Genomic DNA, 56,783 nt, shown 5'->3' on the forward strand with positions numbered 1-56,783 from the left:
GTGGAGTCCTGGCTATTTTGCCAGTAGCTGCGGAGGTGCGCCAATATCCGTCATCCGCCAATACATTGAACAACAGCAAACACCTGGTCAGGTGGAAAACCGCGCCTTATATCCCCGCCCTGAAGGACGGGGTTTTACGGCGCACCGGATAAGAACGCACGGTATTCACCAGATCTTTTATCACTTCAGCCGCCACTTCTGGCACCAGCAAAGTCATCGGCGTCTCTGTTTCATAATCGACAGAAACGCCATTGCTGTTATTGGTGACGGTCACGGTATACGTGCTTTGCCCATGATTCATTTCCCGTTATGAATGACTTTCCGTTGTTGCGCACCTTCCATCAGGACTTCAGGAGCCACGAAGAAGTCAATGTTGAAATAAGTATCGTCAGTCATGGCTTCAATGTTGTGCCACTTTTCTGGAGGGAACACCGCAAACTGCCCCGCTTCGATAAGGATCACCTGATCAGGCTCTGCACTGTGTTCATCAGCGTAGCCGAGATATTTGACCGCCCCATGCATAACGGAAAGGCGTGGGTAAACCCCCGGGCGCGTTCCTTTATCAAGATGACGTTCGAATATTCCGGCAGGCGCAGTTTGTTTATTCCAGAAAGGCGTTGAGCGCGTATGAATATAATTCTGTGGGATTTGCAGCATCCTATTCCCTCCTTCGGGGAATGCGCTGAAAACGGTTTATTCCAGCCGTTTCAGGGTACGCCTGATAATTTGCATTTTAAATACCATTTATTGGTTACTTTTTAGCACCATATCAGAGAAAAATCAGGGAGGATTACAAGTGGGAAGCCCGCGACAACGCGGGCTGAATGTATCAGGATTGCAGCGTCGCCAGTCGGGCGGCGAAACCCACGAACATCAAACCAATCAGTGAGTTGCCAACTTTAGCCAGTTTCTTTTTGGTACGTATGTACTGCGTGACAAAAGCACCAGAAATAATCAGGAAGCTCAAATAGCAGAAACTCACCAGTTCCAGCGTCGTCGCCAGAATAAAGAATGAAATTCCCGTATGTGGGGCATTAACATCGATAAACTGTACGAAAAACGACACATAGAACAAAATGGCTTTCGGATTAGTCAGGCTCAAAATTAACGCGCGTTTAAAAATGGCCCCGTATTGGGGCTCATCGGATTTGGCCTCGTTATTTTTACCCTTCAGGGTCGCGTAGAGAATTTTACTCCCCAGATAGAGCAAATAAAACGCACCAAGATAACGTACAATGTTGAATAATATCGGGGTGGTCTTAATTAATGTCGCCACTCCAGCCCATGCCAGAAACATCAATACTGCATCGCCAATAAATACACCGCAGGCCGCAAGATAACCGCCTTTCATACCGCTACTGACGCTATTTTTGAGTACAAACAGGGTATTTGGCCCTGGCACCAACACAATAAAAATGGCCCCAACCAGATAGGTCCAGTAATTCAGAACCCCGTATTCAGCGAACACATTAACCTCTTTAATTATCTTTCGATCATGCGCGATTAAAGGTGAATATGCTAACCAATCTGTAGCGGCTTAGAAAGGAGAAAATCAGGTTTTAACCCGATATCAACCCGATAATTGAATCATTAATCAGGCATGCTCCAGTGAAAAATTCGGGTAGTGCTCGGCAAAATACTGGCGTAAAAATTCTACCGTTATCCGCACTTTCGCTGACGTCGCCAGCCTTGAAACATAAACGGCCCAGACGTTCGCTGGCTGGTAATATTCCGGTAGCACTTGCACTAAATGACCACTGGCAATGTTTTCGCTAACATCCCACCAGGAGCGCAGAGCAATCCCCTGCCCATCGAGACACCACTGATGGACAATTTCTCCATGATTAGACGACAGTGGGCCGGTGACTTTAATCGCATGGTGGCCTTCTTTATTGCGTAATTGCCAGACACCAAAAGGATGATCGCGCTCTTTAATGACCAGGCACGGCAATGCGGAAAGATCGGTTAAATGTTTCGGCGCGCCATGTTGCGCAATAAATTCCGGCGACGCGCAGAGAATGCGGTAATTAGTCGCCAGTTTGCGGGCGATTAAATTAGGGGCGATGTCATCGCCAATGCGAATATCGAGATCAACACCTTCATTGACCAAATCGACCAACCGGTCTTCCACATCAAAACGTAATTCCAGTTGCGGATACGCCTTAGCCAGCGCTGATAACGCCGGAGCCACCACCTGTCGTCCAAAACCAAAGCTGCTGATAATACGCAGCATCCCCTGCGGCACCTGACGCACGTCAGAAAGTTCGTCCATCATCTGACCGACATCCTGCAAAATCCGCTGCGCCCATTCATAAATCCGCTCTCCTTCTTCGGTAATGGTGACGCGGCGGGTGGTGCGGTGTAACAACACCACGTTTAGCGTTTGCTCCAGCAAGGCGATGCGCTTGCTGACGAACGCCGGTGAAACGCCCAGTTCTTCCGCCACGGCGGCAAAACCAGCCCGACGAGCCACCAGCATAAAGACGCGCAAATCATTCAGCAGCGGTAAATTATTCATGATTCGTGTTTTATGTTTCACCAGTTACAGGGATTAATTCCTTTTCAGTCAATTATAGGATGGTGATGTTGTCAATTTTGATGGTCAGGAAGTGAGAACCCAATGATGAAAACGATGCGTATTGCTGCGATCCCGGGAGACGGGATTGGCAAAGAAGTCCTTCCTGAAGGGATTCGCGTGTTACAGGCTGCCGCTGAGCGCTGGGGCTTCGCCTTGAGTTTTGAGCAAATGGAGTGGGCGAGCTGCGAGTATTACAGCCATCACGGTAAAATGATGCCGGACGACTGGCATGAGCAACTTAGCCGTTTCGACGCCATCTATTTTGGTGCCGTCGGCTGGCCGGACACCGTTCCTGACCATATTTCGTTGTGGGGTTCGCTGCTGAAATTTCGTCGTGAATTCGACCAGTACGTCAACCTGCGCCCGGTTCGTCTCTTTCCTGGCGTTCCCTGCCCGCTGGCGGGAAAACAGCCTGGCGACATCGATTTTTACGTGGTCAGGGAAAACACCGAAGGCGAATATTCCTCGCTCGGCGGTAGAGTGAATGAAGGTACAGAGCATGAAGTCGTCATTCAGGAATCGGTATTTACGCGTCGTGGTGTCGATCGCATTTTGCGTTATGCCTTCGAACTTGCGCAAAGCCGCCCACGTAAGACGCTAACTTCTGCCACTAAATCAAACGGTTTAGCCATCAGCATGCCGTACTGGGATGAGCGAGTGGAAGCAATGGCCGAGAATTACCCGGAGATCCGCTGGGACAAGCAGCATATTGATATTCTCTGCGCGCGTTTTGTGATGCAGCCGGAACGCTTCGATGTGGTGGTGGCGTCCAATTTATTTGGCGATATCCTTTCCGATCTTGGCCCGGCCTGCACCGGCACCATTGGCATTGCCCCATCCGCCAACCTGAATCCGGAACGCACTTTCCCGTCGCTCTTCGAGCCAGTCCACGGTTCCGCGCCGGATATCTACGGGAAAAACATTGCTAACCCTATCGCCACGATTTGGGCCGGTGCAATGATGCTCGATTTTCTCGGCAATGGCGATGAGCGTTTCCAGCAAGCGCATAACGGTATTCTGGCAGCAATTGAAGAAGTGATTGCTCACGGGCCGAAAACACCTGATATGAAAGGCAATGCCACCACGCCACAGGTTGCCGACGCGATTTGCAAGATTATTTTGCGTTAAGGTCAAACCAGTTTATTTGAACCGCGTCACTGACGCGGTTTTTTTATTCGTTCTTTGCAGTAAATAACCTGCGTCATTTCACCTTTTATTGTTTCCGTTTCGTGTTTTATGGCTTTCCGTATTCTTAATTGTTTAATTTATGTAACATGCAAATAATCAATTTGTTAAACACAACATACAACTCATTACCCTGCAAATAATTACAACTGGCAAAAGCCAGAGACGGGCTTTTATGCCCAGGAGATGACTCATGATGAGCAATGTTAAGAAAAAAGATGTGCCGCTGATAAGCATCAGCCTGGTGGCCATTCTTTTCATCGCAGCTGCATTAAGCCTTTTCCCACAACAATCGGCCGACGCGGCCAACGCAATATACACTTTTGTTACGCGTACGTTAGGTTCCGCCGTACAGGTATTGGTTTTGCTGGCAATGGGACTGGTGATTTATTTAGCCACCAGTAAATACGGCAATATTCGTCTTGGCGAAGGAAAACCGGAATACAGCACGCTCTCCTGGCTGTTTATGTTTATTTGTGCCGGTTTAGGTTCTTCTACGCTTTATTGGGGGGTTGCTGAATGGGCCTATTATTATCAAACGCCTGGATTAAATATCGCACCGCGTTCACAACAGGCACTCGAATTTAGCGTCCCTTACTCCTTCTTCCACTGGGGCATCAGCGCCTGGGCAACTTATACGCTGGCCTCATTAATCATGGCTTATCACTTTCATGTGCGTAAAAACAAAGGTCTGAGTCTTTCCGGCATTATTGCCGCGATTACCGGCGTTCGCCCGCAAGGCCCATGGGGAAAACTGGTTGATTTGATGTTCCTGATCGCCACTGTCGGCGCACTGACTATTTCCCTTGTTGTCACCGCAGCAACCTTTACTCGTGGACTTTCCGCGCTGACCGGTTTACCCGATAACTTCACCGTGCAGGCATTTGTGATCCTGCTTTCCGGCGGCATTTTTTGCCTAAGCTCGTGGATTGGTATCAACAACGGTTTGCAACGTCTGAGCAAAATGGTTGGCTGGGGCGCGTTCCTGCTGCCATTACTGGTGCTGATTGTCGGCCCAACCGAATTTATTACCAACAGCATCATCAATGCCATCGGTCTGACCACGCAAAACTTCCTGCAAATGAGCTTATTCACCGATCCGCTTGGCGATGGTTCATTTACCCGCAACTGGACCGTTTTCTACTGGCTGTGGTGGATCTCATACACCCCTGGCGTAGCAATGTTTGTCACCCGCGTTTCCCGCGGTCGTAAGATTAAAGAAGTTATCTGGGGACTGATCCTCGGCAGCACCGTCGGTTGCTGGTTCTTCTTTGGCGTAATGGAAAGCTATGCCATTCATCAGTTTATCAATGGCGTAATCAACGTCCCACAGGTGCTGGAAACACTGGGCGGCGAAACAGCTGTGCAGCAAGTTCTGATGTCGTTGCCAGCCGGTAAATTGTTCCTCGCCGCATACCTGGGTGTGATGATTATTTTCCTTGCCTCGCATATGGATGCGGTGGCCTACACCATGGCTGCGACCAGTACGCGTAATCTCCAGGAAGGTGACGATCCTGACCGTGGGCTGCGTCTTTTCTGGTGCGTGGTGATCACTCTGATCCCGCTTTCCATCTTGTTTACCGGTGCTTCGCTGGAAACGATGAAAACCACCGTCGTGCTCACAGCCCTTCCCTTCCTCGTCATTTTACTGGTGAAAGTCGGCGGATTTATTCGCTGGCTGAAACAGGATTACGCCGACATTCCGGCTCATCAAGTTGAACATTATCTCCCGCAGACACCGGTTGAAGCCCTGGAAAAAACGCCAGTGCTCCCTGCGGGAACCGTATTCAAAGGCGACAACTGAGCGCCATCATCCTAACGATAAAGGTATCCCTATGAGCAATCTGAGCCCTGACTTTGTACTACCCGAAAATTTTTGCGCTAACCCGCAAGAAGCGTGGACCATTCCTGCCCGTTTTTATACCGATCAGAACGCGTTTGAACACGAAAAAGAGAACGTCTTCGCCAAAAGCTGGATTTGCGTCGCTCACAGCAGCGAACTGGCGAATGCCAATGATTATGTGACGCGTGAGATCATTGGCGAAAGCATCGTGCTGGTACGCGGTCGTGATAAGGTTTTGCGCGCGTTCTATAACGTGTGTCCGCACCGTGGTCATCAGTTGTTGAGCGGTGAAGGAAAAGCAAAAAATGTGATTACCTGCCCGTATCACGCATGGGCATTCAAACTCGATGGCAATCTGGCCCATGCACGTAACTGCGAAAACGTCGCCAATTTCGATAGCGACAAAGCGCAACTGGTTCCGGTGCGTCTGGAAGAATATGCCGGATTCGTCTTCATCAACATGGACCCCAACGCCACCAGCGTAGAAGATCAGTTACCCGGTCTGGGCGCGAAAGTGCTGGAAGCCTGCCCGGAAGTCCACGATCTGAAACTGGCGGCCCGCTTTACCACCCGCACGCCTGCCAACTGGAAGAACATTGTCGATAACTATCTCGAGTGCTATCACTGTGGTCCGGCGCATCCAGGTTTCTCCGACTCCGTACAGGTTGATCGTTACTGGCACACCATGCACGGTAACTGGACGCTGCAATACGGTTTCGCCAAACCGTCCGAACAGTCGTTTAAATTTGAAGAGGGTACGGATGCGGCATTCCACGGTTTCTGGCTGTGGCCGTGCACGATGCTGAACGTCACCCCGATCAAAGGGATGATGACGGTCATTTATGAATTCCCGGTGGATTCTGAAACTACCCTGCAAAACTACGATATTTACTTCACCAATGAAGAGTTAACCGACGAGCAAAAATCGCTGATTGAGTGGTATCGCGATGTGTTCCGTCCGGAAGATTTACGTCTGGTTGAAAGCGTACAGAAAGGGCTGAAATCGCGTGGCTATCGTGGTCAGGGGCGCATCATGGCCGACAGTAGCGGTAGTGGCATTTCCGAACATGGTATCGCCCATTTCCATAATCTGCTGGCGCAGGTGTTTAAGGACTAATGACATCGGCGGCGGTATTTTCCGCCGCTGGGCTGATTTTTGATGGAGTACAGCAATGTCAGACTATCAAATGTTTGAAGTACAGGTGAGTCAGGTGGAACCGCTTACCGAACAGGTGAAACGCTTCACGCTGGTGGCAACCGATGGCAAACCGCTGCCTGCGTTCACCGGAGGAAGTCACATCATTGTGCAGATGAGCGATGGTGATAACCAGTACAGCAATGCGTATTCACTACTGAGTTCGCCGCATGACACCTCTTGTTATCAGATTGCCGTTCGGCTGGAGGAAAACTCGCGCGGCGGTTCCCGCTTTTTGCATCAGCAGGTAAAAGTGGGCGATCGGTTAACGATTTCAACGCCTAATAACCTGTTTGCGCTAATTCCCTCAGCCAGAAAGCATCTGTTTATCGCGGGCGGTATTGGTATCACCCCTTTCCTGTCGCACATGGCAGAGCTGCAACACAGCGACGTCGACTGGCAGCTACATTACTGCTCGCGAAATCCAGAAAGTTGCGCATTTCGTGATGAGCTAGTCCAGCATCCGCAGGCTGAGAAAGTCCATTTGCATCATTCATCAACCGGAACACGACTGGAATTAGCGCGATTATTGGCGGATATCGAACCTGGCACACACGTTTATACCTGTGGCCCCGAGGCGCTAATTGAAGCGGTAAGAAGTGAAGCTGCGCGTCTGGACATCGCCGCCGATACGCTGCACTTTGAGCAATTTGCTATCGAAGACAAAACCGGCGATGCATTTACCCTGGTGCTTGCCCGTTCCGGAAAAGAGTTTGTGGTGCCGGAAGAGATGACTATTTTGCAGGTTATTGAAAATAATAAAGCCGCGAAAGTGGAATGTTTATGTCGTGAAGGGGTATGCGGAACCTGCGAAACAGCAATACTGGAAGGTGAAGCTGACCATCGGGATCAATATTTTAGCGATGAAGAGCGTGCCAGCCAGCAAAGTATGTTGATCTGTTGTTCGCGTGCGAAGGGTAAACGCCTGGTGTTGGATTTGTAGTTTGCCGAAGCCGGATGTGGCGCTGAGCGCGCCCAGTCCGGCTTCGGAAGATTTTACTGCGGATATTCCTGCAATAAATTGTGTAATGCTTCCGCCATCAGCTCACCACGCCAGCCGGAAATCAGCTCCGGCAAATTGTTCTGCGGTTTCAGTTTCCAGTGCCAGTTCAGCAGTTGGTTGATTTGCCGACGCGATGCCAGCAATTCGGCGCTGATCTTATGCGTTTCGCTCACGTCAGTAATCAGCGACTTAATCGCTTTAAACGCTTTACGATAACCCGGCATGTCCATCAGGTTAAGCATCGGCTGCGGTAAGGCCTCTTCCGGCAATGTCTGCGCTTTTTCCACCAGCGCCAGCAGCGTTTTACCGTGAAAGCGGATTTCGCTACCGGATAAACCCAGGCTGTCCAGTTCGCCTAAACTTCCCGGCATATAACGCGCTACCGACCACAAATGCTCTTCACGCACGACAAAGTTCACCGCCAGATCGCGCTCTCGCGCCTTGCGCAGTCGCCAGTCGGCTAACAGTTGCAGACAGGCCAGTTGGCGTGTGCGTAATTGCCAGGCATTGGTGATATCACGCCAGGCATCTTCCGGCGCAACGACTTCCTGACGACGCATTTGCATCAGGCGGCATTCATCCAGCGCCGCAGGTAGCCAGCCGGAGGCCTCCGTTTCTACCATAAGCTTGGCGGTGATCGGTAACAGATACCAGACATCCGCCGCTGCGTATTCACACTGACGTTCGGTCAGCGGTCTGGCCAGCCAGTCGGTGCGCGATTCACTCTTGTCCAGCGTAACGCCGGAATACTCTTCCACCATGGAAGCGAAACCCCATGACATCGGGCGTCCGCAGAAGGCAGCAAGGATTTGCGTGTCAATCAAGGGTTGTGGTAATTCGCCAAAGACATTGAGGAACACTTCCAGATCTTCACTGCCTGCATGGAGAAATTTTGTGATGGACGGATCGCGCAGGATCGCTTTCAGCGGTGACCAGTCGGTGATCCCGAGTGGATCGATTAGCGCCAGATGCTCGCCATCGAAAAGTTGAATCAACCCCAGCTGCGGGTAATAAGTGCGCGTACGAACAAATTCAGTATCCAGGGCTATCGCCGGAAAGGCACGGACGGCTTCACACAAAGAAGCCAGCGCATCGTCCGTGGTAATCATTTGGTAATTCAAATTGTTTTCTCTTTAGTGGGCGTCAAAAAAAACGCCGGATTAACCGGCGTCTGACGACTGACTTAACGCTCAGGCTTTATTGTCCACTTTGCCGCGCGCTTCGTCACGTAATTCTCGTCGCAAAATTTTTCCGACGTTAGATTTCGGTAACTCATCACGAAACTCCACCAGCTTCGGTACTTTGTATCCCGTGAGCTGACGGCGGCAAAAAGTCACCAGTGACTCTTCGGTAAGCGATGGATCTTTTTTCACTACGAAGATTTTCACCGCTTCACCACTGGAGCCGGAAGGTACGCCAACAGCCGCGACTTCCTGTACGCCAGGATGCTGCATGACGACATCTTCAATCTCGTTGGGATAGACGTTAAAACCGGAAACCAGAATCATGTCTTTTTTACGATCGACAATGCGCAGGAATCCTTCTTCATCCATTACCGCGATGTCGCCGGTGTGTAACCAGCCATTTTTGATGATTTCATCGGTAGCATCGGGACGCTGCCAGTAACCCAGCATCACCTGCGGTCCTTTGACACAAAGCTCACCCGGTTGACCTGGTGGTACTTCATTATCATCATCATCCACCAGTTTGGCTTCCGTCGACGGCACCGGCAAACCGATGCTACCACTATGATAATCAATATCATATGGGTTAACGCTGACCAGCGGCGCACACTCGGTAAGGCCATAGCCTTCCAGCAGATACTGTCCGGTCAGTTTCACCCAACGCTCTGCCACCACTTGCTGCACTGGCATCCCACCGCCTGCGGAAAGATGCAGACTGGAGAAATCCAGCTGCTGGAACTCTTTATTGTTCAGCAACGCATTGAACAAGGTGTTAACGCCAGTGATAGCGGTAAACGGATATTTCGCTAACTCTTTTACCAACCCTGGAATATCACGCGGGTTAGTGATAAGCAGGTTCTGCCCACCCAGTTCGATAAACAGCAGGCAGTTAATGGTCAGGGCAAAAATGTGATACAGCGGCAGTGCCGTTACTACCAGTTCTTTACCTGGATGCAGCAACGGCCCATAGGTGGCGTTGACCTGTTCCAGGTTCGCCAGCATATTGCGGTGAGTCAGCATCGCGCCTTTCGCCACACCTGTGGTGCCGCCGGTGTATTGCAGGAAGGCTAAATCTTCCGGCACCAGTTCGGGTTTGACGTACTGCATCCGGTAGCCGTTATGCAGTGCGCTACGAAATGAAATGGCATCTGGCAGATGGTATTTCGGCACCAAACGCTTGATGTATTTAACAACGAAATTGACTACCGTGCCTTTTGCCGTAGATAGCTGATCGCCCATACGGGTCAGAATTACGTGCTGAACGGCGGTTTTATCAACCACTTTTTCCAGTGTGTGAGCAAAGTTAGACACGATAACAATCGCCGATGCGCCGCTATCGTTAAGCTGATGCTCAAGCTCACGCGGGGTATACAACGGGTTAACGTTTACGACGATCATCCCGGCACGCAAAATGCCAAACAGCGCCACCGGATATTGCAATAAATTAGGCATCATCAACGCAACGCGATCGCCTTTCTTCAGCCCCAACCCTTGTTGCAAATAAGCGGCAAACGCGCGACTGCGTTCTTCCAGCTTGCGGAAGGTCATTACCTCCCCCATATTCACAAACGCAGGCTGATCGGCGTAGCGCGCGACCGACTGCTCAAACATATCTACCAGAGATTGATAACGGTCAGGGTTGATCTCCGTCGGAACGTCCGCGGGATAACGGTTAAGCCAAACCTTCTTCAATTCTTCACCTCTAAAATGCGTGTTCGTCGTCATCGCAACCCCAAATGATATACATGCAGTTAACATAATATTAACTCATCATACCAGCTTGATAATTACCCAACGAAAAGGTTGCGAAGCGCGTCACTATTTATTTTTATCTTTACCGTAAGAATGCAGAAACAGCGGACCAGCCGCTGTTTCTTTTTCTTTAAAAACAAGCAATTATTCAGTTACAACTGTTTGTACTCTCGCGGGGCCGGGATTATACCAGCCCCATCCGCCGTAGCCATAGGGCCAGCCACGACCGCCATAAAACCATGGATCAATCGGCTGAGGCGGCATAATCACCTGCTGGGTTAAATGCCAACGTTTGTAACCCGTTACTTGCATCACCATAAATTTATAGGGCGTATTGCCGATTTTGCCGTCAACCGCACCAGTGATTGGCCCGACTACCGTAACCAGTTGTCCACGGAAATCCACCGGGTCCAGAAAACCGTTCACATCGGCATAAATGCGACCGCGAGAAGGTTCTCCCAGCGTCGGTCTGGCTCCGCTGTCCAGCGGTACGGTAGCAATTTCCAGGCGGGTTTTCCCTTGCTGGTTTTGTACCGCAACCACTTTGCCACCAAAGCGTGCCTCCTGACCAACGTACAGCTGCGGCGCACTCATCACCCGAACTAAATCTTGTTGCGGCGTGGGACTGCTGCCTTTAATGGCGTCCGGCACAGTGACACAACCGCTCAGCATTAGCGCAAACGTACCTGCCAGTATGCCTTTGATAACATTCTTTTGAACCGCCATGGTGCGACTCCTTTTTTTCTCAGGGCATACTCTTAAGATTCATTCTTTGCCCGGAAGTTTCTTCCATGCGACGTTGTTACGTAAATAAACCGGTTCGGCATGTTCCACCGCCACCGTTTTACCCTCGGCAAACATCTGACACGCAATCGGCAGCATATCTTCCGCCGCTGGCAGTAAAACTTCTCCGTCGCGCAAAACCAGCCCGCTCTCTTTACCGAGATCCGGCCAGGCTTGCCAGCCCGTCCCTACCGTTACCCATTCGCCGGAAAGCTGTTGCATTCGTTCATGAACGAGTTCGGGTTTGAGTACGGCTTCGGTTTCTTCACCGCGCCAGATACCGTTTTCATCACGCTGATATTCGGCCCAGTAAACTTCGCCCATTCGCGCGTCAATGGCTGACAGCACGCGGGTTGCGCCGTTTTTGCGCCACGCCCCTTGCGCCATCGTCATTAGCGTGGAGACGCCAATCATCGGTAATTCCGCGCCAAGCGCCAGCCCTTGCGCGATGCCAATACCAATGCGCACGCCGGTAAAGCTACCGGGGCCGCGCCCGTAAGCCAGAGCGTTTATGTCAGTCAGGGAAGTTCCGCTGGTGGTCAGGATATCCTGCACCATCGGTAAGATTCGTTGAGTATGTTCACGAGGGCAAAGCTCAAAATGAGCGTTGACAGTACCGTCGTTCCACAGGGCGACAGAGCAGGCCTCTGTCGCGGTATCGATAGCCAGAATTCGCATGGGTCTTCGTGCTTTTTTCAATAAAAAGGCGCGCATCATACCATACTCCGTAACAAATTACCTGGAGGATGGTATCGCAAGGAAACGAACCGCACGGGCAATGTCACGAGTGCGTGGCGCGGGCGGCAGACTGGCGAGAAACGTCGCGCCGTAAGGACGCATCACCAGCCGATTGTCACAAATCACCAGCACGCCACGATCGTCGGCGTCGCGAATCAGTCGCCCTACCCCCTGTTTGAGAGTAATGACGGCATCTGGTAGTTGCACTTCATCGAACGGGTCGCCACCGCGCAAACGACAATCTTCCATGCGCGCTTTTAACAGTGGATCATCCGGCGAGGTAAACGGCAACTTGTCGATAATCACCAATGACAATGTATCGCCACGCACGTCCACCCCTTCCCAGAAACTACTGGTTGCCACAAGAAGCGCGTTACCGGCGCTGACAAATTGCTGCAACAGTTGCCCTTTGCTGGTTTCCCCCTGCAACAAAACGGGAAGCGTCATGGTAGCGCGGAACTGCTCGGCCAGATCGCGCATCATGGCGTGCGAGGTACAAAGCATAAAACAACGACCGTTGTTAGCTTCGATGATCGGTCGCAGCATTGCCGCTAACTGGCGAGCAGAACCTGGCTGGTTGGTTTGCGGCAGATTGCGCGGCACACAGAGTAACGCCTGGCGGCTGTAATCAAACGGGCTTGGCAATAGCAACGACTCCGCCTGTTCTATCCCAAGCCGCGAGGTGAAATGATGCAGATCGTCGTTCACCGACAGCGTTGCTGAGGTGAAGATCCAGCTACCGGGCTTTTGCGCCATTAACTCTTTGAATTTATCCGCCACGCTGAGCGGCGTGAGAGCCAGAGTAAAATGGCGCGAAGTGCATTCGTACCAGTAGCTGTAGCCCGGCTGATTGATCTCTTTTAGCCGCTTCAGCCGTGTGCGATACAACGTGGCGCGCTCAAATGCCGCATCCAGCAAGGCGGAACGCCCCAGTGACAGTTTCGCCACGTCATAACAAAGTTCCAGGGTGTCATCGAGCAGTAAAAATGCCCGCTGAATTTGCAGATTAGCTAACAGCTCACGCAGGTTACCGCGATAACCTGGCTCACCGAGTTGCAGACGAAAATCCTGCGCACTCTGGGCAAGACGATCAGCGCACTTTTGTAACTGCTGGGTGTCTTTTAATTCGGTGCGGTAGGCGATGGTGATGTCTTTTGCCAGGTCGAGCAGTTGTCGACTGGAGAGTGACTGACCAAAATACTGGCTGGCAATGTCCGGTAGCTGGTGGGCTTCGTCGAAGATCATGACGTCCGCTTCCGGGATCAACTCGCCAAATCCACTCTCTTTAACCACCATATCCGCCAGAAAGAGATGATGGTTTACCACCACCACATCGGCGTCCATCGCTTTTTTACGTGCTTTGACCACAAAGCAATCTTTATACATCGGGCAGTCGCTGCCAAGACAGTTGTCGTTGGTGCTGGTGACCAGCGGCCACGCCTGTGAATCTTCCGCCACGCTGACGCAGGTGCTGATATCACCATCGACTGTTTGATTAGACCAGGAGCGCAGCAGGATCACATCGCTTAAGATTTGTACCGGCAGATCGCCCCCCGCCAGCGCCTGCTGTTCGAGACGTTCAAGGCAGAGGTAGTTTGAGCGCCCTTTCAGCAGCGCCACGTTGCCCGTGTATTTCAACGCCTTTGAGACTGTTGGCAAATCGCGGCTGTAGAGCTGATCCTGCAACGCTTTTGAGCCGGTCGAGATAATGACTTTCTTTTTCGCCCGCAGCGCAGGAGCCAGGTAAGCGTAGGTTTTGCCCGTACCGGTTCCTGCTTCCACCACCAGCGGCTGGCCTTTTTCTATCGCCTGGGTGACGGCTACCGCCATCTGTCGCTGTGGTTCTCGCGGCTTAAAGCCTGGTATCGCTTTCGCCAGCTGACCGTCTGGTGCAAAATCGTCCGTCACACTACCCCCTGTTGATTTGAACAGGGATTATGTCAGGATGAGGTCGCTTTCGCCAGTTGAAGTGGTGACGGCGACCTCACATTGTGGCAGTCTTTGCAGCACGAAAATGGAAGGATAATGAGGACAAAATAATGACTATCGTTCGTATCGATGCTGAAGCCCGCTGGTCTGATGTAGTAATCCACAACAACACGCTCTACTACACTGGTGTACCGGAAAACCTCGACGCCGATGCCTTTGAGCAAACCGCCAACACGCTGGCGCAGATTGACGCCGTGCTGGAAAAACAGGGCAGCAATAAATCGAGCATTCTGGATGCCACCATTTTCCTGGCCGATAAAAACGACTTCGCGGCGATGAATAAAGCGTGGGATGCCTGGGTTGTCGCGGGTCATGCGCCGGTGCGCTGCACGGTACAAGCGGGTTTGATGAACCCGAAGTATAAAGTTGAAATTAAGATTGTGGCTGCGGTGTAAGCTTTATCGAAGCAAAATAAGTCAGACGATAATTTATCGATAATACTGGTCGGTTTTACATAAATCGACCAGAGATTAAGATATTACCTGTTGATGCTCCTGCTAATTCATTATTTATTTTTATAATTTCAATTTTATCTATAAAACTAACTATATAAATAACCATAACCATGCCGTTGTGTTCGCCCTCTGACTAGCAACTCTGGTTTTCTTTCTTAGCTGAATAATCTGGTTATAGCGTGAGGACTGACCGTTAAATTTCTCCATCTTACTGGATAACACACCATGAGCTGCTACCTTTAAAACACCTGAATGTCAACAGGTTAACTCGTGCCATATCGTTATAATCCCTTTGATATTAGATGCAAATTAAGGTCATATATAGTCTTATCGATAACATGGTTAATTTTAAGGATAAGAATATGCCTGCTGTAATAGATAAAGCCCTGGATTTCATTGGTGCCATGGATGTATCAGCGCCAACACCAAGTTCGATGAATGAAAGCACGGCGAAGGGAATCTTTAAATATTTAAAAGAACTGGGAGTACCCGCGAGTGCCGCTGATATTACGGCGCGAGCTGACCAGGAAGGCTGGAACCCTGGGTTCACGGAAAAAATGGTTGGATGGGCAAAAAAAATGGAGACAGGTGAACGCTCTGTGATTAAAAATCCTGAATACTTTTCAACATATATGCAGGAAGAACTAAAAGCACTGGTCTGAGTTAAATTTATATCAGCATAAATGGGTCAGGACGCTTTTAATCACATATAAAAAGCGTCCTTTTTCTCACAATCAAATGATCATCGGCTTCTATAACGAAATCGATACGGATTAGTGTGTTACTCGTCTTCATCCTCAAAACGCGCCACGATTCGCTCGCCGGAGTGGTTGGCACGCAGCTCTTCTGCCACCAGCGCGATTGCCTGGCCGCTGCTCATCCCTTGTGCCATCAGTTCCTGGATCCGCTCGACAGCTTTTTGCTGCTGTTCATGGGTGAGTGAAGGTAAACCTGCAAACATTGTTAACTCCTGCTAAATTGTTGGCGCTAATTATTTCATGCTACCCGGCACATAGCCAGTAGAGTCAGGACTGATGAAGACGTTATCTCCCGCTGTGATTACTTTACCCTGGCGTCAGGACGCCGCTGAATTTTATTTCTCCCGCTTAAGCCACCTGCCGTGGGCGATGCTTTTACACTCCGGCTATGCCGATCATCCGTATAGCCGCTTTGATATTGTGGTCGCCGATCCGATTTGCACTTTAACCACTTTCGGTAAAGAAACCGTTGTTAGTGAAAGCGAAAAACGCACAACGACCACTGATGACCCGCTACAGGTGCTCCAGCAGGTGCTGGATCGCGCAGACATTCGCCCAACGCATAACGAAGATTTGCCATTTCAGGGCGGCGCACTGGGGTTGTTTGGCTACGATCTGGGCCGCCGTTTTGAGTCACTGCCAGAAATTGCGGAACAAGATATCGTTCTGCCGGATATGGCAGTGGGTATCTACGATTGGGCGCTCATTGTCGACCACCAGCGTCATACAGTTTCTTTGCTGAGTCATAATGATGTCAATGCCCGTCGGGCCTGGCTGGAAAGCCAGCAATTCTCGCCGCAGGAAGATTTCACGCTCACTTCCGACTGGCAATCCAATATGACCCGCGAGCAGTACGGCGAAAAATTTCGCCAGGTACAGGAATATCTGCACAGCGGTGATTGCTATCAGGTGAATCTCGCCCAGCGTTTTCATGCGACCTATTCTGGCGATGAATGGCAGGCATTCCTTCAGCTTAATCAGGCCAACCGCGCGCCATTTAGCGCTTTTTTACGTCTTGAACAGGGTGCAATTTTAAGCCTTTCGCCAGAGCGATTTATTCTTTGTGATAATAGTGAAATCCAGACCCGCCCGATTAAAGGCACGCTACCACGCCTGCCCGATCCTCAGGAAGATAGCAAACAAGCAGAAAAACTGGCGAACTCAGCGAAAGATCGTGCCGAAAATCTGATGATTGTCGATTTAATGCGTAATGATATCGGTCGTGTTGCCGTAGCCGGTTCGGTAAAAGTACCAGAGCTGTTCGTGGTGGAACCCTTCCCTGCCGTGCATCATCTGGTCAGCACTATAACGGCGCGACTACCAGAACAGTTACACGCCAGCGATCTGCTGCGCGCAGCTTTTCCTGGTGGCTCAATAACCGGGGCTCCGAAAGTACGGGCTATGGAAATTATCGACGAACTGGAACCGCAGCGACGTAATGCCTGGTGCGGCAGCATTGGCTATTTGAGCTTTTGCGGCAACATGGATACCAGCATTACTATCCGCACGCTGACTGCCATTAACGGACAAATATACTGCTCTGCGGGCGGTGGAATTGTCGCCGATAGCCAGGAAGAAGCGGAATATCAGGAAACTTTTGATAAAGTTAATAAGATATTACGCCAACTGGAGAAGTAAGACGTGGAATACCGTAGCCTGACGCTTGATGATTTTTTATCTCGCTTTCAACTTTTGCGCCCGCAAATTAACCGGGAAACCCTAAATCATCGTCAGGCTGCCGTGTTAATCCCCATCGTCCGTCGACCGCAACCGGGGTTGTTGCTGACTCAGCGTTCAATTCATCTGCGTAAACACGCTGGACAAGTGGCATTCCCTGGAGGTGCAGTCGATGACACGGACGCATCAGTTATCGCCGCCGCGCTGCGCGAAGCTGAAGAAGAGGTCGCTATACCGCCTTCCGCCGTTGAAGTTATCGGCGTGCTGCCGCCCGTCGATAGCGTAACTGGCTATCAGGTAACCCCAGTGGTCGGCATTATCCCGCCCGATCTGCCGTATCGCGCCAGTGAAGATGAAGTCTCGGCGGTGTTTGAAATGCCGCTCGCCCAGGCATTACATCTGGGTCGTTATCACCCTTTAGATATCTACCGCCGTGGCGATTCACATCGGGTATGGCTGTCCTGGTACGAACAGTATTTTGTATGGGGAATGACCGCAGGCATAATTCGTGAGCTGGCGCTGCAAATTGGTGTGAAACCCTGACTATACTTATCTTTACATCTACAAAACACTACTTGAGACAATCATCGCAATATTAGTTAAATCGCGGTTTTTGATTAGTTTAATTCATGTGAATAGTTAAGCCAGTCGCCGCGTTCCCTCTTACACTATGCGCTGTTATTAGTTCGTTACTGGAAGTCCAGTCACCTTGTCAGGAGTATTATCGTGATTAGTCTATTCGACATGTTTAAGGTGGGGATTGGTCCCTCATCTTCCCATACCGTAGGGCCTATGAAGGCGGGTAAACAGTTCGTCGATGATCTGGTCGAAAAAGGCTTACTGGATAGCGTTACTCGCGTTGCCGTGGACGTTTATGGTTCACTGTCGCTGACGGGTAAAGGCCACCACACCGATATCGCCATTATCATGGGTCTTGCAGGTAACGAACCTGCCACCGTGGATATCGACAGTATTCCCGGTTTTATTCGCGACGTAGAAGAGCGCGAACGTCTGCTGCTGGCACAGGGACGGCATGAAGTGGATTTCCCGCGCGACAACGGGATGCGTTTTCATAACGGCAACCTGCCGCTGCATGAAAACGGTATGCAAATCCACGCCTATAACGGCGATGAAGTCGTCTACAGCAAAACTTATTATTCCATCGGCGGCGGTTTTATCGTCGATGAAGAACACTTTGGTCAGGATGCTGCCAACGAAGTGAGCGTGCCGTATCCGTTCAAATCTGCCACCGAACTGCTCGCGTACTGTAATGAAACCGGCTATTCGCTGTCTGGTCTCGCTATGCAGAACGAACTGGCGCTGCACAGCAAGAAAGAGATCGACGAGTATTTCGCGCATGTCTGGCAAACCATGCAGGCATGTATCGATCGCGGGATGAACACCGAAGGTGTACTGCCAGGCCCGCTGCGCGTGCCACGTCGTGCGTCTGCCCTGCGCCGGATGTTAGTTTCCAGCGATAAACTGTCTAACGATCCGATGAATGTCATTGACTGGGTAAACATGTTTGCGCTGGCAGTTAACGAAGAAAACGCCGCCGGTGGTCGTGTGGTAACTGCGCCAACCAACGGTGCCTGCGGTATCGTTCCGGCAGTGCTGGCTTACTATGACCACTTTATTGAATCGGTCAGCCCGGACATCTATACCCGTTACTTTATGGCAGCGGGCGCGATTGGTGCATTGTATAAAATGAACGCCTCTATTTCCGGTGCGGAAGTTGGTTGCCAGGGCGAAGTGGGTGTTGCCTGTTCAATGGCTGCTGCGGGTCTTGCAGAACTGCTGGGCGGTAGCCCGGAACAGGTTTGCGTGGCGGCGGAAATTGGCATGGAACACAACCTTGGTTTAACCTGCGACCCGGTTGCAGGGCAGGTTCAGGTGCCGTGCATTGAGCGTAATGCCATTGCCTCTGTGAAGGCGATTAACGCCGCACGGATGGCTCTGCGCCGCACCAGTGCACCGCGCGTCTCGCTGGATAAGGTCATCGAAACGATGTACGAAACCGGTAAGGACATGAACGCCAAATACCGCGAAACCTCACGCGGTGGTCTGGCAATCAAAGTCCAGTGTGACTAATACTTCTTACTCGCCCATCTGCAACGGATGGGCGAATTTATACCCGCTTTCTCGTCTGCTGTAATATTCCCCACTACACTTCCACTGTTGCGTCAGGCGTTTGTCGCCATACGCTTACAGGGTGGCCCGCATGCAAAAAGCACAACGGATCATTAAAACCTATCGCCGTAATCGAATGATTGTTTGTACGATTTGCGCACTCGTTACGCTCGCTTCGACCCTGAGCGTGCGATTTATTTCACAGCGTAACTTAAATCAACAACGGGTAGTACAATTCGCCAATCACGCTGTAGAGGAATTAGATAAAGTACTGCTTCCCCTACAGGCAGGTAGCGAAGTCTTGCTTCCGCTGATTGGTCTGCCCTGCTCTGTCGCCCATTTGCCATTACGTAAACAGGCGGCAAAACTCCAAACTGTGCGATCCATTGGCCTGGTGCAAGACGGCACACTCTATTGCTCCAGCATTTTTGGTTATCGCAATGTGCCCGTCGTGGACATTCTGGCTGAACTTCCTGCACCGCAACCACTTTTACGCCTGACGATCGACCGTGCCCTGATTAAAGGCAGTCCGGTTTTGATTCAATGGACGCCTGCAGCGGGCAGTAGCAATGCTGGGGTCATGGAGATGATTAACATCGACTTACTGACGGCAATGCTCCTTGAGCCACAACTGCCGCAAATCAGTAGCGCCAGCCTGACGGTGGACAAACGGCATTTGCTCTATGGTAATGGGCTGGTAGATTCCCTTCCGCAACCTGAAGACAATGAAAACTATCAGGTTTCTTCGCAACGCTTTCCTTTTACCATTAACGTTAATGGTCCGGGGGCTACGGCGCTGGCATGGCACTATCTTCCAACACAATTACCGCTGGCGGTGCTGCTAAGTTTACTGGTGGGCTACATCGCCTGGCTGGCGACCGCTTACCGGATGAGCTTTTCCCGCGAAATCAATCTGGGCCTGGCGCAACATGAGTTCGAATTGTTCTGTCAGCCTTTGCTTAATGCGCGCAGCCAGCAATGTATTGGTGTAGAGATTTTGCTGCGCTGGAACAATCCGCGTCAGGGCTGGATTTCACCGGATGTGTTTATTCCTATCGCGGAAGAACATCATTTAATTGTGCCACTGACCCGCTATGTGATGGCAGAAACCATTCGTCAGCGCCATGTTTTCCCGATGAGTAGTCAGTTTCATGTTGGCATTAACGTCGCACCCAGCCATTTTCGCCGTGGTGTGCTGATAAAAGATCTCAATCAGTACTGGTTTAGCGCTCACCCGATTCAGCAACTGATCCTCGAAATCACCGAACGCGATGCCTTACTGGATGTTGATTATCGGATTGCCCGCGAGCTACATCGTAAAAACGTCAAACTGGCGATTGATGACTTCGGCACCGGCAACAGTTCATTTTCCTGGCTTGAAACATTACGTCCTGACGTGCTGAAAATTGATAAGTCATTTACCGCAGCTATAGGTTCTGACGCGGTTAACTCGACGGTGACCGATATCATCATCGCGCTGGGGCAAAGACTGAATATTGAACTGGTGGCGGAGGGCGTGGAAACGCAAGAACAGGCGAAGTATTTGCGCCGTCATGGCGTGCATATTTTGCAAGGGTATTTGTACGCACAGCCGATGCCGCTACGTGATTTTCCCAAATGGCTGGCGGGCAGCCAACCGCCGCCCGCCCGGCATAATGGACATATCACGCCCATTATGCCGTTACGTTAATGCTTACTCATCTTCATCGTGCGCCGGTTGCTCTTTAACAATGCGAACCAGATCAACACGATAATCATTGGCTTCAATGATGGTGATATGCAGTGGCCCTACATCAATCACATCGCCCACACGGGGAATGTGACCATTTGCCGAGATCACGAGGCCCGCGACCGTCGCGATATCATCGTCATCGGCAAGGTGCTCAACATCAAGCGCCTGCTGCAAGGCATGCAAATCTGTACCGCCTTTTACCAGCCAGCCGTCACCATCAGTAATGATTTCCGGCGTTTCGTCAGCGTCCGGGAATTCACCCGCAATGGCTTCCAGCACATCCAGCGGCGTGACCAGACCTTGTACCACACCAAACTCGTTGGTCACGATAACAAAGCTCCCGCGAGCACGACGCAGCACGCCCAACAGGTTGATCGGATCGAGGGTTTCCGGGACGATAATCGCCGGAGACGCCGAAGCAATCGCCGCCACATCAACGCCCTCTTCCAGCGCCACCAGCAGTTCTTTAGCACGTACAATACCGATGATTTCATCCAGTTCACCGCGACATACCGGGAACAGACTGTGCGGTGAAGAGAGCAGTTGCTCGCGGATTTCATCGACCCCGAGATTAGCGTCAACCCAGCTTATTTCACCGCGCGGCGTCATGATCCCGCGCAGAGAACGCGACGCCAGCGTCAGTACGCCGTTAATCATGTAACGTTCTTCTTCGGCAAATGCACCTTCCGGGATCGGCATCGGCATCGGGTTATCGGCATCGTGCTGAACATTGGCCTGACGTTTCCCGCCCATCAAACGCAGGATGGCATCGGCAGTACGCGCTCGCAGCGGCAAAGTCGACTGGTGGCGAATAAAGTTGCGACGCGCAATCTGGTTAAACACTTCGATGATGATCGAGAAGCCAATCGCGGCATACAGGTAACCTTTCGGAATGTGGAAACCGAAACCTTCTGCCACCAGACTCAGACCAATCATTAACAGGAAGCTCAGACAGAGCACCACCACCGTGGGGTGCTGGTTAACGAATCGCGTCAGCGGTTTGGATGCCAGCAACATAACCGCCATCGCAATCACTACCGCCGCCATCATCACCGGCAGATGGTTAACCATCCCTACTGCAGTAATTACCGCATCCAACGAGAAGACGGCGTCAAGGATGACAATCTGTGTGACGACCACCCAGAAACTGGCGTAGCCTTTACCGTGGCCGGAATCATGATCGCGGTTTTCCAGCCGTTCATGCAGTTCGGTTGTTGCTTTGAACAGCAAGAATATCCCCCCGAACAACATAATCAGGTCGCGTCCGGAGAAGGAGAAATCCATGACGGTAAATAGCGGTTTGGTCAGCGTGACCATCCATGAAATCAGCGACAGCAGCCCCAGACGCATAATCAGCGCCAGTGATAACCCCAGCAAACGCGCTTTATCGCGTTGTTTTGGCGGCAGTTTGTCAGCAAGAATGGCGATGAAGACCAGGTTATCGATACCCAGCACAATTTCGAGAACAACAAGCGTGAGTAGCCCCGCCCAAATTGAGGGGTCCATTAAGAATTCCATGACAAGCTCCTGCTTAAGGAATAGCTATTCGACGCCAGAAATAATGCAGGCGTAACGACAAAATGCAAACGAAAGGTGCGGCATAGAGAGCCAGAAAGGTAGGCGTTAAAAGGCCTGATGCTGAAATGACGTCGGTGACGATCCATACTGCGGGCTACTGCCCTATACTCCATGGTTGTTAAACGGGAGTTAAACATATCAGAGACGCCTCTGATTTGGCAAAGATTTACCTTCCTTTGCAAACGAATGTGACAAGGATATTTTACCTTTCGAAATTTCTGCTAATCGAAAGTTAAATTACGGATCTTCATCACATAAAATAATTTTTTCGATATCTAAAATAAATCGCGAAACGCAGGGGTTTTTGGTTGTAGCCCTTATCTGAATCGATTCGATTGTGGACGACGATTCAAAAATACATCTGGCACGTTGAGGTGTTAACGATAATAAAGGAGGTAGCAAGTGACCATTGCTATTGTTATAGGCACACATGGTTGGGCTGCAGAGCAGTTGCTTAAAACGGCAGAAATGCTGTTAGGCGAGCAGGAAAACGTCGGCTGGATCGATTTCGTTCCAGGTGAAAATGCCGAAACGCTGATTGAAAAGTACAACGCTCAGTTGGCAAAACTCGACACCACTAAAGGCGTGCTGTTTCTCGTTGATACATGGGGAGGCAGCCCGTTCAATGCTGCCAGCCGCATTGTCGTCGACAAAGAGCATTATGAAGTCATTGCAGGCGTTAACATTCCAATGCTCGTGGAAACGTTAATGGCCCGTGATGATGACCCAAGCTTTGATGAACTGGTGGCACTGGCAGTAGAAACAGGCCGTGAAGGCGTGAAAGCTCTGAAAGCCAAACCGGTTGAAAAAGCCGCGCCAGCACCCGCTGCCGCAGCACCAAAAGCGGCTCCAACTCCGGCAAAACCAATGGGGCCAAACGACTACATGGTTATTGGCCTTGCGCGTATCGACGACCGTCTGATTCACGGTCAGGTCGCCACCCGCTGGACCAAAGAAACCAATGTCTCCCGTATTATTGTTGTTAGTGATGAAGTGGCTGCGGATACCGTTCGTAAGACACTGCTCACCCAGGTTGCACCTCCGGGCGTAACAGCACACGTAGTTGATGTTGCCAAAATGATTCGCGTCTACAACAACCCGAAATATGCTGGCGAACGCGTAATGCTGTTATTTACCAACCCAACAGATGTAGAGCGTCTCGTTGAAGGCGGCGTGAAAATCACCTCTGTTAACGTCGGTGGTATGGCATTCCGTCAGGGTAAAACCCAGGTGAATAACGCGGTTTCGGTTGATGAAAAAGATATCGAGGCGTTCAAGAAACTGAATGCGCGCGGTATTGAGCTGGAAGTCCGTAAGGTTTCCACCGATCCGAAACTGAAAATGATGGATCTGATCAGCAAAATCGATAAGTAACGTATTGTGTTGATTATCACTCAGTTTTCACACTTAAGTCTTACGTAAACAGGAGAAGTACAATGGAGATTACCACTCTTCAAATTGTGCTGGTATTTATCGTAGCCTGTATCGCAGGTATGGGATCAATCCTCGATGAATTTCAGTTTCACCGTCCGCTAATCGCGTGTACCCTGGTGGGTATCGTTCTTGGGGATATGAAAACCGGTATTATTATCGGTGGTACGCTGGAAATGATCGCGCTGGGCTGGATGAACATCGGTGCTGCAGTTGCGCCTGACGCCGCTCTGGCTTCTATCATTTCTACCATTCTGGTTATCGCAGGTCATCAGAGCATTGGTGCAGGTATCGCACTGGCAATCCCTCTGGCCGCTGCGGGCCAGGTACTGACCATCATCGTTCGTACTATTACCGTTGCTTTCCAGCACGCTGCGGATAAGGCTGCTGATAACGGCAACCTGACAGCGATTTCCTGGATCCACGTTTCTTCTCTGTTCCTGCAAGCAATGCGTGTGGCTATTCCGGCCGTCATCGTTGCGCTGTCTGTTGGTACCAGCGAAGTACAGAACATGCTGAATGCGATTCCGGAAGTGGTGACCAATGGTCTGAATATCGCCGGTGGCATGATCGTGGTGGTTGGTTATGCGATGGTTATCAACATGATGCGTGCTGGCTACCTGATGCCGTTCTTCTACCTCGGCTTCGTAACCGCAGCATTCACCAACTTTAACCTGGTTGCTCTGGGTGTGATTGGTACTGTTATGGCAGTGCTCTACATCCAACTTAGCCCGAAATACAACCGCGTAGCCGGTGCGCCTGCTCAGGCAGCTGGTAACAACGATCTCGATAACGAACTGGACTAACAGGTGAGCGAAATGGTTGATACAACTCAAACTACCACCGAGAAAAAACTCACTCAAAGTGATATTCGTGGCGTCTTCCTGCGTTCTAACCTCTTCCAGGGTTCATGGAACTTCGAACGTATGCAGGCACTGGGTTTCTGCTTCTCTATGGTACCGGCAATTCGTCGCCTCTACCCTGAGAACAACGAAGCTCGTAAACAAGCTATTCGCCGTCACCTGGAGTTCTTTAACACCCAGCCGTTCGTGGCTGCGCCGATTCTCGGCGTAACCCTGGCGCTGGAAGAACAGCGTGCTAATGGCGCAGAGATCGACGACGGTGCTATCAACGGTATCAAAGTCGGTTTGATGGGGCCGCTGGCTGGTGTAGGCGACCCGATCTTCTGGGGAACCGTACGTCCGGTATTTGCAGCACTGGGTGCCGGTATCGCGATGAGCGGCAGCCTGTTAGGTCCGCTGCTGTTCTTCATCCTGTTTAACCTGGTGCGTCTGGCAACCCGTTACTACGGCGTAGCGTATGGTTACTCCAAAGGTATCGATATCGTTAAAGATATGGGTGGTGGCTTCCTGCAAAAACTGACGGAAGGGGCGTCTATCCTCGGCCTGTTTGTCATGGGGGCATTGGTTAACAAGTGGACACATGTCAACATCCCGCTGGTTGTCTCTCGCATTACTGACCAGACGGGCAAAGAACACGTTACTACTGTCCAGACTATTCTGGACCAGTTAATGCCAGGCCTGGTACCACTGCTGCTGACCTTTGCTTGTATGTGGCTACTGCGCAAAAAAGTTAACCCGCTGTGGATCATCGTTGGCTTCTTCGTCATCGGTATCGCTGGTTACGCTTGCGGCCTGCTGGGACTGTAAGACTGTTGTACACTACCGGGGCCTTTTGGCCCCGTTTTTTTATCTGGAGGATTAATGACAATCACGGACCTGGTACTGATTCTTTTCATCGCCGCACTCCTGGCCTTCGCGATCTACGATCAGTTCATCATGCCCCGCCGTAACGGCCCCACCCTGCTGGCAATTCCTTTGCTCCGGCGTGGTCGCATCGATAGCGTTATCTTCGTCGGATTGATTGTCATTCTTATCTATAACAACGTCACGAATCATGGCGCGCTAATAACAACATGGTTATTAAGTGCACTGGCTCTGATGGGTTTTTATATATTCTGGATCCGCGTTCCGAAGATCATCTTTAAACAAAAAGGTTTTTTCTTCGCCAATGTCTGGATTGAATATAGCCGAATCAAAGCGATGAACTTGTCGGAAGATGGCGTGTTGGTGATGCAATTAGAACAGCGTCGGCTGTTAATCCGCGTTCGAAATATCGACGATCTGGAAAAAATTTATAAGCTTCTCGTATCAACTCAATAACTTATGAATTTAGCCAAAGCTATGTTTAGTGTATTTTTAATAATCAGACATAGCTTAGGCTATATTATCTCTTCCCTTATTTGTTATTTATTTTAACGTTTCATTGATATATAAATCTAAATAAAAATCGTTATCAATAAAGCAATGAAATAATATATTCCAACAGTTGTTTTATATTCTCAAAATATGTTAAGGTTGCGCCCTCATTTGGGGAGTAGCTGATTTCCAGATTCCGGAAATGTACGTGTCAACATACTCGTTGCAAAACGTGGCACGTACGGACTGAAGACTTTCAGTCAGGCGAGACCATATGCACATCAATCGCTATGCCTGCATGAACGCGAAAACCATCGCGGCTTGTTGTTCATGTATGCATGTTTGCTGGGGGCGATGATGTGTTTTATGGATACCCCGGTCAGGACGTTGTCATGAATATCACTGCTACTGTTCTTCTTGCGTTTGGTATGTCGATGGATGCATTTGCTGCATCAATCGGTAAAGGTGCCACCCTCCATAAACCGAAATTTTCTGAAGCATTGCGAACCGGCCTTATTTTTGGTGCCGTCGAAACCCTGACGCCGCTGATCGGCTGGGGAATGGGCATGTTAGCCAGCCGGTTTGTCCTTGAATGGAATCACTGGATTGCGTTTGTGCTGCTGATATTCCTCGGCGGGCGAATGATTATTGAGGGTTTTCGTGGCGCAGATGATGAAGATGAAGAGCCGCGCCGTCGGCACGGTTTCTGGCTACTGGTAACCACCGCGATTGCCACCAGCCTGGATGCCATGGCTGTGGGTGTTGGTCTTGCTTTCCTGCAGGTCAACATTATCGCGACCGCATTGGCCATTGGTTGTGCAACCTTGATTATGTCGACATTAGGGATGATGGTTGGTCGCTTTATCGGCTCAATTATTGGGAAAAAAGCGGAAATTCTCGGCGGGCTGGTACTGATCGGCATCGGCGTCCAGATCCTCTGGACGCACTTCCACGGTTAATAAGAACGCTGCCAGAGGTGAATATTAAAGTCCGTCTGGCAGTCGAACACTTCTTTTGCTGCCAGTGTTTGCCAGACTTCTGGCTTCGCACGCCAGGCAAACGGCGTCATCTGCAATAATGCGACGGCTTCATCACCGCGAAGACGCATCGGATAACACAACTCATCACTCTGCTGTAATGTAAAACCTTCCAGTTGTTCTGCATGAGGTGCATGAAGATGTACTTCATTGTAAATCAGCCCCTTCAGCTCCATCAAATGTCGCGGTCCCGGCGTGGCAGTAATGACCCAGCCGCCGGGCTTCACTACTCGTGCTAATTCTTCTGCTTTACACGGCGCGTAAATACGTATTATGGCGTCCATACTGGTATCGGAAAACGGCAAACGGTGGCTGGAAGCGACACAAAGAGTGACCTGCGGATAGCGTTTCGCCGCCGCTTTTATCGCTACCTTCGAGACATCCAGGCCAAACGTGGTGATTTCGGGCAACGCATCGGCAAATGCGTGTGTGTAATACCCTTCACCACAGCCAATATCCAGCACTGCCGTGGCCTTTTCATCAAGCCGTTCCCGCAGTTGGGCGACAATTGCATCACGCAGCGGCTGATAATGTCCGGCATCTAAGAATGCGCGGCGTGCTTGCATCATTTCCGCGCTGTCGCCCGGATCACGAGACCGTTTATGCTGAACGGGCAGCAGATTGACATACCCTTCTTTCGCCATATCAAACTGATGTCGCTGGGGACAGATATAGCTGTTTTTTTCACGCGAAAGAGGCTGATGGCAAAGTGGACAGGAAAACGACATGACAACTCCGGCAGGATACTAAAGGCCGCAAGTGTAACGCGAATCACGCGGCGGGCAAATATCCGAACGCCAGGAGCGAAGATAAAGCATAGTAAAAAGCCTCGCATTCGACGAGGCTTTATAGCGAGATTGAAGCGTATTCACACTTCAGATCAGTGGATTCGATCAGATAGCTGTTACGTTAACAGCTGCCGGACCTTTCTGGCCGTCCTGAATTTCGAACTCAACGTTCTGACCTTCAGCCAGAGTTTTGAAGCCATTACCCTGGATAGCGGAGAAGTGTACGAACACGTCTTTGCTGCCATCAGCCGGAGTAATGAAGCCAAAACCTTTAGACTCGTTGAACCACTTAACCTGACCTTTAATCTTTGCCATTTGAAAAATTCCTTAGATTGTTTTCTTCGCCCGCAGGCATAACATAGATAAAACTGACACATTACTGCATGAGGCACCAATATAAGGCTCGGCAGAGAAGCGGTATTCAACGTCAACGTGTTTACTCAGGACTTCTTTACTGAAAATGCCACACATAAACAGAACTGTACCTCGTTTAACCCGAAATCTGTTATCACATACAACGTTAATTATGGCAAGCCATTTTTAAACATGTCTCGATCAGACGCACAAATCTCGATACGTCTTCCACTTTTTTTGCACACTTATGCAACGGAATACGCGCCGATATATCATTGTGCTTAACCTTGCCAGTTCAGGCAGATACTTAAACTGGCGTAGTTTCTAACATAGTTCAATAAGTTCAGTTGTTCCAGGCCAGTGGGAGAAGTTATTACATAGTGCGTGCAATATCACATTTTCTGCTATGCAATGAATAAAAAGTTATATCACTTTTTCTCATAAAACAGTCAGTTAACGGCTATCAATTACCCTAAAGAGAAGTCAATCCCCAAAGGGATTGTAAATTTAAAATAAGAAAAATTGATGAGTGAGCAAAAAAATCAAGAGAGAAACGTTTCGCTAATAAATAATACCACACTTAATCACAAATCCGATGTAAACATCCTAATAAATTAATGAGGAAAATATCTTTTTCTGATATCCCGTTACGCAAATAAATAATATGATAATTATTTGAAGTCAGACCAGAGTTTTAATTTGAAGCAGTTGCACCATGATAGTGCGTATAATCAGGATGAATTGAGTAACCCTTCAACGACGGGGTTACTCAAGATTGAGGAAGGATTATCGTTCGGCGACCAGACGAATAATATCGTCGTCTTCAACCGATTTTTGACTCTCAATGGTCTTTTTATCTGCTTTCTCTGGTTCGTTTGCTTCGCACAAACGACGTAACAGTGCATTTTGACGTTTTTGCTGATCCAGCAACGCCTCAAGCAGTTCAATCTGTTCGTTAGTCCGAGAACTGGCACGATTAATAAAAAACCACAAGATGAGCCCGATAAGAAGAACCACCACCGATACAACCAAAGACGCAATGTTCATCACGCCTGAATTTACAACTTCGTTCATTTCACCACCTCTGAGTAGAGGCGCTATTCTACCACTGCTGGAGAGGAAGAAAATCTAGTGCTGAAAAAATGATATCACCACGGGATAAACTGGTTAATGGCACAAATTCCGCTGAAAAATTGTACATCCTGATCGCACATCATGTTGAATACCTGCGCCCAAAGCAGCAAGCAAGCCAACACCACGACAACCAGAACGACCCATCGAAACTTTTTCACTCCAATCTCCGCTTCACCTACCTTATGTCATTAAACTAGCATGCGTTAGTTAAACAGCGCCTAACTATGTCGATATTCGTGCTTTTTCGGAATGAGTAGCTTGCTTCAGCGCATATTGCCGCTACGATTAAGCGAACATAAAAAGAGAAGAGGTTGTAATGCGATTCATCATTCGCACAGTTATGCTGATAGCACTGGTATGGATAGGATTATTACTCAGCGGATATGGCGTTTTGATTGGAAGCAAAGAGAATGCCGCAGGATTAGGTTTGCAATGTACCTATCTGACTGCCAGAGGCACCAGCACGGTACAATACTTGCACACTAAAAGTGGTTTCTTGGGGATAACAGATTGCCCACTGTTACGTAAAAGCAATATCGTGGTCGATAATGGTTAAGGGTAATAAATAACCAGATTCTCACTCATGAGTAAAATATTCTTATAGCAAGCGCGTTTAATATAACGCACCTTCAACTTTATTTTTCTCATGCTAAATAAAGAACCTGTCTGTTTGATATTCCGACAGGTTCTTACTCTCATCAGAACGGATAGTCGTGATAACCCATTTGGGCAGAAATTTTGCGCGCTGCGGTATGCAACATTGCGACATATTCCTGTAAACGCTCTTCAGAGAAACGCAACGTCGGGAAGGAGATGCTCAAACCGGCAATGACCACGCCAAAGCGATCAAATACCGGTACCGCAATGCATCGCAGCCCTTCTTCCTGCTCTTCGTTATCTTCGCCATACCCCTGCTCGCGCACCTGGTCCAGAACGGGTAATAACGCTTCTGTACTGGTGATGGTCCGCTCGGTACTGCGTTTATACTCCACGCCCTCAAGAATTTGCTTCACTTCATCGCGATCGCGCCATGCCAGCAGTACCTTACCAATCGCGGTGCTGTACAGCGGATTACGACGCCCAATCCGTGAATACATGCGCAAATTGTACATAGAGTCAATTTTGTGAATGTAAACAATACTGTCTTCGTCCAGTGCGCCGAGGTGGATAGTTTCTTTGGTCAGGCGGGAGATCTCACGCATCTGGATATCTGCGCTACGAATTAAATCGACGTTTTGTAACGCGCGAGCGCCCAGTTCAAACAATTTCAGGGTCAGGGAATATTTCTCCGACTCCCCTTCCTGCGCCACATAACCTAAGGTTTTCATGGTCTGTAAAAAGCGATAAACGGTGCTTTTTGACATCATGACGCGCTGCGACAGCTCGGTTATCCCTATTTCGCGCTCTTCACCCAGCGCCTGCAAAATGCCAAAAACTTTTAGCACGGAAGATACAGAATCAGGCTGTTTATCCAGATCTGCGTTAGCCATTTATCACCTCATTGCGAGTGTTTTATAAAAATCAGAACTGTTTTTTATTATAATTTCGCACCAGGGTGGTCGCAATCCATCTTTTGCCGGTTAGTTACAATTCTGCGACATCCACCGTGAATATCAGTGCTAGAATCATACCCCTGTTGATTATTCACCAAAGATATAAAATTCCTATGCCAAAAGTTCAGGCCGACGGCCTGCCATTGCCCCAGCGATACGGTGCGATATTAACCATTGTGATTGGTATTTCGATGGCTGTCCTTGACGGCGCAATCGCCAACGTCGCCCTGCCAACAATCGCCACGGACCTTCATGCCACGCCAGCCAGTTCCATCTGGGTAGTGAACGCCTATCAAATCGCCATTGTCATCTCCCTGCTCTCGTTTTCGTTTCTGGGCGATATGTTTGGCTATCGACGTATTTATAAATGCGGTCTGGTCGTTTTTCTGTTGTCTTCACTGTTCTGCGCCCTTTCTGATTCGCTGCAAATGCTCACCCTTGCGCGTGTCATACAAGGTTTCGGCGGTGCAGCGTTGATGAGCGTTAATACCGCACTTATCCGCCTGATCTATCCACAACGTTTTCTGGGGAGAGGGATGGGCATAAACTCGTTTATTGTTGCCGTCTCTTCTGCTGCCGGGCCGACAATTGCTGCAGCAATCCTCTCCATCGCATCCTGGAAATGGTTATTTTTAATCAACGTACCGTTAGGTATTATCGCCCTGCTTCTGGCGATGCGTTTTCTGCCACCCAATGGTTCTCGCGCCAGTAACCCCCGTTTCGACCTGCCCAGCGCCGTGATGAACGCGTTAACCTTCGGCCTGCTTATCACTGCGTTGAGTGGTTTCGCTCAGGGGCAATCGCTGACGTTAATTGCTGCGGAACTGGTGGTAATGGTTGTTGTTGGTATTTTCTTTATTCGCCGCCAGCTTTCTCTTCCCGTACCGCTGCTACCGGTGGATTTACTGCGTATCCCGCTGTTTTCACTTTCTATTTGCACATCTGTTTGCTCTTTCTGCGCACAAATGCTGGCAATGGTTTCCCTGCCCTTTTACCTGCAAACCGTGCTCGGGCGTAGTGAAGTCGAAACAGGCTTACTTCTGACACCGTGGCCGTTAGCAACGATGGTGATGGCTCCGTTGGCAGGCTATTTGATTGAACGCGTACATGCAGGATTGCTGGGTGCTCTAGGGTTGTTCATCATGGCTGCGGGGCTTTTTTCCCTGGTTCTGCTGCCCGCGTCACCTGCGGATATCAATATTATCTGGCCGATGATCTTATGTGGCGCTGGATTTGGCTTGTTCCAGTCACCCAATAACCACACCATTATTACCTCCGCTCCTCGCGAACGTAGCGGTGGAGCCAGTGGCATGTTAGGAACGGCTCGTCTACTGGGTCAGAGTAGCGGCGCGGCACTGGTGGCGCTGATGCTAAATCAGTTCGGTGATAATGGTACGCACGTTTCGCTGATGGCTGCGGCTATTCTGGCAGTGATTGCTGCCTGTGTCAGTAGTTTACGTATCACTCAGCCACGATCCAGGGCATAAAAAAAGCGCGTCGATCAGGACGCGCTTTTTAGTATTTACTTCATATTACTTCAGGTATTCACCCGTACGCAGAGCTTCAATTCGTTTATCCAGCGGCGGGTGAGTCATGAACAACTCACTGAGCGATTTCGACTTACCGTTAATGCAGAAAGCCATCATGCTGGTTGCTTCTTGCGGTTCATAGCTGGTTTTCAGGCGCTGCAGCGCGGCAATCATTTTCTCGCGACCAACCAGTTTTGCCGAACCGGCATCAGCATGGAATTCACGATGACGCGAGAACCACATGGTGATAATGCTCGCAAGAATACCAAACACCAGTTCCAGAACCGTTGCAACCGCAAAGTAGATCAGCGGGTTGCCGTTGCTCTCTTCACCTTCATCACGATTTCCGCCCATAAAACCCGCGGCAAGCTGCGCCAGAATACGGGAAATAAAGATAACGAAGGTGTTCACCACGCCCTGAATCAGCGTCATGGTGACCATATCACCATTGGCGATGTGGCTGATTTCGTGAGCAATTACCGCCTCGGCTTCATCCGGGCTCATGTTCTGCAGCAAACCGGTGCTGACAGCAACCAGAGAGGCATCACGGCGCGCACCGGTTGCAAAAGCGTTGATGTCCGGCGCATGGTAGATAGCCACTTGCGGCATAGCGATCCCTGCCTGACGAGCCTGGGTTGCTACAGTATTAACCAGCCAACGTTCCCTTTCGTTACGCGGTTGCTCGATCACTTCCCCGCCAACAGATCGTAATGCCATCCATTTGGACATCAGAAGCGAAACGAAGGAACCACCAAAACCGAACAGCAAGGCCATGATCATCAGCCCCTGAACGCTGCTCGACTGTATCCCTGTCAGGCTCAGTACCAGCCCGAAAACGACCATTACGGCCAGGTTCGTTAGCAGGAAGAGCGCGATTCGCATCATAATTTTCTTTTTACCTCAGTTTAACAAAACGCAATATGCGATACCCACATCGTATGGGTTACGCGACTATTTTCAAGTCTGGATAGTGCGTAAGTCACCAGAAAGACACAACTTTACATTTTGTAGCATCTGATTTACGGCATCTTGCCGCTGTTAAAAAATCAGGCACAATTTCTTGTGCCTGATTGATATTACTTGACGGGAGCGGGTTGTTCCGCGGGTCTGGCTTTTTCAAGCTTCGCCAGATCGAGTGCGATATTCACCGTCTCATCCAGATAAGGATCCGGCTCCTGGTAATCTTTAGGTAGATCATCCAGCTTCTTCAACTCCGGTTTACCTTCGCGTTTAAAGCGTTCGTTCAAACGCGCCAGACGCGTCGCATCATCTTCATTATTCTCTTTCTCACGCACAGCGTAGTTCAGAGAAACGATATTGCGCTTGTCCTTCATAGCGTTGAAGCGCGCGATATCCTTCATGATGTTCTGGAACTCAGGATCTTTCGCGATACGCGCATTATGTTCCTTCAGCAGCTCCGGCCCAAAGGCCGTTAAATCGCCTGATTTCACATAAGTCGCGGCATCAATGCTATCCCACGGCAGCGCGTTATCTTCGAATTTCTCACCCGTTTCCGTTTCTTCATTACCCGTCGGCATGATGATGTCTGGCGTTACGCCTTTACGTTGCGTACTGCCGCCGTTAACGCGATAGAATTTCTGGATCGTGTACTGCACAGAACCCAGCGCTGGCCATTCAGGACGTAACATCTGATCGTAAATACGGTTCAATGAACGGTATTGCTGAACGGTGCCTTTACCAAACGTCGGTTCACCCACAACCAGCGCACGACCGTAATCCTGCATTGCCGCGGCAAAGATTTCTGAAGCCGAAGCACTGAAACGGTCAACCAGTACCACCAGCGGGCCTTTATAGAACACCTGCCCGTCGGTATCGCTGTCTTCACGAACCTTGCCGTTGTTATCGCGGACCTGAACAATGGGACCCGCAGGAATAAACAGACCTGAGAGCGATACCGCTTCGGTCAACGCCCCACCGCCATTGCTACGCAGGTCGATGATCACACTGCTGACATTCTGTTTTTCCAGTTTCTGCAGTTGAACTTTGACATCGTCTGTCAAACCCACATAGAAGCCCGGAATATCCAGCACGCCGACTTTCTCTTTACCGACGGTCTTCACCGACATTTTAACCGCGCGGTCTTCGAGACGAATACGTTCACGGGTCAATGTTACAGTGCGGGTCTTGGTCCCTTTACCAGCAGGTAAAATTTCCAGACGAACTTTACTGCCCTTCGGCCCTTTAATTAAGGCAACCACATCATCAAGACGCCAGCCAATCACGTCAACCATCGGCTTGCCTGTTTGACCAACACCGACAATTTTGTCACCAACGCTGATAGCTTTACTCTTCGCTGCCGGACCACCTGCCACCATCGAATTGATAACGGTGTAGTCATCATCCATTTGCAGCACTGCGCCAATACCTTCCAGCGACAAACTCATTTCAGTGTTGAACTGTTCGGTATTACGCGGGGAAAGATAGTTGGTATGCGGGTCGATTTCACGCGCAAACGCCGTCATTGCCAGCGAGAAAACATCTTCGCTGTTGGTTTGCGCCAGACGACGAATGGCAAATTTGTAGCGGCGTGTCAGGGTTTCACGAATTTCTTTATCCGTTTTTCCTGCCAGCTTCAGGCTTAACTCGTCGAATTTGACTTTACTGTCCCACAGCGCGTTCAACTCAGCCTCGTTTTTCGGCCAGGGCGCTTTGCTGCGGTCAAGGTTATAAGTGTCGTTGCCGGTGAAATCCATCGGCTTTTCCAGTACCGACAAAGCGTACTGGTAACGCTCAAAACGGCGCTTTTGCGCCAGATTGTAGAGATCGTAGAAAACGTCGAGTTTGCCTGAACGCAGTTCATCGCCTAACTCGGTTTTCTTTTTCGCGAACTGTTCAACATCGCTTGCCAGCAGCACGTTGTGGCTGTAATCGAGCAGATTCAGGTAGCGGTCAAAGATTTTGGCCGAAAATGCCTGATCGAGGTCGAACTGGCGATAATGAGAACGGGTGAAGCGCGACGTTACGCGCTCACTTACCGTCGCATGCTGCGTCTCTTCCTTTAATACCGGAATTTGATCAGCACGCGTGATATCTTCTACAGCGAAGGTCTGGCCTGCTATTGCAAGCAGGCCAGCTAACGCGGTAAGCCTAAAAAACATGTTCATGCCTGGCCCGGCCTCCGTTTCAGAACACCAGGTGTTCTGCGCGCACAATCAAAGACATACCCGAATTCAGCTGGACGCGGACGCCGTCTTTGGTGATTTCTAATACGGTGGCATCCATCGCGTTTTGACCCGCTTTCACCTTCAGGGCTTGTCCGACAGTCAGAGCTGAAATGTCAGAAACCGGGGTGTGCTGTTCTTCGCGAGGTGCTTTTACTGTTTTTGGCGCTTTCTCTACCGGCTTTTGCGCACGAGGTTTACGTTCAGCGCCTTCTTTGCGGCGTGGCGTGGTCGGACGTGGCTTGCGTTCGCGGCGCGGTGCGTCTTCTTTCTCACCAGCAGCTGCGGCAGCTTCGCGTTTTTTCGCTTGCTGTTCAGCACGCTGTGCCTGAACACGCGCTTTCGCTTCTTCAAGCTGCTTGCGAGCATGCTCTACATGTTGCTCGTCCAGCTCACCGCATGGGTTGCCGTCAAGATCGACACGCGTTGCGCCGGGTTTAACACCGTAAAGATAACGCCAGCTCGAAGTGTAGAGACGTAAAGCGGATCGTAATTGCGTTTTGCTCAGGTTCATTTCCCCGGCAACACGATCGACCAAATCCTGAAAAATACCGATTTTCAGCGGACGCGCTTCACCTTCCGCACTGAAACAGTGGGGAAAACGTTCGGCCAGAAACGCGATTACTTCTTTACTGCTATTCAACTTAGGTTGATTTTCCATGAAATTTCCTGATTACAACGGACGTAGCCAACAAGCGCAGGCATGAACAGGCGTCATTATAATGACGCTACCAGTAAATGCTACGTTATCCGTTGATTATCCTGCGACGCTCGCAAAGAATTTTTTGTAATCCGTCGTTGCAAGCACTTTTTCAAGCTGTGCCACAAGCTGACGTAAGCCTTGCTCGTCCTCGTCTGTAAAGCGACCGAAGACGGTACTATCGATGTCAAGAACACCAATAATCTGATTTTTCACCACCAGCGGCAGAACAATTTCAGAATTACTCGCCGCATCACAGGCAATATGCCCGTCAAACGCGTGAACATCCTCGATACGCTGCACTTGATTGCGGGCAACCGCAGTGCCGCACACCCCGCGCCCGACGGGTATCCGGACACAGGCAATTTTGCCCTGAAATGGTCCGAGTACCAGTGTATCGTCCTCAAGCAAATAAAAACCTGCCCAGTTTACGTCAGTGAGACGCTCGTATAACAACGCACTGGTGTTCGCAAGCGTTGCCAGAAAACTGGTTTCTCCCGCCATCAGCGCGTTAAAGTCGCGATTTAAATCCGCGTAAAATTCTGTTTTGTTCATTATATAATCACTTGTTTGTCTTACCTGGAACTGCCAGCCTATTAAAATAAGCATTAAATGCGTTAATGCTCAAGATCATTCCCATCATGGGTTAAGATTAATGTTAATTCTTATTACATTTGGCACGTCATGGCTCTTAACACACCACAAATTACGCCGACAAAAAAGATAACAGTGAGGGCAATCGGCGAGGAACTGCCGCGTGGTGATTACCAACGTTGCCCGCAATGTGACATGCTGTTTAGCCTGCCCGAGATAAATTCTCATCAGAGTGCCTATTGTCCGCGCTGTCAGGCAAAAATTCGCGACGGGCGCGACTGGTCGCTAACGCGCCTGGCGGCAATGGCTTTCACCATGCTGTTGCTGATGCCGTTTGCCTGGGGCGAACCGCTGTTGCATATCTGGCTGTTAGGTATTCGTATCGACGCCAACGTCATGCAAGGCATCTGGCAAATGACCAAACAGGGCGATACGATAACGGGGGCGATGGTCTTTTTCTGCGTTATTGGTGCCCCCCTCATTCTGGTGTCCTCCATAGCATATTTATGGTTTGGTAACCGACTGGGAATGAATTTACGTCCGGTACTGCTGATGCTTGAGCGACTTAAAGAGTGGGTAATGCTGGATATCTACCTGGTCGGCATTGGCGTTGCTTCTATAAAGGTACAGGATTATGCCCATATCCAGGCGGGTGTCGGCTTGTTCTCTTTTGTGGCGTTGGTGATTTTAACGACGGTGACGTTGTCACATCTTAATGTCGAGGAGCTGTGGGAGCGATTTTATCCGCAGCGCCCCGCTACGCGTAGGGACGAGAAACTTCGTGTCTGTCTTGGGTGCCATTTTACCGGCTATCCTGATCAGCGTGGTCGCTGCCCGCGTTGCCATATCCCGCTACGCCTGCGTCGCCGTCATAGTTTGCAAAAATGCTGGGCGGCGCTGTTAGCGTCAATCGTTTTGTTGTTACCTGCCAACCTGTTGCCTATTTCTATCATTTATCTGAACGGAGGACGGCAGGAAGATACAATTCTTTCCGGAATTATGTCGCTGGCAAGTAGCAACATTGCGGTTGCGGGAATCGTGTTTATCGCCAGTATTCTGGTACCGTTTACTAAAGTGATCGTCATGTTCACTTTACTGTTGAGCATTCATTTTAAATGCCAGCAAGGTTTACGCACACGCATTCTGTTACTGCGGATGGTGACCTGGATTGGTCGCTGGTCGATGCTCGACCTGTTTGTCATATCTTTAACCATGTCGCTGATTAATCGCGATCAGATCCTCGCTTTTACTATGGGACCGGCTGCGTTTTATTTTGGCGCAGCCGTAATTTTGACTATTCTTGCTGTGGAATGGCTGGACAGCCGCTTACTTTGGGATGCACATGAGTCAGGAAACGCCCGCTTCGACGACTGAAGCGCAGATTAAAAATAAACGCCGTATCTCACCTTTCTGGCTGCTGCCTTTCATCGCGCTAATGATTGCCGGTTGGCTGATTTGGGACAGTTATCAGGACCGGGGTAATACCGTCACCATCGACTTTATGTCGGCGGATGGTATTGTCCCGGGCCGTACGCCTGTTCGTTATCAGGGCGTTGAAGTCGGAACAGTGCAGGATATCAGCCTCAGCGACGATCTTCGTAAGATTGAAGTCAAGGTCAGCATCAAGTCCGATATGAAAGATGCGCTGCGCGAAGAGACTCAATTCTGGCTGGTGACGCCAAAAGCATCGTTGGCAGGTGTCTCTGGGCTGGACGCCCTCGTCGGTGGGAACTATATCGGCATGATGCCGGGTAAAGGTAAAGAGCAGGATCACTTTGTCGCACTCGATACCCAACCGAAATATCGGCTGGACAATGGCGATCTGATGATCCACCTGCAAGCCCCCGATCTCGGTTCGCTGAACAGCGGTTCATTGGTCTATTTCCGCAAGATCCCGGTGGGAAAAGTCTACGACTATGCCATCAATCCCAACAAACAAGGCGTGGTGATTGATGTCCTGATCGAGCGGCGTTTTACCGATCTGGTGAAAAAAGGTAGCCGTTTCTGGAACGTTTCCGGCGTTGATGCCAATGTCAGTATCAGTGGCGCGAAGGTGAAACTGGAAAGCCTGGCGGCACTGGTTAACGGTGCGATTGCCTTCGATTCACCAGAAGAGTCGAAACCTGCCGAGGCGGAAGATACCTTTGGTCTGTATGAAGACCTCGCCCATAGCCAGCGTGGCGTAATAATAAAACTGGAACTGCCGAGTGGGGCCGGATTAACCGCCGACTCGACGCCATTAATGTATCAGGGACTGGAAGTCGGACAGCTAACTAAACTGGATTTAAATCCTGGTGGTAAAGTCACTGGGGAAATGACAGTTGATCCCAGCGTCGTTACCCTGCTTCGTGAAAATACCCGCATCGAATTACGTAATCCGAAATTATCCCTTAGCGATGCCAATCTCAGCGCCCTGCTGACTGGCAAAACCTTCGAGTTGGTACCCGGCGATGGCGAGCCACGCAAAGAGTTCGTTGTTGTGCCAGGCGAAAAAGCACTGCTGCATGAACCTGATGTTCTGACGCTGACCCTGACCGCGCCGGAAAGTTACGGTATTGATGCTGGTCAGCCGCTCATTCTTCACGGCGTGCAGGTAGGCCAGGTTATCGATCGTAAACTCACCAGCAAAGGCGTCACCTTTACCGTCGCCATCGAGCCTCAGCATCGAGAACTGGTAAAAGGCGATAGCAAATTTGTCGTCAACAGCCGTGTCGACGTGAAGGTGGGGCTGGATGGCGTTGAGTTTCTCGGTGCCAGCGCCTCAGAATGGATTAACGGCGGGATACGTATTCTGCCGGGCGATAAAGGCGAGATGAAAGCCAGCTATCCACTGTATGCCAATCTGGAAAAAGCGCTGGAGAACAGCCTTAGCGATTTACCCACCACAACCGTGAGTTTGAGTGCAGAGACGCTGCCGGATGTGCAGGCAGGATCGGTAGTGCTGTACCGTAAATTTGAAGTTGGTGAAGTTATTACCGTGCGTCCGCGAGCTAACGCGTTTGATATCGATCTGCATATTAAGCCGGAGTATCGCAACCTTCTGACCAGCAATAGCGTGTTCTGGGCAGAAGGCGGGGCGAAAGTTCAGCTGAATGGTAGTGGCCTGACCGTACAGGCATCCCCGCTCTCCAGAGCATTAAAAGGGGCTATTAGCTTCGATAACCTCAGTGGTGCCAGCGCCAGTCAGCGTAAAGGCGACAAACGTATTCTGTATGCTTCCGAAACAGCGGCCCGTGCGGTTGGTGGGCAGATTACGCTTCACGCTTTCGATGCCGGAAAACTGGCGGTCGGGATGCCAATTCGCTATCTCGGTATTGATATCGGGCAAATCCAGACGCTGGATCTGATTACCGCGCGCAATGAAGTACAGGCAAAGGCGGTGCTCTATCCGGAATATGTCCAGACCTTTGCTCGCGGTGGTACGCGCTTCTCAGTGGTCACACCGCAAATTTCGGCAGCTGGCGTTGAGCATCTTGATACTATCCTCCAGCCGTATATCAACGTCGAACCAGGCCGGGGCAATCCTCGCCGCGACTTTGAATTACAAGAGGCCACCATTACTGATTCGCGTTACCTGGATGGCTTAAGCATTATTGTTGAAGCGCCGGAAGCCGGTTCGTTAGGTATTGGTACGCCTGTGCTGTTCCGTGGTCTGGAAGTCGGTACGGTTACAGGAATGACGCTGGGGACATTGTCAGATCGCGTGATGATTGCGATGCGCATCAGTAAACGCTATCAACACCTGGTGCGTAACAATTCCGTCTTCTGGTTGGCATCGGGTTACAGTCTGGACTTTGGTCTGACGGGCGGCGTAGTGAAAACCGGCACCTTTAACCAGTTTATCCGTGGCGGCATCGCCTTCGCCACGCCTCCGGGTACGCCACTGGCACCGAAAGCCCAGGAAGGCAAACACTTCCTGTTGCAGGAAAGTGAACCGAAAGAGTGGCGTGAATGGGGAACTGCGCTTCCCAAATAATGCCCACTGCTCCGGCGTGCCTGCGCCGGAGCGTTTATGCTAAACTGCGCGCCTGTTTTTTTGCCAGTGGTACATGCTCGTGGCCCAACACACCGTTTATTTCCCGGACGCCTTTCTGACACAAATGCGCGAAGCGATGCCTTCGACGCTCTCATTTGATGATTTTCTTGCCGCCTGTCAGCGCCCGTTGCGCCGCAGCATTCGCGTTAATACGCTGAAAATCTCCGTTGCTGATTTCCTGCAATTAACCGCTCCTTATGGCTGGACGCTTACGCCAATTCCGTGGTGTGAAGAAGGTTTCTGGATTGAACGCGACAATGAAGATGCATTGCCATTGGGTAGTACCGCCGAGCATTTAAGCGGCCTGTTTTATATTCAGGAAGCCAGTTCAATGTTGCCCGTTGCCGCCTTGTTTGCTGACGATAATGCACCACAGCGGGTGATGGATGTCGCAGCTGCGCCAGGCTCCAAAACGACGCAAATTGCCGCGCGGATGAATAACGAAGGGGCAATCCTTGCCAATGAGTTTTCCGCCAGTCGGGTAAAAGTGTTACATGCCAATATCAGCCGCTGTGGCATCAGTAATGTTGCGCTCACACATTTTGATGGCCGCGTGTTTGGTGCGGCAGTGCCAGAAATGTTCGATGCCATTTTGCTGGACGCTCCCTGCTCTGGCGAAGGCGTGGTGCGTAAAGATCCCGATGCGCTAAAAAACTGGTCACCAGAAAGCAATCAGGAAATCGCAGCTACACAACGGGAGCTTATCGACAGCGCCTTTCATGCATTACGTCCTGGTGGTACGCTGGTTTACTCGACCTGTACCTTAAACCAGGAAGAAAACGAAGCCGTTTGCCTGTGGCTGAAAGAGACTTACCCCGACGCAGTAGAGTTTTTACCACTTGGCGATCTCTTCCCTGGTGCAAACAAAGCGCTGACCGAAGAAGGCTTTTTGCATGTTTTCCCACAAATTTACGACTGCGAAGGCTTCTTCGTTGCTCGTCTGCGTAAAACTCAGGCGATTCCCGCCTTACCCGCCCCCAAATACAAAGTGGGCAATTTCCCGTTCAGCCCGGTGAAAGATCGCGAAGCTGGACAAATTCGTCAGGCGGCTGCAGGTGTTGGCTTAAACTGGGATGAAAACCTGCGCCTCTGGCAGCGTGACAAAGAACTGTGGTTGTTCCCGGTGGGCATTGAAGCCCTGATCGGTAAAGTCCGATTTTCTCGGTTGGGGATTAAACTTGCCGAGACGCACAACAAAGGTTATCGCTGGCAGCATGAAGCGGTTATTGCTCTTGCCTCACCCGATAATATGAATGCATTCGAGCTGACACCGCAGGAAGCGGAGGAGTGGTATCGCGGGCGCGATGTTTACCCGCAAGCCGCGCCAGTGGCGGATGATGTATTGGTTACTTTCCAGCATCAACCGATTGGTTTAGCCAAACGGATTGGTTCGCGATTGAAAAACAGCTATCCGCGTGAACTGGTGCGCGATGGGAAACTTTTTACCGGTAACGCCTGACAGCGCACAAAAAAAGCGCACTTTTTGACTGGCACATTCGGCTGCCTCAACTAGGCTGAAAAATGGTGCGATCGGACTGGTCGTACCACAATCGGCAGCTAAATGGAGAGCACGAAGATGAAAACCAGTGTGCGCATAGGCGCTTTTGAAATCGACGACGGCGAATTACACGGTGAATCGCCAGGTGATCGAACGTTAACCATTCCTTGTAAATCTGACCCCGATTTATGTATGCAACTGGATGCCTGGGATGCTGAAACCAGTATCCCTGCCCTGCTAAATGGCGAACACTCTGTCCTTTACCGTACCCGTTACGATCAACAATCTGATGCCTGGATTATGCGTCTTGCCTGATCCAAAAAGAACCCGTCGGCATGGCGGGTTATTTGTCCTGGTTATTCCCCCGTTGTAAAATCTCTCCTAAACTTAACGGTACGGCACCACACTTCGGGGATGAAATGTTCGCGCTGGTACTTTTTGTTTGCTACCTGGATGGCGGTTGTGAAGATATTGTTGTGGATGTCTACAACACGGAACAGCAGTGTCTTTATTCTATGAGCGATCAACGGATCCGCCATGGCGGTTGTTTTCCGATTGAGGATTTTATAGATGGTTTCTGGCGACCAGCACAGGAGTATGGTGATTTTTAATTATTGCAATTGCACAAGAGTCAGTTCGCCCCCAAAGACAGCACCGGTATCAATATAATGCAGGTTGCCAATATCCACGCGATGTCGCAACGGTGTATGACCAAACCAGAAATGATCAGCACCTGTAATTCCCTGCCCTTTTTGGCGTTCACCTAATCGCGAGCGGCTCCACAAGACCTGATGCAAATCAACGTCCTTTTGCCATTCATAAACATCATCTGGATAATCGGCATGAGCAATAACATGTTTGCCGGTACGACTGTGTACTTCAAGAATAAAGGGCAAATGCTGACATTTTTCCAGCGCCGTTTTCGCTTGTTTCTGTTGATTATCTGCCAGCGCAATAAACCAGTCGCCGCCATTCATCAACCACAAAGACATCTGCTGGGATGCCAGCGCATCCATCGCCATCTGTTCATGATTGCCTCTTACCGCACAAACCCAATGTTGTTCCAGTAACTGCAGACAACGTAAACTTTGCGGCCCACGATCGATAACGTCTCCTACTGAGATAAGTAAATCTCGCCACGGATCAAAACGACAATGCCATAATTTGCGGCGCAACTGCTCAAGACAACCGTGTATATCGCCAGAAAGCCAGATATGTCGCCATTGATGACCCGCAATTCTCTGATAAACGGGCGCAGGCTGTTTCATCAATATTTTCCTCCCGCGCTAAAGATCACATAATCTTAACAAGAATGTTAAAAAACGCTGGACTCAGACAGTAGAGTGTGTGTTATGGTTGACTATAAAGTCAGCGAAGGAAATGCTTCTGGCTTTTAACAGATAAAAAGAGACCGAACACGATTCCTGTATTCGGTCCAGGGAAATGGCTCTTGGGAGAGAGCCGTGCGCTAAAAGTTGGCATTAATGCAGGCTTAGTTGCCTTGCCCTTTAAGAATAGATGACGACGCCAGGTTTTCCAGTTTGCGTGCAAAATGGTCAATAAAAAGCGTGGTGGTCATCAGCTGAAATGTTAAAAACCGCCCGTTCTGGTGAAAGAACTGAGGCGGTTTTTTTATTGGAAATCAAAAGGCTATTTTAGGTAATTAACAGAGTTTTTCAGCTCGTTCTATAAACGGTGCCAGACTCATTTTTTCGCCGGGATTGTTAGGATCATCAATCTGAATCACCGAAATGGGTTGGGCTTTAGTCTTCCCACTGGCAACTTCCTTTTGTGCGATATCGTTTAAAGGATACTGCACGAGGGTACTTGGGTTGATGACATACAAAGCATTACCCGGTCGGCAAGTCAGCATCACCTCTTCGCGATTAAACGCCCATTTGTCTTTACCCACTTCAAAACGGCTGACGGTAATCACCTGCGGTGCAGCCAGCGCCGCTGCAGAACTGGTGAGTAACAGAAACGCCAGAATACTTTTTTTCATCATTTTCGTAATCCATCAAAAAGGTTCGAGAGTCGCAAGCAGGCTGATGATCACCAGCACTACCGCACCTATCGCCCATTCGAGTTTAGTCATCCACACAAACCAGGGTGCCGCACGATCTTCATCCTGCCTCATGCGCGGTACAAGAACATAACGATTAGCCAGCGCAATGACCACCATAATCATCACCAGGATGGCTTTGAGCAATAAGAGTTGGCCCCAGTAAGTCGTTAGCGTGGGGGGAAATCCGGTAATCAACAATGCATTAAGCACGCCGCTTGCCAGTACGCCGATCACCGCAAAATGCCCGCACCAGGAAAAACGCATCAGCGCCTGAATAGCCTGGTGTCGCCAACGGCCTTTGATGAGTTGCATACACCAGAGCACCGGCAGTAATCCCCCAAACCACGCCGCCGCACAAATCAGGTGAATCGCGTGATTAGTCTGATGGATTTTCGCCGTTACCCCTTCATTCAGCGTCGCATGCCCGATTCCCGCCAGCAGAATAAATTGCGCGGTAGTGAGCATAAACAGCAAACGTGGCATATTCCGCGGTTGCATAAGGGCGACGATCAACGTTACGAGGGCGAGAACAATTTGCCATAACCAGACGCCACCAAACTGCGTTTGCAAAACAGCCTGCCAAATGTTTGGCGAAAATACATCTGCCCATCCCGTTCCCATCAACCCGCCCTGAACGGCGAGCATTGCAGTGGCACTGATCAAACTCCAGACGGCAGCGTGCTGTTGTAAACGCAGAAAACGCTTCGCCAGCAAGCGACGAATCGTTAAGGGGGCCAGCCAGGCACCGTACATTGCGAAGCCAAAGACCAGCATCAGCGAGGTGAAATGGATAAATCGCAGCGCGATCCAGGTAAACGCCAGCATGATTTATTTCACGCTAAAGGTGTAGTGTCCTTTCGTTTTATGCCCGTCCACCGAAACAACATGCCAGTCAACGATGTAGGTTCCGGGTTTCAGCGAATCGGCCAGTGGAACAATCAGTTGCTTTTGGTCCTGCTCATTTCGCTTCGCCGGTAATGTTTTAATATTTTCGTTTTTTGGCCCCGTGATTTTTGCACCACTGAATCCTGTTTCAACACCTTCCGAGAAGTTTAAAGTGATTGCCTGCGGTGCAGCTGTCACTTGCGCGTTTGCCGCAGGATACTGATGCGTTAAATGCGCATGTGCCCAGACGGAAGGTGTCACCAACGAAGTGGTCAGGATTGCCAGCGCGTAGCGAAGGGAGCGTGCAGTTGAAGTCATATTATCTATTCCTTTTTGTAATAACTTTTTTACAGAGCATAACCTTGTCTAATGTCTGAGTCGAGGATCATCAATTCCGGCTTGCCATCCTGGCTCACTCTTAGTAACTTTTGCCCGCGAATGATGAGGAGATTAAGAATGCTGAAGAATCTGGCTAAACTGGATCAAACAGAAATGGATAAAGTGAATGTCGATTTGGCGGCGGCCGGGGTGGCATTTAAAGAACGCTACAATATGCCGGTGATCGCTGAAGCGGTTGAACGTGAACAGCCTGAACATTTGCGCAGCTGGTTTCGCGAGCGGCTTATTGCCCACCGTTTGGCTTCGGTCAATCTGTCACGTTTACCTTACGAGCCCAAACTTAAATAAAACTTATACAGAGTTACACTTTCTTACATAACGCCTGCTAAATTATGAGTATTTTCTAAACCGCACCCATAATTTGCAGTCATTTTGAAAAGGAAGTCATTATGTCGTTCTGGAAAGTTGCAGCAGCGCAATATGAGCCTCGTAAAACCTCACTCACCGAACAGGTAGCTCATCATCTGGAGTTTGTGAGGGCCGCCGCCAGGCAACAATGTCAGCTGTTAGTTTTTCCATCGCTTTCTTTACTGGGGTGTGATTATTCGCGACGTGCCCTTCCTGCCCCACCCGATCTCTCACTGTTAGACCCGCTTTGTTATGCCGCAACGACCTGGCGAATGACCATCATTGCCGGCCTTCCCGTTGAATATAACGATCGCTTTATTCGTGGAATTGCGGTGTTCGCACCGTGGCGAAAAACGCCTGGGATCTACCATCAGAGTCATGGTGCATGTCTGGGTCGTCGTTCCAGAACCATCACGGTGGTCGATGAACAACCGGAAGGTATGGATATGGACCCGACCTGTTCACTGTTTACTACAGGGCAATGTCTGGGAGAACCCGACCTGCTGGCGTCGGCCCGTCGCTTACAATTTTTTTCACATCAGTACTCGATTGCCGTGCTGATGGCAAATGCCCGTGGTAACAGTGCACTATGGGATGAATATGGTCGTCTCATCGTTCGCGCCGATCGTGGTTCATTATTGTTAGTCGGTCAGCGTTCATCACAGGGTTGGCAAGGCGATATCATTCCATTACGCTAGGCTTTTTCGGCCTGGAGCATGCCATGTTGCGCATTATCGATACAGAAACCTGCGGTTTGCAGGGAGGGATCGTTGAGATTGCCTCTGTTGATGTCATTGACGGAAAAATCGTCAACCCCATGAGCCACCTGGTGCGCCCCGATCGTCCTATTAGTCCACAAGCGATGGCGATTCATCGCATCACCGAAGCCATGGTCGCCGATAAACCGTGGATTGAAGATGTGATCCCACACTATTACGGTAGTGAATGGTATGTCGCGCATAACGCCAGCTTTGACCGCCGCGTACTGCCTGAGATGCCCGGTGAGTGGATTTGCACTATGAAACTGGCCCGTCGTTTGTGGCCTGGGATCAAGTACAGCAATATGGCGTTATATAAAACACGCAAGCTCAATGTACAGACGCCGCCGGGCCTGCATCATCACCGCGCGTTGTATGACTGTTATATCACCGCCGCGTTGCTTATCGATATTATGAACACCTCCGGCTGGACGGCAGAACAGATGGCCGATATCACCGGACGTCCGTCGTTGATGACGACCTTCACCTTTGGCAAATACCGTGGCAAAGCGGTTTCCGACGTTGCCGAACGCGATCCGGGCTATCTGCGCTGGTTATTTAATAACCTGGACAGCATGAGCCCGGAGCTGCGTTTAACACTGAAACATTATCTGGAAAATACTTAGTCCGCAGGCGTAGCGGGTAATGTTCCCTGCGCCAGCGCGACCAGAAAAGCATATTCCATCGCTACGCCTTCGTACGATTTAAAGCGACCAGATTTACCGCCATGGCCTGAGTCCATGTCGGTACAGAGCAATAAAAGATGGTCATCGGTTTTCAGCTCGCGCAATTTAGCGACCCATTTTGCCGGTTCCCAATATTGCACCTGAGAATCGTGCAAACCGGTCGTTACCAGTAAATGCGGATAAGCCTGTGCGGTGACGTTGTCATATGGGCTGTAGCTTTTCATGTACTCGTAATATTGCGGATCCTGCGGATTCCCCCACTCTTCAAACTCACCAGTGGTAAGAGGAATTGATTCATCAAGCATCGTTGTTACAACATCAACAAACGGTACCTGGGCGATAACGCCGTGGAATAATTCCGGGCGTTGATTAATTGCAACGCCCATCAACATGCCCCCCGCACTCCCGCCCATCGCATAACAAAGCGAAGGAGAGCCATAGCCCAGTTTTAACAATGCATCGCAGGCATCAAGATAATCATTAAACGTATTTTTCTTTTTCAGAAATTTTCCGTCTTCGTACCATTGTTGCCCCAGCTCACCACCGCCGCGAACATGGACAATGGCGTAGACAAAGCCACGATCTAACAAACTCAAGCGGCTAAAACTGAAATCGGCATCAATACTTGCGCCGTAAGAACCATAGCCATACACCAGCAACGGGTTGTGTCCTTTGCGAAAATGTTTGCGATGGTAGACCAACGAAACCGGAACTTCGACGCCATCACGGGCGACTATCCACAGGTGTTCACTGCGGTAATTCGCCGCATCAAAACCAGGAACTTCCGTTTGTTTTAATACACGACGCTCACCGGTATCCATATCCAGTTCAAACAAAGTATCTGGTGTGGTCATGGAAGAATAACCATAACGCAATCGCGCGGTTTCAGGTTCTGGATTGTAGGCAATCCAGGTCACATAGGCCGGATCATCAAAGGCAATACCAATGACTTCCCGGGTCTTGCGGTTAATTTGGCGCAAACTGGTTAACCCGCGCTGACGCTCTTCAACCACCAGCCAGTCGGTAAACAGCGTAAACCCTTCCAGCATAATGTTATCGCGTGGCGGAATTAACTCTTCCCACTGTTGCTCATCACGCAGGCGGGTACGGTATAAGCCAAAGTTTTTGCCATGGCGGTTGGAACGCAGATAAAACCGATGCTGGTAGTGATCAAGGCTGTATTCGTGATCTTTGCGGCGCGGCAGAAAAACAAACGGCTCGGCATCGGCCATTTCCGCGTCCAGCAGGCGAACTTCACTGGTGGTGGCGCTGGCCAAATGAATGACTACATAGTGCTTCGAGGTCGTTTTATGCAGGCTGACGTAATAGGTATCGTCTTTTTCTTCGTAGATCAGTTTATCTTGCGATGCTGGCGTACCGATGGCGTGACGCCAGACCTGATAAGGCAGCAGCGTCACCGGATGCTTGCGAACATAGTAGAAAGTCCAGGAGTCATTTGCCCAGACAAAGCTGGGTTCAACGTTATCCAGCAGTTCCGGGTACCAGTTACCAGTTTCCAGATTACGAAAACGAATGCCGTACTGGCGTCGGGAAAGAAAATCTTCTGCCAGCGCCATAATGGTGTTATCGGGCGTAATCGCCATTCCGCCCATCGAATAAAACTCACTATGAGCTGCGCGCTTATTGGCATCGAGCAATGTTTCCCACTCATCCCACTCTTCACTGAATGCCGATTGACGCTGGTAGATAGCATATTCACAGCCTGGTTCATAAATATGCCGATAGCGGTAGCCATTTTTGATGTAGGGCGCAGAAACTTCTCGTTGCGGAATGCGGTCGATGATTTCCTTTAAGATGCGATCCTGCAAGGCTTGTTGTGAGGCCATCACCCGATGACCGTAACTATTTTCTTGTTGCAGGTAGTCCAGGACTTCTGGCTGAGAACGCGTATCGTCCCGCAGCCAGTAGTAATTATCGATGCGCGTATCGCCATGAAGCGTCATGGCGTGGGGAATGCGGGCGGCTTTTGGTAGCATGTTATTGTTCTTTCTGGTTGAAACATCTTATAAGGGTGGCAAAACTCACCGGGGATGCAAGCGAAACAGGGGAGTCATTGCTTAGATGATGACAGGTAATGGCGCGGATATCGAATGTTATGCAGACAGAGAAAATCAGCCTGTTCAAATGGCTGTGCGATTCTGGATAGCCCGAAATAGTCAACTTCAGGCTATCCAGAGAGCGGAATTATTCCGCCAAAGTGCGTTTTTGCTGTTCGAGATCGCGTTCAATGCCGTCACGAACATCCTGGGGGATTTTCAGCGCGTCACCCAGTGCATTCAGGTAACTGCGTTCCATAAAATGGTCAATATCAATAGCCGCGCAACTCAGGAAATAGATTTCCAGCGCCTCTTCTTCATTGCGGACCCCGGTAGCCAGGCGTTGTGGATCCAGCGGTTGTTCGATTGCCTGCTCAATGAGTACACGCCCCTGCTCTTCCACGCCGGCTTCACGCAATTGCTGGTCGATTGCCGCACGTTCTTTGGCATCAATATGACCATCACTTTTAGCGGCAAAGACCAGCGCAAGGATCAAACGTTCTGTACGCTCATCCAGCGGCGTACTTTGCGCGCCAAACTGCGGTTCGTCCTGATGCGCCGCGCGAATTTTATCTTTGTATTTATTCCACAGCACCGTACCCGCTACCGCTCCGCCGCCAACCAGTAACGCGTTGGTGCCATATTTCGTAAGAAGTTTACGTGCTGATTTATTTGCGACCAGCAGCCCAGCCAGTCCGCCTAATGCGCCTGGCACTAACAGTTTGCCCAATCCCTGATCCGCAGACGAGGAGGTAGAAGAACTGCTTTGCCCAAGCAGGGATTGCAGTTGATTTAACCAGTTAGCCATATTTGCTCCTCAATAACCATTTTTAGTGCCTGTAGCATAGCGGATGAGGATGTCAGAAAATGTATATCGAGACAAAAGATGCGCAAATAAGCGGGGCGGTAGGCCGTTATTCAAAGAAATTCGCGCCAGGTAAGGTATTTACTGTATATCAGGTGATAAGGGTATTTTAGGTGAAAGTAGTTTGTCGTTTTGAGTGGCATTGTTTGATGCTGATTGCCCGATGCGACGCTGTTGCGTCTTCTCAGGCCTACGATTGTGGTGCGTTCTGGGGCGGACAAGGCACTCGCGCCGCATCCGCCAACGGTCAATCGAATTATCAGAAGCCATTAACGCCGCTGATATTCCGCCATTCCCGCTTTGCAGTCCACGCTGACCTGGTAATGAATATCGGCACTTTTACCACGCACGGTTAGCGGTACTGACCATTTATCATCTTTACCCTGAATGTCCTGCAAACTGACCCAAGCCACGGGATCGGCCTGACCGACAATTTTTTGATCATCTGCCCAGCGCGCCACGCGATTTTGTTGATAATCACGTTTTACGCTCGCGGCAATTCCGGCAGCATCCAGACCTTCACACTTTGGGAAAGTGACCGACTTGCTGGTTTCATTATTGGCAGCGAAAACTGATGCGCAGGCAGAAACCAACAACAGCCCTAAAAACGCCCCTCTTTTTTTCATGTTTTTCTCCATAGCACAATGATTCAGGAGAAAGCATGGTACAAATTGTCAGGAGCGCAAGTTGCTTCAGACCGCGTGTGAGGCATCTTCCTCTTCGGATTCAGCACCGACGACCTGTGGGGACGGTAATTTGCCGGTTTTCAGAATGGTGCTCAGCACATCTTTTTGTTCTGCCAGCCATAGCGAAAGGGCTTCACGTTGCTCGTCTTCCATTTGCACTGGAGAATTTGTCAGCCAGGTGTCAAGCAGATCCGCCGTATCAAGCATTTTATCATAAGCATCGGCTTCCTTTTTGCTGGTAAACGACATTTTCTCTTCGCCCTCACGAATGACTACGTATTTAACTTCAACCGCCATTTGCAGCCTCTCATAATAACTGTGATTTTATACAGTATATTTCTTTTCGGTTGAGAAATCAACATCAGCAATAAAGACACACGCAAACGTTTTCGTTTATACTGCGCGCGGAATTAATCAGGGGATATTCGTTATGACGTTATTAGGCACTGCGCTGCGTCCGGCAGCAACTCGCGTGATGTTATTAGGCTCCGGTGAACTGGGTAAAGAAGTGGCAATCGAGTGTCAGCGTCTCGGCGTAGAGGTGATTGCCGTCGATCGCTATGCCGACGCACCAGCCATGCATGTCGCGCATCGCTCCCATGTCATTAATATGCTTGATGGTGATGCATTACGCCGTGTGGTTGAACTGGAAAAACCACATTATATCGTGCCGGAGATCGAAGCTATTGCCACCGATATGCTGATCCAACTTGAAGAGGAAGGACTGAATGTTGTCCCCTGCGCTCGCGCAACGAAATTAACGATGAATCGCGAGGGTATCCGTCGCCTGGCGGCAGAAGAGCTGCAGCTGCCCACTTCCACTTATCGTTTTGCCGATAGCGAAAGCCTTTTCCGCGAGGCGGTTGCCGCCATTGGCTATCCCTGCATTGTAAAACCGGTGATGAGCTCTTCCGGCAAGGGGCAGACGTTTATTCGTTCTGCAGAGCAACTTGCTCAGGCATGGGAATACGCTCAGCAAGGCGGTCGCGCCGGAGCGGGCCGCGTAATTGTTGAAGGCGTCGTTAAGTTTGACTTCGAAATTACCCTGCTAACCGTCAGCGCGGTGGATGGCGTCCATTTCTGTGCACCAGTAGGTCATCGCCAGGAAGATGGCGACTACCGTGAATCCTGGCAACCACAGCAAATGAGCCCGCTTGCCCTTGAACGTGCGCAGGAGATTGCCCGTAAAGTGGTGCTGGCACTGGGCGGTTATGGTCTGTTTGGTGTCGAGCTGTTTGTCTGTGGTGATGAGGTGATTTTCAGTGAGGTCTCCCCTCGTCCACATGATACCGGGATGGTGACGTTAATTTCTCAAGATCTCTCAGAGTTTGCCCTGCATGTACGTGCCTTCCTCGGACTTCCTGTTGGCGGGATCCGTCAGTATGGTCCTGCAGCTTCTGCCGTTATTCTGCCACAACTGACCAGTCAGAATGTCACGTTTGATAATGTGCAGAATGCCGTAGGCGCAGATTTGCAGATTCGTTTATTTGGTAAGCCGGAAATTGATGGCAGCCGTCGTCTGGGTGTTGCGCTGGCGACCGCTGAGAGTGTTGTTGACGCCATTGAACGCGCGAAGCACGCCGCCGGACAGGTAAAAGTACAGGGTTAAACCCGGCAAAAAAACGCTACAAAAATGCCCGATCGTAGATCGGGCGTTTTGACTTTTACAGCTTAGCGCCTTCTACAGCTTCACGCGCCAGCTTAGTAATGCGGTCGTAATCGCCCGCTTCCAGCGCATCTGCCGGAACCAGCCAGGAACCACCGATGCACAGCACGCTTTTCAGCGCCAGGTAGTCACGGTAGTTAGCCGGAGAAATACCACCCGTCGGGCAGAAACGGACCTGGGAGAACGGACCCGCGATCGCCTGCAGGGCTTTCACGCCGCCGTTAGCTTCAGCCGGGAAGAATTTGAACTCTTTCAAACCGTAGTCCATACCCAGCATCAGTTCGGAAACAGTGCTGATCCCCGGAATTAGAGGAATAGTCCCTTCGGTAGCAGCTTTCAGCAGCGGCTCGGTCAGACCCGGGCTAATTGCGAACTGTGCACCCGCTTCAGTGACTTCTGCCAGCTGCTGTGGATTCAGCACCGTACCGGCACCCACAATCGCTTCAGGCACTTCTTTGGCGATAGCACGGATAGCGTCAACTGCACACTCGGTACGCAGAGTCACTTCCAGAACGCGCACCCCACCAGCAACCAACGCTTTTGCCATCGGCACTGCGTGTTCCAGTTTTTTTACCACGATAACCGGTACAACCGGGCCGGTGGTCAGGATTGATTCTGCACTTGTTTTCCAGTTTTTCATCAGAGTTTTCTCTCGCCTGATTACAAATTTGTCGTCTTAAAAAGTGATACAGGTTGCGCCCTGTTCGGCACCGGACAGTTTTTCACGCAAGGCGCTGAATAATTCACGTCCTGTCCCCACGCGTGACGCGCTCAGGTCAGGAATGTGCGGTTCGCGAGCAGCCAGTTCCGCTTCGTCTACCAGCAGCGTCAGTTCGCCTGTCTGTCCATTCACACGAATGATGTCCCCGTCGCGCACTTTTGCCAGCAGCCCGCCATCGTAGGCTTCTGGTGTTACGTGGATAGCTGACGGCACTTTACCTGAAGCGCCGGAGAGTCGTCCATCGGTAACTAACGCAATTTTGAAACACCGGTCCAATAATACACCAAGTGGCGGCATGAGTTTATGTAATTCTGGCATTCCGTTCGCTTTTGGCCCCTGATGACGGACAACAACGACACAATCGCGGTCCAGCAAACCCGCTTCAAAGGCCGGCATAACGTCATGCTGGCTTTCAAAAACAACCGCTGGCGCTTCAATCACCTGGTTCTCAACCGGCACGGCAGAGGTTTTCATAACCGCACGGCCCAGGTTACCGCTTAACACTTTTGTCCCACCATGATGAGAGAAAGGTTGTTCGAAGGAAGCGATCACATTGCTGTCGAGTGATTTTTCCGCCCCTTCCCGCCAGTCCAGTTCACCATTATTCAGCCATGGTTCAAGGGTATAACGAGACAGACCAAAGCCTGCCACCGTATTGACATCTTCATGCAGCAGGCCTGCTTTGAGCAGTTCACGCACCAGAACCGGTACGCCACCTGCCGCCTGGAAGTGGTTAATATCGGCCGGACCGTTCGGGTAGAGACGTGCCATCAGCGGTACAACATCAGAAAGGTCGGAGAAGTCATCCCAGTTAATCTGAATACCGGCCGCGCGCGCCATCGCCACCAGGTGCATGGTGTGGTTAGTGGAACCACCGGTCGCCAGCAGAGCAACAATACCGTTCACCACCACTTTCTCATCGATCATCTTACCGATCGGCATCCATTCATTGCCATTACCGGTCATGCGTGTAACCTGACGCGCAGCGGCAGCGGTCAAAGCATCGCGCAGCGGAGAATCCGGATGAACAAAAGAAGAGCCTGGCAACTGCATCCCCATAAATTCCACCACCATCTGGTTGGTGTTGGCAGTACCGTAGAAAGTACATGTTCCCGGCGCATGGTAAGACGCGGCTTCTGACTCCAGTAAGGCCATGCGGTCCACTTTACCTTCGGCATAAAGCTGGCGAATACGCACTTTTTCTTTATTTGGCAAACCGCTTGCCATCGGTCCAGACGGCACAAACACCGCAGGCAAATGACCAAACGACAGGGCTGCCATCGTCAGACCCGGGACAATCTTGTCGCACACACCGAGGAACAGAGCACCATCAAACATGTTATGGGACAGCCCGACCGCCGCAGACATCGCTATCACTTCGCGGCTTAGCAGCGACAATTCCATTCCATCCTGCCCCTGGGTGACACCATCACACATCGCCGGAACACCGCCCGCAACCTGACCAACCGCATTCGCTTCATGCAGGGCTTTACGAATGATTTCTGGATAGTGTTCATAAGGCTGGTGCGCGGAGAGCATGTCGTTATAGGAGGTGATGATGGCGATATTGTTACGCAACATGCTTTTCAAAGAGGCTTTGTCTTCTGGCTGGCAGGCAGCGAAACCGTGTGCCAGGTTACCGCATGCCAACTGCGAACGATGAACGGTCGAAGTTTTCGCTTGTTCTATCCGGGCGAGATAAGCAGAGCGAGTCTCGCGCGAACGTTCAATGATTCGATTTGTTACGCGTAACAATTGTGGATTCATAAAGGCTCCTGAAATTGAGTTGTCAGAGCAGGATGATTCACAACGCGTTTCATTCAGAGGATTTATGACTGAAACGCCTGTAACCGGAGCTCATAGGGCAAAAACGTTTCAGTCAGTGTAATAAAAAAAGCCTCGTGGGTGAATCCGCACGAGGCCTGAAAGTGTAAAAATTGTTCTACAATCTGTGCAAGATCATGTTACCGGTAAAATAACCATAAAGGATAAGCGCAGATATTACTCAAACTCATTCCAGGAACGACCATCACGGGTAATCATCGCCACCGAGGCAACGGGTCCCCAGGTTCCGGCCTGATACGGTTTCGGCGCATCATTGTCCATCGCCCACGCCTCAGTAATGGAGTCTACCCATTTCCAGGCTTCTTCCACTTCGTCGCGACGAACAAACAGTGCCTGAATACCACGCATGGTTTCCAGCAGCAAACGTTCATAGGCATCCGCCAGATGCGTCTGATTAAAGGTTTCTGAATAGCTCAGATCCAGCTTGGTGATTTGCAGGTTATGTTTGTGGTCAAGGCCAGGAACTTTATTCAGTACCTGGATATCCACGCCTTCATCAGGTTGCAGACGGATAGTCAGTTTATTCTGCGGCAGATCCTGCCACGATTCTTTAAACAGATTCAGTTCAGGTGTTTTGAAATAGACCACGACTTCAGAACATTTGGTCGGCAGACGTTTACCAGTACGCAGGTAGAATGGCACACCGGCCCAGCGCCAGTTATCAATGTCGACGCGGATCGCTACGAAGGTTTCTGTATTGCTGCTCTTGTTCGCGCCCTCTTCTTCCAGATATCCCGGCACTTTTTTGCCCTGGGCGAAGCCCGCAGTATATTGCCCGCGTACGGTTTTTTCGCGTACGTTGGAGCGGTCGATGCGGCGCAGAGACTTCAGTACTTTCACTTTTTCATCGCGGATGCTGTCTGCGCTCAGGTCAGACGGCGGAGACATCGCAATCATGCAGAGAATTTGCAGCAGGTGGTTTTGGATCATATCGCGCATCTGACCGGCTTTATCAAAATAGCCCCAGCGCCCTTCGATCCCCACTTCTTCTGCCACGGTAATCTCAACATGATCAATGGTGCGATTGTCCCAGTTATTCACAAACAGGGAGTTAGCAAAACGCAGCGCCAACAGGTTCAGCACCGTTTCTTTACCAAGATAGTGGTCGATACGGTAAACCTGGCACTCCTCGAAGTATTCGCCAACCTGATCATTGATTTCCTGCGA

General features: G+C 50.3%; 59 protein-coding genes and 1 pseudogene (1 of these 60 running past the window's edge). 27 read left to right on the top strand and 33 right to left on the bottom strand.

Annotation, left to right across the window (positions count from 1 at the left end):
• Positions 1 to 85 (top strand): annotated as a pseudogene (locus ACJHXA_RS07710) (transposase); the annotation flags it as partial.
• Positions 86 to 106: 21 nt separating this feature from the next.
• Here the strand turns inward: ACJHXA_RS07710 and ACJHXA_RS07715 are convergent.
• The 4 genes from ACJHXA_RS07715 to dmlR form a co-directional block, all read right to left on the bottom strand.
• Positions 107 to 301, bottom strand: a complete 195-nt coding sequence (locus tag ACJHXA_RS07715; RefSeq protein WP_001015433.1) for a DUF1869 domain-containing protein — start codon at positions 299 to 301, stop codon at positions 107 to 109.
• Positions 298 to 657, bottom strand: a complete 360-nt coding sequence (gene yeaR / locus ACJHXA_RS07720) for a DUF1971 domain-containing protein YeaR (protein WP_000939317.1) — start codon at positions 655 to 657, stop codon at positions 298 to 300. Before yeaR ends, ACJHXA_RS07715 begins: the two co-directional genes overlap by 4 nt.
• 172 nt (positions 658 to 829) lie before the next feature.
• The gene (gene leuE, locus ACJHXA_RS07725; RefSeq protein ID WP_000457202.1) at positions 830 to 1,468 is read right to left on the bottom strand and encodes a leucine efflux protein LeuE; all 639 of its coding nucleotides are present in this window, start codon (positions 1,466 to 1,468) and stop codon (positions 830 to 832) included.
• 126 nt (positions 1,469 to 1,594) lie between these two features.
• Entirely contained in the window at positions 1,595 to 2,518 is a 924-nt protein-coding gene (gene dmlR, locus ACJHXA_RS07730; RefSeq protein ID WP_001061578.1) for a DNA-binding transcriptional regulator DmlR, read from the bottom strand.
• A 102-nt stretch (positions 2,519 to 2,620) separates the two neighbouring features.
• On the opposite strand from dmlR, the gene dmlA reads away from it, so the two are divergent.
• The 4 genes from dmlA to yeaX all read left to right on the top strand — a co-directional run bounded on the left by dmlA (position 2,621) and on the right by yeaX (position 7,744).
• Positions 2,621 to 3,706, top strand: coding sequence for a multifunctional D-malate/3-isopropylmalate/tartarate dehydrogenase (gene dmlA / locus ACJHXA_RS07735; RefSeq protein WP_000978494.1), 1,086 nt, complete (start codon positions 2,621 to 2,623; stop codon positions 3,704 to 3,706).
• A gap of 250 nt (positions 3,707 to 3,956) precedes the next feature.
• The gene (gene yeaV, locus ACJHXA_RS07740) at positions 3,957 to 5,567 is read left to right on the top strand and encodes a BCCT family transporter YeaV (protein WP_000987525.1); all 1,611 of its coding nucleotides are present in this window, start codon (positions 3,957 to 3,959) and stop codon (positions 5,565 to 5,567) included.
• Between the two features lie 31 nt (positions 5,568 to 5,598).
• The gene (gene yeaW / locus ACJHXA_RS07745) at positions 5,599 to 6,723 is read left to right on the top strand and encodes a carnitine monooxygenase, oxygenase subunit YeaW (protein ID WP_000067822.1); all 1,125 of its coding nucleotides are present in this window, start codon (positions 5,599 to 5,601) and stop codon (positions 6,721 to 6,723) included.
• Between the two features lie 55 nt (positions 6,724 to 6,778).
• Positions 6,779 to 7,744 (top strand): carnitine monooxygenase reductase subunit YeaX, encoded by a 966-nt coding sequence (gene yeaX / locus ACJHXA_RS07750; protein ID WP_001287001.1) that lies wholly within the window; start codon positions 6,779 to 6,781, stop codon positions 7,742 to 7,744.
• A 53-nt stretch (positions 7,745 to 7,797) separates the two neighbouring features.
• Here the strand turns inward: yeaX and rnd are convergent, their stop codons facing one another.
• From rnd to ACJHXA_RS07775, 5 genes are all read right to left on the bottom strand, one after another.
• Positions 7,798 to 8,913, bottom strand: a complete 1,116-nt coding sequence (rnd, locus tag ACJHXA_RS07755) for a ribonuclease D (protein WP_001303529.1) — start codon at positions 8,911 to 8,913, stop codon at positions 7,798 to 7,800.
• 81 nt (positions 8,914 to 8,994) lie between these two features.
• Positions 8,995 to 10,680, bottom strand: coding sequence for a long-chain-fatty-acid--CoA ligase FadD (fadD, locus tag ACJHXA_RS07760; RefSeq protein WP_000758422.1), 1,686 nt, complete (start codon positions 10,678 to 10,680; stop codon positions 8,995 to 8,997).
• A 204-nt stretch (positions 10,681 to 10,884) separates the two neighbouring features.
• Entirely contained in the window at positions 10,885 to 11,466 is a 582-nt protein-coding gene (yeaY, locus tag ACJHXA_RS07765) for a Slp family lipoprotein YeaY (protein WP_000290576.1), read from the bottom strand.
• A 39-nt stretch (positions 11,467 to 11,505) separates the two neighbouring features.
• A complete protein-coding gene (gene tsaB, locus ACJHXA_RS07770; RefSeq protein ID WP_001221000.1) occupies positions 11,506 to 12,201 on the bottom strand; it encodes a tRNA (adenosine(37)-N6)-threonylcarbamoyltransferase complex dimerization subunit type 1 TsaB in 696 nt (231 codons plus the stop codon).
• 57 nt (positions 12,202 to 12,258) lie between these two features.
• On the bottom strand, positions 12,259 to 14,169 hold the full coding sequence (locus tag ACJHXA_RS07775; RefSeq protein WP_105075459.1) for an ATP-dependent DNA helicase: 1,911 nt from the start codon (positions 14,167 to 14,169) through the stop codon (positions 12,259 to 12,261).
• Between the two features lie 131 nt (positions 14,170 to 14,300).
• Here ACJHXA_RS07775 and ACJHXA_RS07780 point away from each other — a divergent pair, with 131 nt between their 5' ends.
• Positions 14,301 to 14,645, top strand: a complete 345-nt coding sequence (locus ACJHXA_RS07780; RefSeq protein WP_001295493.1) for a RidA family protein — start codon at positions 14,301 to 14,303, stop codon at positions 14,643 to 14,645.
• Positions 14,646 to 15,067: 422 nt separating this feature from the next.
• Positions 15,068 to 15,367: a DUF1889 family protein gene (locus ACJHXA_RS07785; protein ID WP_001111995.1), complete on the top strand. Its 300-nt coding sequence runs from the start codon at positions 15,068 to 15,070 to the stop codon at positions 15,365 to 15,367.
• Between the two features lie 119 nt (positions 15,368 to 15,486).
• Here the strand turns inward: ACJHXA_RS07785 and ACJHXA_RS07790 are convergent, their stop codons facing one another.
• A complete protein-coding gene (locus ACJHXA_RS07790) occupies positions 15,487 to 15,666 on the bottom strand; it encodes a YoaH family protein (protein ID WP_000457334.1) in 180 nt (59 codons plus the stop codon).
• A gap of 73 nt (positions 15,667 to 15,739) precedes the next feature.
• Here ACJHXA_RS07790 and pabB point away from each other — a divergent pair, with 73 nt between their 5' ends.
• The 4 genes from pabB (at position 15,740) to ACJHXA_RS07810 (ending at position 20,960) form a co-directional block, all read left to right on the top strand.
• Positions 15,740 to 17,101 carry an aminodeoxychorismate synthase component 1 gene (gene pabB, locus ACJHXA_RS07795; protein WP_000854972.1) on the top strand — a complete coding sequence of 454 codons (1,362 nt, stop codon included), beginning with the start codon at positions 15,740 to 15,742 and terminating at the stop codon, positions 17,099 to 17,101.
• 3 nt (positions 17,102 to 17,104) lie between these two features.
• A complete protein-coding gene (locus tag ACJHXA_RS07800) occupies positions 17,105 to 17,683 on the top strand; it encodes a CoA pyrophosphatase (protein ID WP_000456725.1) in 579 nt (192 codons plus the stop codon).
• Between the two features lie 183 nt (positions 17,684 to 17,866).
• Positions 17,867 to 19,231 carry an L-serine ammonia-lyase gene (gene sdaA, locus ACJHXA_RS07805; RefSeq protein ID WP_000624298.1) on the top strand — a complete coding sequence of 455 codons (1,365 nt, stop codon included), beginning with the start codon at positions 17,867 to 17,869 and terminating at the stop codon, positions 19,229 to 19,231.
• Positions 19,232 to 19,361: 130 nt separating this feature from the next.
• Positions 19,362 to 20,960, top strand: coding sequence for an EAL domain-containing protein (locus ACJHXA_RS07810; protein ID WP_001295494.1), 1,599 nt, complete (start codon positions 19,362 to 19,364; stop codon positions 20,958 to 20,960).
• A gap of 3 nt (positions 20,961 to 20,963) precedes the next feature.
• Here the strand turns inward: ACJHXA_RS07810 and yoaE are convergent, their stop codons facing one another.
• Positions 20,964 to 22,520: a CNNM family cation transport protein YoaE gene (gene yoaE, locus ACJHXA_RS07815; protein ID WP_000394983.1), complete on the bottom strand. Its 1,557-nt coding sequence runs from the start codon at positions 22,518 to 22,520 to the stop codon at positions 20,964 to 20,966.
• Complete coding sequence (locus ACJHXA_RS07820; RefSeq protein ID WP_001349044.1) at positions 22,508 to 22,666, bottom strand: protein YoaL; 159 nt, start codon at positions 22,664 to 22,666, stop codon at positions 22,508 to 22,510. The genes yoaE and ACJHXA_RS07820 overlap by 13 nt, the downstream gene beginning before the upstream one ends.
• 316 nt (positions 22,667 to 22,982) lie before the next feature.
• Between ACJHXA_RS07820 and manX the strand changes: the two genes are divergently transcribed.
• The 5 genes from manX (at position 22,983) to mntP (ending at position 27,189) form a co-directional block, all read left to right on the top strand.
• Positions 22,983 to 23,954, top strand: coding sequence for a PTS mannose transporter subunit IIAB (gene manX / locus ACJHXA_RS07825; RefSeq protein ID WP_000150543.1), 972 nt, complete (start codon positions 22,983 to 22,985; stop codon positions 23,952 to 23,954).
• A 62-nt stretch (positions 23,955 to 24,016) separates the two neighbouring features.
• Positions 24,017 to 24,817 carry a PTS mannose transporter subunit IIC gene (gene manY / locus ACJHXA_RS07830; protein WP_000406926.1) on the top strand — a complete coding sequence of 267 codons (801 nt, stop codon included), beginning with the start codon at positions 24,017 to 24,019 and terminating at the stop codon, positions 24,815 to 24,817.
• Between the two features lie 12 nt (positions 24,818 to 24,829).
• Complete coding sequence (gene manZ, locus ACJHXA_RS07835) at positions 24,830 to 25,681, top strand: PTS mannose transporter subunit IID (protein ID WP_000228655.1); 852 nt, start codon at positions 24,830 to 24,832, stop codon at positions 25,679 to 25,681.
• Positions 25,682 to 25,735: 54 nt separating this feature from the next.
• Positions 25,736 to 26,194 carry a DUF986 family protein gene (locus ACJHXA_RS07840; protein WP_000156255.1) on the top strand — a complete coding sequence of 153 codons (459 nt, stop codon included), beginning with the start codon at positions 25,736 to 25,738 and terminating at the stop codon, positions 26,192 to 26,194.
• Between the two features lie 428 nt (positions 26,195 to 26,622).
• Entirely contained in the window at positions 26,623 to 27,189 is a 567-nt protein-coding gene (gene mntP, locus ACJHXA_RS07845; RefSeq protein WP_001296134.1) for a manganese efflux pump MntP, read from the top strand.
• Here mntP and rlmA read toward each other — a convergent pair.
• The 5 genes from rlmA to mgrB all read right to left on the bottom strand — a co-directional run bounded on the left by rlmA (position 27,186) and on the right by mgrB (position 29,701).
• The gene (rlmA, locus tag ACJHXA_RS07850; RefSeq protein WP_000010129.1) at positions 27,186 to 27,995 is read right to left on the bottom strand and encodes a 23S rRNA (guanine(745)-N(1))-methyltransferase; all 810 of its coding nucleotides are present in this window, start codon (positions 27,993 to 27,995) and stop codon (positions 27,186 to 27,188) included. The genes mntP and rlmA overlap by 4 nt on opposite strands.
• Positions 27,996 to 28,160: 165 nt before the next feature.
• Positions 28,161 to 28,370: a transcription antiterminator/RNA stability regulator CspE gene (gene cspE / locus ACJHXA_RS07855; protein ID WP_001062678.1), complete on the bottom strand. Its 210-nt coding sequence runs from the start codon at positions 28,368 to 28,370 to the stop codon at positions 28,161 to 28,163.
• A 12-nt stretch (positions 28,371 to 28,382) separates the two neighbouring features.
• The gene (locus ACJHXA_RS07860) at positions 28,383 to 28,526 is read right to left on the bottom strand and encodes a DUF2627 domain-containing protein (protein ID WP_001295496.1); all 144 of its coding nucleotides are present in this window, start codon (positions 28,524 to 28,526) and stop codon (positions 28,383 to 28,385) included.
• A gap of 669 nt (positions 28,527 to 29,195) precedes the next feature.
• Positions 29,196 to 29,483, bottom strand: coding sequence for a YebO family protein (locus tag ACJHXA_RS07865; RefSeq protein WP_001006861.1), 288 nt, complete (start codon positions 29,481 to 29,483; stop codon positions 29,196 to 29,198).
• A 74-nt stretch (positions 29,484 to 29,557) separates the two neighbouring features.
• Complete coding sequence (gene mgrB / locus ACJHXA_RS07870) at positions 29,558 to 29,701, bottom strand: PhoP/PhoQ regulator MgrB (protein WP_000714550.1); 144 nt, start codon at positions 29,699 to 29,701, stop codon at positions 29,558 to 29,560.
• A gap of 158 nt (positions 29,702 to 29,859) precedes the next feature.
• Here mgrB and ACJHXA_RS07875 point away from each other — a divergent pair, with 158 nt between their 5' ends.
• Entirely contained in the window at positions 29,860 to 30,099 is a 240-nt protein-coding gene (locus ACJHXA_RS07875; RefSeq protein WP_001211011.1) for a YobH family protein, read from the top strand.
• A gap of 142 nt (positions 30,100 to 30,241) precedes the next feature.
• Here the strand turns inward: ACJHXA_RS07875 and kdgR are convergent, their stop codons facing one another.
• Positions 30,242 to 31,033 (bottom strand): DNA-binding transcriptional regulator KdgR, encoded by a 792-nt coding sequence (gene kdgR, locus ACJHXA_RS07880; protein WP_001262182.1) that lies wholly within the window; start codon positions 31,031 to 31,033, stop codon positions 30,242 to 30,244.
• A 176-nt stretch (positions 31,034 to 31,209) separates the two neighbouring features.
• Here kdgR and ACJHXA_RS07885 point away from each other — a divergent pair, with 176 nt between their 5' ends.
• Positions 31,210 to 32,583 (top strand): MFS transporter, encoded by a 1,374-nt coding sequence (locus tag ACJHXA_RS07885; RefSeq protein WP_001532898.1) that lies wholly within the window; start codon positions 31,210 to 31,212, stop codon positions 32,581 to 32,583.
• Positions 32,584 to 32,628: 45 nt separating this feature from the next.
• On the opposite strand, the gene htpX is transcribed toward ACJHXA_RS07885, so the two are convergent.
• From htpX to msrC, 4 genes are all read right to left on the bottom strand, one after another.
• A complete protein-coding gene (gene htpX, locus ACJHXA_RS07890) occupies positions 32,629 to 33,510 on the bottom strand; it encodes a protease HtpX (RefSeq protein ID WP_000984517.1) in 882 nt (293 codons plus the stop codon).
• A 191-nt stretch (positions 33,511 to 33,701) separates the two neighbouring features.
• On the bottom strand, positions 33,702 to 35,750 hold the full coding sequence (prc, locus tag ACJHXA_RS07895; RefSeq protein ID WP_001315679.1) for a carboxy terminal-processing peptidase: 2,049 nt from the start codon (positions 35,748 to 35,750) through the stop codon (positions 33,702 to 33,704).
• Between the two features lie 19 nt (positions 35,751 to 35,769).
• A complete protein-coding gene (proQ, locus tag ACJHXA_RS07900; protein WP_000431370.1) occupies positions 35,770 to 36,468 on the bottom strand; it encodes an RNA chaperone ProQ in 699 nt (232 codons plus the stop codon).
• A 96-nt stretch (positions 36,469 to 36,564) separates the two neighbouring features.
• Entirely contained in the window at positions 36,565 to 37,062 is a 498-nt protein-coding gene (gene msrC, locus ACJHXA_RS07905; protein ID WP_001043882.1) for an L-methionine (R)-S-oxide reductase, read from the bottom strand.
• A gap of 129 nt (positions 37,063 to 37,191) precedes the next feature.
• On the opposite strand from msrC, the gene yebS reads away from it, so the two are divergent.
• The 5 genes from yebS (at position 37,192) to ACJHXA_RS07930 (ending at position 43,246) form a co-directional block, all read left to right on the top strand.
• Entirely contained in the window at positions 37,192 to 38,475 is a 1,284-nt protein-coding gene (gene yebS / locus ACJHXA_RS07910; RefSeq protein WP_001207283.1) for a membrane integrity lipid transport subunit YebS, read from the top strand.
• Positions 38,444 to 41,077, top strand: a complete 2,634-nt coding sequence (gene yebT / locus ACJHXA_RS07915; protein ID WP_001297532.1) for a lipid-binding membrane homeostasis protein YebT — start codon at positions 38,444 to 38,446, stop codon at positions 41,075 to 41,077. Before yebS ends, yebT begins: the two co-directional genes overlap by 32 nt.
• 79 nt (positions 41,078 to 41,156) lie before the next feature.
• On the top strand, positions 41,157 to 42,596 hold the full coding sequence (rsmF, locus tag ACJHXA_RS07920; RefSeq protein ID WP_001307251.1) for a 16S rRNA (cytosine(1407)-C(5))-methyltransferase RsmF: 1,440 nt from the start codon (positions 41,157 to 41,159) through the stop codon (positions 42,594 to 42,596).
• A 117-nt stretch (positions 42,597 to 42,713) separates the two neighbouring features.
• Complete coding sequence (locus tag ACJHXA_RS07925; protein ID WP_001295499.1) at positions 42,714 to 42,950, top strand: YebV family protein; 237 nt, start codon at positions 42,714 to 42,716, stop codon at positions 42,948 to 42,950.
• Positions 42,951 to 43,054: 104 nt separating this feature from the next.
• A complete protein-coding gene (locus tag ACJHXA_RS07930) occupies positions 43,055 to 43,246 on the top strand; it encodes a YebW family protein (protein ID WP_001296140.1) in 192 nt (63 codons plus the stop codon).
• Here ACJHXA_RS07930 and pphA read toward each other — a convergent pair whose 3' ends face one another.
• The 4 genes from pphA to yobA all read right to left on the bottom strand — a co-directional run bounded on the left by pphA (position 43,247) and on the right by yobA (position 45,903).
• Positions 43,247 to 43,903, bottom strand: a complete 657-nt coding sequence (gene pphA, locus ACJHXA_RS07935; protein WP_000812724.1) for a protein-serine/threonine phosphatase — start codon at positions 43,901 to 43,903, stop codon at positions 43,247 to 43,249. It lies immediately after the preceding gene.
• A gap of 395 nt (positions 43,904 to 44,298) precedes the next feature.
• Positions 44,299 to 44,640 carry a YebY family protein gene (locus ACJHXA_RS07940; protein ID WP_000976472.1) on the bottom strand — a complete coding sequence of 114 codons (342 nt, stop codon included), beginning with the start codon at positions 44,638 to 44,640 and terminating at the stop codon, positions 44,299 to 44,301.
• A 12-nt stretch (positions 44,641 to 44,652) separates the two neighbouring features.
• Complete coding sequence (copD, locus tag ACJHXA_RS07945; protein ID WP_000879282.1) at positions 44,653 to 45,525, bottom strand: copper homeostasis membrane protein CopD; 873 nt, start codon at positions 45,523 to 45,525, stop codon at positions 44,653 to 44,655.
• A 3-nt stretch (positions 45,526 to 45,528) separates the two neighbouring features.
• A complete protein-coding gene (gene yobA, locus ACJHXA_RS07950) occupies positions 45,529 to 45,903 on the bottom strand; it encodes a CopC domain-containing protein YobA (protein ID WP_000204699.1) in 375 nt (124 codons plus the stop codon).
• Between the two features lie 138 nt (positions 45,904 to 46,041).
• Between yobA and holE the strand changes: the two genes are divergently transcribed.
• From holE to exoX, 3 genes are all read left to right on the top strand, one after another.
• Entirely contained in the window at positions 46,042 to 46,272 is a 231-nt protein-coding gene (gene holE / locus ACJHXA_RS07955; RefSeq protein WP_000916763.1) for a DNA polymerase III subunit theta, read from the top strand.
• A gap of 101 nt (positions 46,273 to 46,373) precedes the next feature.
• Positions 46,374 to 47,030: a carbon-nitrogen hydrolase family protein YobB gene (gene yobB, locus ACJHXA_RS07960; RefSeq protein WP_000011652.1), complete on the top strand. Its 657-nt coding sequence runs from the start codon at positions 46,374 to 46,376 to the stop codon at positions 47,028 to 47,030.
• Between the two features lie 23 nt (positions 47,031 to 47,053).
• Positions 47,054 to 47,716 carry an exodeoxyribonuclease X gene (gene exoX, locus ACJHXA_RS07965; protein WP_000944256.1) on the top strand — a complete coding sequence of 221 codons (663 nt, stop codon included), beginning with the start codon at positions 47,054 to 47,056 and terminating at the stop codon, positions 47,714 to 47,716.
• On the opposite strand, the gene ptrB is transcribed toward exoX, so the two are convergent.
• The 4 genes from ptrB to yebG form a co-directional block, all read right to left on the bottom strand.
• Positions 47,713 to 49,773, bottom strand: coding sequence for an oligopeptidase B (gene ptrB / locus ACJHXA_RS07970; RefSeq protein WP_000936936.1), 2,061 nt, complete (start codon positions 49,771 to 49,773; stop codon positions 47,713 to 47,715). The genes exoX and ptrB overlap by 4 nt on opposite strands.
• Positions 49,774 to 49,981: 208 nt before the next feature.
• A complete protein-coding gene (locus ACJHXA_RS07975) occupies positions 49,982 to 50,641 on the bottom strand; it encodes a tellurite resistance TerB family protein (RefSeq protein ID WP_000024745.1) in 660 nt (219 codons plus the stop codon).
• Positions 50,642 to 50,967: 326 nt separating this feature from the next.
• The gene (gene yebF / locus ACJHXA_RS07980) at positions 50,968 to 51,324 is read right to left on the bottom strand and encodes a protein YebF (protein ID WP_001295500.1); all 357 of its coding nucleotides are present in this window, start codon (positions 51,322 to 51,324) and stop codon (positions 50,968 to 50,970) included.
• Between the two features lie 66 nt (positions 51,325 to 51,390).
• Positions 51,391 to 51,681: a DNA damage-inducible protein YebG gene (gene yebG, locus ACJHXA_RS07985; RefSeq protein ID WP_137522974.1), complete on the bottom strand. Its 291-nt coding sequence runs from the start codon at positions 51,679 to 51,681 to the stop codon at positions 51,391 to 51,393.
• 133 nt (positions 51,682 to 51,814) lie between these two features.
• On the opposite strand from yebG, the gene purT reads away from it, so the two are divergent.
• A complete protein-coding gene (gene purT, locus ACJHXA_RS07990; RefSeq protein WP_000173474.1) occupies positions 51,815 to 52,993 on the top strand; it encodes a formate-dependent phosphoribosylglycinamide formyltransferase in 1,179 nt (392 codons plus the stop codon).
• Between the two features lie 55 nt (positions 52,994 to 53,048).
• Here purT and kdgA read toward each other — a convergent pair whose 3' ends face one another.
• The 3 genes from kdgA to zwf form a co-directional block, all read right to left on the bottom strand.
• Positions 53,049 to 53,690: a bifunctional 4-hydroxy-2-oxoglutarate aldolase/2-dehydro-3-deoxy-phosphogluconate aldolase gene (gene kdgA, locus ACJHXA_RS07995; protein WP_000800512.1), complete on the bottom strand. Its 642-nt coding sequence runs from the start codon at positions 53,688 to 53,690 to the stop codon at positions 53,049 to 53,051.
• Between the two features lie 36 nt (positions 53,691 to 53,726).
• Complete coding sequence (gene edd / locus ACJHXA_RS08000; protein WP_001069467.1) at positions 53,727 to 55,538, bottom strand: phosphogluconate dehydratase; 1,812 nt, start codon at positions 55,536 to 55,538, stop codon at positions 53,727 to 53,729.
• Between the two features lie 234 nt (positions 55,539 to 55,772).
• Positions 55,773 to 56,783: the 3' portion of a glucose-6-phosphate dehydrogenase gene (gene zwf / locus ACJHXA_RS08005; RefSeq protein ID WP_000301727.1), read on the bottom strand. The gene runs 465 nt beyond the window's last position; 1,011 of the gene's 1,476 nt are visible here — the last part of the coding sequence; the start codon falls outside the window, past its right edge; it ends in the stop codon at positions 55,773 to 55,775.

Source organism: Escherichia sp. WS33, from assembly GCF_046486385.1.
Lineage (GTDB): Bacteria > Pseudomonadota > Gammaproteobacteria > Enterobacterales > Enterobacteriaceae > ECMA0423.

Excerpts from the sequence above, each read along its gene's own strand:
- edd (WP_001069467.1), bottom strand. The coding sequence starts at position 55,538 with ATGAATCCACAATTGTTACGCGTAACAAATCGAATCATTGAACGTTCG.
- yebS (WP_001207283.1), top strand. The coding sequence starts at position 37,192 with ATGGCTCTTAACACACCACAAATTACGCCGACAAAAAAGATAACAGTG.
- ACJHXA_RS07940 (WP_000976472.1), bottom strand. The coding sequence starts at position 44,640 with ATGATGAAAAAAAGTATTCTGGCGTTTCTGTTACTCACCAGTTCTGCA.
- rnd (WP_001303529.1), bottom strand. The coding sequence starts at position 8,913 with ATGATTACCACGGACGATGCGCTGGCTTCTTTGTGTGAAGCCGTCCGT.
- kdgR (WP_001262182.1), bottom strand. The coding sequence starts at position 31,033 with ATGGCTAACGCAGATCTGGATAAACAGCCTGATTCTGTATCTTCCGTG.
- yeaV (WP_000987525.1), top strand. The coding sequence starts at position 3,957 with ATGATGAGCAATGTTAAGAAAAAAGATGTGCCGCTGATAAGCATCAGC.
- yebF (WP_001295500.1), bottom strand. The coding sequence starts at position 51,324 with ATGAAAAAAAGAGGGGCGTTTTTAGGGCTGTTGTTGGTTTCTGCCTGC.
- kdgA (WP_000800512.1), bottom strand. The coding sequence starts at position 53,690 with ATGAAAAACTGGAAAACAAGTGCAGAATCAATCCTGACCACCGGCCCG.
- exoX (WP_000944256.1), top strand. The coding sequence starts at position 47,054 with ATGTTGCGCATTATCGATACAGAAACCTGCGGTTTGCAGGGAGGGATC.
- yeaR (WP_000939317.1), bottom strand. The coding sequence starts at position 657 with ATGCTGCAAATCCCACAGAATTATATTCATACGCGCTCAACGCCTTTC.
- ptrB (WP_000936936.1), bottom strand. The coding sequence starts at position 49,773 with ATGCTACCAAAAGCCGCCCGCATTCCCCACGCCATGACGCTTCATGGC.
- ACJHXA_RS07810 (WP_001295494.1), top strand. The coding sequence starts at position 19,362 with ATGCAAAAAGCACAACGGATCATTAAAACCTATCGCCGTAATCGAATG.
- ACJHXA_RS07785 (WP_001111995.1), top strand. The coding sequence starts at position 15,068 with ATGCCTGCTGTAATAGATAAAGCCCTGGATTTCATTGGTGCCATGGAT.
- yebG (WP_137522974.1), bottom strand. The coding sequence starts at position 51,681 with ATGGCGGTTGAAGTTAAATACGTAGTCATTCGTGAGGGCGAAGAGAAA.
- yobB (WP_000011652.1), top strand. The coding sequence starts at position 46,374 with ATGTCGTTCTGGAAAGTTGCAGCAGCGCAATATGAGCCTCGTAAAACC.
- htpX (WP_000984517.1), bottom strand. The coding sequence starts at position 33,510 with ATGATGCGAATCGCGCTCTTCCTGCTAACGAACCTGGCCGTAATGGTC.
- ACJHXA_RS07930 (WP_001296140.1), top strand. The coding sequence starts at position 43,055 with ATGTTCGCGCTGGTACTTTTTGTTTGCTACCTGGATGGCGGTTGTGAA.
- pphA (WP_000812724.1), bottom strand. The coding sequence starts at position 43,903 with ATGAAACAGCCTGCGCCCGTTTATCAGAGAATTGCGGGTCATCAATGG.
- ACJHXA_RS07885 (WP_001532898.1), top strand. The coding sequence starts at position 31,210 with ATGCCAAAAGTTCAGGCCGACGGCCTGCCATTGCCCCAGCGATACGGT.
- ACJHXA_RS07865 (WP_001006861.1), bottom strand. The coding sequence starts at position 29,483 with ATGAACGAAGTTGTAAATTCAGGCGTGATGAACATTGCGTCTTTGGTT.
- yoaE (WP_000394983.1), bottom strand. The coding sequence starts at position 22,520 with ATGGAATTCTTAATGGACCCCTCAATTTGGGCGGGGCTACTCACGCTT.
- rlmA (WP_000010129.1), bottom strand. The coding sequence starts at position 27,995 with ATGTCGTTTTCCTGTCCACTTTGCCATCAGCCTCTTTCGCGTGAAAAA.
- cspE (WP_001062678.1), bottom strand. The coding sequence starts at position 28,370 with ATGGCAAAGATTAAAGGTCAGGTTAAGTGGTTCAACGAGTCTAAAGGT.
- ACJHXA_RS07875 (WP_001211011.1), top strand. The coding sequence starts at position 29,860 with ATGCGATTCATCATTCGCACAGTTATGCTGATAGCACTGGTATGGATA.
- ACJHXA_RS07780 (WP_001295493.1), top strand. The coding sequence starts at position 14,301 with ATGACTATCGTTCGTATCGATGCTGAAGCCCGCTGGTCTGATGTAGTA.
- pabB (WP_000854972.1), top strand. The coding sequence starts at position 15,740 with ATGAAGACGTTATCTCCCGCTGTGATTACTTTACCCTGGCGTCAGGAC.
- yobA (WP_000204699.1), bottom strand. The coding sequence starts at position 45,903 with ATGACTTCAACTGCACGCTCCCTTCGCTACGCGCTGGCAATCCTGACC.
- prc (WP_001315679.1), bottom strand. The coding sequence starts at position 35,750 with ATGAACATGTTTTTTAGGCTTACCGCGTTAGCTGGCCTGCTTGCAATA.
- msrC (WP_001043882.1), bottom strand. The coding sequence starts at position 37,062 with ATGAACAAAACAGAATTTTACGCGGATTTAAATCGCGACTTTAACGCG.
- ACJHXA_RS07975 (WP_000024745.1), bottom strand. The coding sequence starts at position 50,641 with ATGGCTAACTGGTTAAATCAACTGCAATCCCTGCTTGGGCAAAGCAGT.
- ACJHXA_RS07715 (WP_001015433.1), bottom strand. The coding sequence starts at position 301 with ATGAATCATGGGCAAAGCACGTATACCGTGACCGTCACCAATAACAGC.
- yeaX (WP_001287001.1), top strand. The coding sequence starts at position 6,779 with ATGTCAGACTATCAAATGTTTGAAGTACAGGTGAGTCAGGTGGAACCG.
- ACJHXA_RS07860 (WP_001295496.1), bottom strand. The coding sequence starts at position 28,526 with ATGTGTGGCATTTTCAGTAAAGAAGTCCTGAGTAAACACGTTGACGTT.
- yeaW (WP_000067822.1), top strand. The coding sequence starts at position 5,599 with ATGAGCAATCTGAGCCCTGACTTTGTACTACCCGAAAATTTTTGCGCT.
- holE (WP_000916763.1), top strand. The coding sequence starts at position 46,042 with ATGCTGAAGAATCTGGCTAAACTGGATCAAACAGAAATGGATAAAGTG.
- manZ (WP_000228655.1), top strand. The coding sequence starts at position 24,830 with ATGGTTGATACAACTCAAACTACCACCGAGAAAAAACTCACTCAAAGT.
- ACJHXA_RS07790 (WP_000457334.1), bottom strand. The coding sequence starts at position 15,666 with ATGTTTGCAGGTTTACCTTCACTCACCCATGAACAGCAGCAAAAAGCT.
- ACJHXA_RS07925 (WP_001295499.1), top strand. The coding sequence starts at position 42,714 with ATGAAAACCAGTGTGCGCATAGGCGCTTTTGAAATCGACGACGGCGAA.
- tsaB (WP_001221000.1), bottom strand. The coding sequence starts at position 12,201 with ATGCGAATTCTGGCTATCGATACCGCGACAGAGGCCTGCTCTGTCGCC.
- manY (WP_000406926.1), top strand. The coding sequence starts at position 24,017 with ATGGAGATTACCACTCTTCAAATTGTGCTGGTATTTATCGTAGCCTGT.
- proQ (WP_000431370.1), bottom strand. The coding sequence starts at position 36,468 with ATGGAAAATCAACCTAAGTTGAATAGCAGTAAAGAAGTAATCGCGTTT.
- dmlR (WP_001061578.1), bottom strand. The coding sequence starts at position 2,518 with ATGAATAATTTACCGCTGCTGAATGATTTGCGCGTCTTTATGCTGGTG.
- ACJHXA_RS07820 (WP_001349044.1), bottom strand. The coding sequence starts at position 22,666 with ATGGATCGTCACCGACGTCATTTCAGCATCAGGCCTTTTAACGCCTAC.
- dmlA (WP_000978494.1), top strand. The coding sequence starts at position 2,621 with ATGATGAAAACGATGCGTATTGCTGCGATCCCGGGAGACGGGATTGGC.
- purT (WP_000173474.1), top strand. The coding sequence starts at position 51,815 with ATGACGTTATTAGGCACTGCGCTGCGTCCGGCAGCAACTCGCGTGATG.
- mntP (WP_001296134.1), top strand. The coding sequence starts at position 26,623 with ATGAATATCACTGCTACTGTTCTTCTTGCGTTTGGTATGTCGATGGAT.
- copD (WP_000879282.1), bottom strand. The coding sequence starts at position 45,525 with ATGCTGGCGTTTACCTGGATCGCGCTGCGATTTATCCATTTCACCTCG.
- yebT (WP_001297532.1), top strand. The coding sequence starts at position 38,444 with ATGAGTCAGGAAACGCCCGCTTCGACGACTGAAGCGCAGATTAAAAAT.
- ACJHXA_RS07840 (WP_000156255.1), top strand. The coding sequence starts at position 25,736 with ATGACAATCACGGACCTGGTACTGATTCTTTTCATCGCCGCACTCCTG.
- yeaY (WP_000290576.1), bottom strand. The coding sequence starts at position 11,466 with ATGGCGGTTCAAAAGAATGTTATCAAAGGCATACTGGCAGGTACGTTT.